Source organism: Phyllobacterium trifolii, assembly GCF_014192095.1.
Lineage (GTDB): Bacteria > Pseudomonadota > Alphaproteobacteria > Rhizobiales > Rhizobiaceae > Phyllobacterium > Phyllobacterium trifolii.
Genome location: NZ_JACHXN010000028.1, coordinates 1 through 57,671, shown reverse-complemented (window position 1 = coordinate 57,671; position 57,671 = coordinate 1). Strand labels below are relative to the sequence as shown.

The following is a 57,671-nucleotide window of genomic DNA, read 5'->3' as shown; positions in this document are numbered from 1 at the left end:
CAAGTAACCCCCGGACACTTGTGTCTTACGCCGTGTCGTTGTCGTCGGTGGGGAATGCAATAGGCTCCAAACCTCGAAGAGCGCGCAGCTTGTTTGCAGCCGCTATCGAAAGATTGGTCCAGGTATCAGCTATCTCGTCGGCGGCCGTGTTTAACTCTTCATCCAAATTAGCTTGCTCCATCTCGTCGATGATGCGGTCGAAAGTCTGAGCGCCCTGCTCGACCGTGCGATAAAGTCGCGATGCCTGAACCGTTGTAAGATGAGGGCTCATAAGTGTTTTCATTACATCATCAGCAATCGTTTTAACGAATTCCTGCTGTTCCTGTAGCGTCGCTATCCAATCGATGGTCACGTTTTCCCCCCAGCATCGAATTCACCCCTGCCGGAACATAGTTTTACCCCGACCATTCTTCCTCCTGCTGCATGCTCTATCGGATCGTACTCGGCGGAAACACGGGCCGACTGCGGTCTTTACAACTCATGGGCTTGCGACATTCTTACTTCCAAAATACTCGTGAGGTAAGTTTCGAATTGCATGGAGGGGACGGGCTTGGCGGGACGAATGCGGGAATTGCTGAGAAGACTAAATGATCCGGACTGGGAGGACCTATCCGACTACGTCGTTCATTTCACCCGGAAGACCATCGAGAATGATTGCGCTGCCAATATTGAGAGCATCCTTCTGCAAGGCAGCATCGACGCGCGGACAAAATTCGGCGTCGGACGCTACTATCCCGGTTGCGAGAAAGCCGTTTGCCTGAGCGAGGTTCCCATTCTCCATCTGCCTCCGGTGACGATCCGCAGAGGCGTATTTGGCATTGGATTCACCAAATCTTTCATCTTTCAGCTTGGCGGTGGACCGCTGTTCTATCTGACCGGTGGGAGGTACGAAGCGATTGCGGCGTTGATGAAGACTGCCGCCAACGATCTGGACGCACCGGTCTGGAAACTTGTCCCCTACATCGATCAGGGTTCAGGTGCATATGATTTTGATTGGGAGCGAGAATGGCGTGTACCCGGTGCAATCCCGGTAACGCCAGAAAACGTGAGCTTCCTGTTCCTCCCACACTCGCTACACGAGGATTTTCGCGGCTACCTGCGTAGGAAACACTCAGAGGGGTCGATGCCGCTGTTTGACTGCCCCCTGATCGATCCCAAATGGCCCAAGGAGCGCATTCGGGAATGCCTTCGCTAGTCCTCCCGTCCGAAAGCACTCGCTCAAAACCACTTCCGAACTAGTGCGTGCCTCTTGAAGTCAACTCTGATCTTGGGACCCACGGTCACATAGCCGTTGCATGCCTGTCGTGAACGCGCTCCGATCTGGCGGCTTCGCGAGTGTCCTGGAGCACCAAGTTATAAAGTGTTTTCGGCCACACTCCAATAAGACCGTTATCCGACCGTCGGTTTAGCTGGAACCACTCATTGTCGGCCTTTGGCAAGCGCGGTCGACATAAACTCGGTCAAGCCGGCTGGCGAGGGCGAGCCGAATATTCGTCCAGCACGACGTCATTTATTCATCATTCTCCCTGCCACTAGCGGCGGCGGCCCGAAAGGCGGCGACGGTATCCGTTTCCAGCTGCTCAATCCTTTTGACCATGACAGCGTGTCCGGCCATTGCCTCGTCCCATGACGAGTAGCGGGGCAAATCGCCCTCGGGGAAATCGACGTATTCATGGCCAACAACTGTACCGTCAGGAAACGAATATTCCGTCTCGATACGCTCGCACACATTAGTGAAGAACACCAACGGCGGCCCGTTGTCGTCCACGCGGTCATCGCGGCCGGTAAACTGGGTGAAAATGCAGTAGTGGTCGGTGACGGATTCGGCGACGCAGTGATAATTGTAGCAGGTTCCGGCGACTTCCCTGTCTCTCATGAAATGATTCCATGTCTCCGTGGAGGCCGGAACCACACGATGGTCCTCGTCGAGGATATAGCGATCACGTGCCCGCGGACGATCCGTCACTCCGCTGCTTTCTGCGACGAGATCTGTTGAATTAACTGTTCAAGCTCGGAAATTATCGATTTTAGCAGTGAAGCCTGCGAAGCTCTTTCGTCAGCCGTTGCTTTAGGCGCTTCGCTAACTCTTATTTGTTCATCAAGGAGACGTCTCAGCTGGTCACGCTGAATTTTCAGCGATTCAACTATGTCAATCATATCGTTCATGACTTGATCCTTCGCATAAGCCAACCTTCGCGGCAAATCCTATTGGCTACCAAGGGAACCAATTCCGTCCCCTCGACGAACTTAGTCGTTGGTTACCAAGAACACTTCCTGAGCCGATATGATCTACTGCTTTGGAGCAGAGCGTGATCAAGGCGCGCCTGATACTTCGAAGTTGGTTGCGCCGGCGGTAGCGCCGGGCAATTCTTGAATGGTACCTTACTGCCAAGAGAGAACACAGAGACTGCAATGGCAATTCCCACATCGAGACGGATCCGCAAACCCAAAGGCGACTATATTATCTACGTAAGGGAAGCGTATAGCCTCAACTCAGCGTGGATGCCGACTCCTCGCTACCATTCTGGAACAATCTTGTTTGAGGAACCGGGCGGCAAAACGCACCATACTGGTATAAATCGCGTCACGCTGAAGTTCAGAAAACTGCATTATTGCGTGCCCGAAGATGCAACCGCCGACGCAAAGGCCAAAGCGTCCGAACACAAGCGGTATTGCCGGGCGTTGGAATTGTACCGAGAGTTCTACAGACGGACAGGACAACGTTACGAACTGGTGCGCGAGACGGACCGATCCCTGCCCTATCTACCGGAATCTCTCAGCGTTTGATCTGGTTACGCTCGAAGCGCGTTATACCGAAATCGGCGTTAGTCCGCATTCGCGGGACTTGGACCGACCCCTCCAATTTTGACCCCTTCCCGAACTTCGCTGAGCGCCAAATTGATAAGCGACGCTCAGATTCAGCTATTTTCTTGCCGCCGGCGGACTCACAGTTTGGATAGCAAATCCAAGCCGGGGTCATCACCAATGCCGTCATTCAGTTCCCATAATTTCGTATCGCCCCCGAAAAGTCCTGTCGATCCATCAGTATACTCGATTGTGGCTCACCCGGCTGATCTCCATAACTGGGACGAGGATGACAAGAAATTGTACGATGCCATCCGCCGTGCGGGAGAACTGGATTTTGCGCAGGCAAGAACAGAGCTTGACTGGCCAGCAGCAAGGTTAGCCTGCGCATTCGCCCGGCTGGCCGGAGAGGGGCTTATTGTTGACATGTCACCCGCGAGCCGAGATCGGGCCTTGGTTTGGAAGACGCATTGTTCAGCTGTCCGGTCGCTGATTGATGAGCGCGGATGGCTGAGTACTGCTCAAGTCGTCAAAGTTGCGAAGGCGATGGGTGTGCCCTCCCCACAACTTGTCTGCGAATATCTGGCCTGTTTGGAGATGATCGACCGTATTCCGGGAGACCCGACATTTTATGGACCCCAGGGCCGCCCTTTCGAAAGTCAGCACGTGGTCAAGAAAGTTTCAAAGCCGCTTTCGCTTTCCGAACTCAGGTTTATGGAAGCGGTTAGAGGCGGTTGCGCGACACCTATGGAACTCGCAAGGCATTGGAACTGCAGTCGGCAATGGATCGATTTTATTGCTTTCGGTCTGCTCGACAAAGGCTACATAACTGCCGAAAGGCATGGCAGGCGCATTTTCTTCTCGAGTACGGGCAAGGAGATCCAGCAGAAACGCACGATCTGTTTTGAGTTGAAGACGCCTGAACCGGTCCAGAGCACCTTTCGTCAGTAGCGGGTGTGACCTTGCCTAGACTGCGGACCTATCGTCAATAATTGCTTCCGTGAGCTATGCAGCAAGCCCGTCATGACATCCTGTTCCGAGAATCTGATATCTGGTTGAATCTATCGGGCAGTCGACGCAGGTGATCCATGGGAAGCAGCAAAGAGCAGATGCACCAAAATGGTCTGAAGGTCTCCTTTGCGTGTCCGAATGCTGATTGCGAGGGCCATTTTGAAGAAGAGGTTCAAAATGCTTCGTTCGATTGGGGCTCGGAGCGACAATCCGATGGGATAGGTTATGCTGAAACGAGCGTCGAATGCGAAATTTGTGAAGACACGTTCACCGTTGCTGTATTGGCTACTCAAACAGGAAAAGAAGTAACTCTAAAAGGTCTTACCGTCGCGGATCTGGAATATATCGACGATACTTTCGAGCACGACTATGACGAGTTCCTCGCGGACTATGAGCCGCAGGATCCATTCGGCGTTTACACTCGATCCTCAAAAGAATTGGATGACCTTTACTATGGATCGGAAATCCTGCCGAGGGTACAAGCCCCATTCAATAAGATGCTGTATCTGCAGCATATCATTGCAATGGAAGCCTATTTGAGTGACAGATTAATCGACATCATTACCACTGACTCCACGAAACTCCTGACGTTGATCGGTTCCACCCCTTCCCTTCGCGATAGACCTACGAGACTGATCGAGGTAGCCAAAGACCCCGACTACGTCGCTTCGACGACTAAGGCACATCTGCAGCGATTTTCGTTTCATGACTTGGCGAACGTCGCAAAATTCTACAAATCGGTACTCAACATTGATTTGTTTGAGACTGACGAACATCGCAAGACATTGCTGGCGATTATTGAAACACGGCATGACTTGGTTCACAGAAACGGGCGTGACAGGAACGGAAACGAGACAGTGATTGATGGTCCTGCCGTAGAGCGCGTTAAGGAAATTTTTCAGGGGCTTATCGAGCGGATCGAGGACGCCTATACCAAATACAAGGTGAGCTGCTTTTTCCAGGTCCTTGATACCTGACGGCAAGACTGGCTAAAACCTGAGAATCCGGGGAATGTCAGGCATGGCGAGATTGCCATGACGTTTTGGCAAGCAGCCTCTTCAGCTTGTAGCTGCTAAGCATTCTTAACCCTTTGGTGGTTAGCCCTCGGCCTGTTGAAGCGGGATGGCCGAAGGAACTCTGTATGAAATACTATTGCACCTACGCGATCGGTGACGTCCATGGCGGGGCTGACCTGTTGGAACTCCTGCTCAAGACAATTTGCCGAGATGCTCGTGAACGTAGGTGCGAGCCCAGGATGATTTTCCTGGGCGACTTGGCGGACCACGGACCCGATAGCTGCAGGGTCGGGCGACTGGCGGCAGCAGCACTGCGTCGATATCCGGAATCATCGATCTTAACATCGGATCATGATCATATCATCACGAGGATTATCGAAGGCGACATACCCTCCAAAAACGAAACGGATGACTGGATCGAAATCAAGGCGGTTAGGCAACACTTGACTCATACCGGGCGAAAACACCACAAGAACTACTACAAAAGTTCTTTGGCAAACATCGGTCACAACGCAACCTTTTTCTTGAGGTTGTTCGGCATTCAGCGGGATCTCGATACGCTTATGTCCATGCCGGGATACGCCCCGGAGCGAGACTTGAAGAACAGCAGGAAGAGGATTTGCGAGGCATTAGCCAAGGCTTCCTGGATTTTGACGGTGAGTTCTCCCACATAATAGTTCATGGGCATACTCCCACACAAACCCGAATGCCGGTGGTTCGTCATAACCGGATAAATGTCGATACCGGAGCATATTTTTCGGGCCGTCTCACCTGCTTGGTGGTGCCGCATCATGAAGAGAACCCGGAATTTTTGTATGTGAGACAACTCGGCGCGGAATACCGGATATCCTGGCAGGACGTGAGATTTTCACATCAGCAGAAGGACGTTGAGCGCTCGATAATCGATCGGGGTCCTCTCGTGTGGAATCCGTTTACCGAGGATCTCACGGAACAACTGTTACAGCGTTTTGACGTTCAAGCTTTAACGTCCCGCAATCGTTATCTCGATTTCGAAATATCGGATAGGACGTCCGGCTGGAGCACTCGAGTTGCAAATTCCTATGAGGTTTTAACTGCGATCGAGGAACATTTGGAAAGAGAACGGCGACACGCCGCGCCTCCTCCGTCCTAACTCGGGGAAAACATGGAATAGAATAGACGCTGTCTTTGTTCGATTTGGCTCAATCGGCTTTGGTCGAGTAAGCCATTCTTTATGAAACGTCGGACGACCAGATTGTCTAGATCCAACAACACGTCATGGCCGTGAGTCATTTCGAGCCTCTCGCCGAGTTTCAAAATTCGTCGGAAGCGTCGAGGGCGGCGCGGATCTCAAGACTGGCCAAATTCGTATAGCGCTGCCGGATTTCGGCTAGAATCTTCCGGCTCGTAGTTACCTTGCGCATGCGAAATGATACCTGTAGCGATGGAAGCAGAAACCGCATCACTGCAACGTCCTGATCGTCACGGTACAGTCTTAAAGCATCCTGCGTCGGCCCGCTCTCATCGACGATAGCCCGCAATCTGCCCATAACGAGAGCGTGCCGGTTCATAAATTCATCATAGTCGGATCGGCCGCATTTCTGTGGTTCACTCATTACGACCTCCTGACGCCCTCGAAATTAGAGCGACTCCTCAGGATGTTGGCAGAACACTGCCGGCGCAATGACGGAATACAACGAAGCCGCGTACCGTTAACCATCGCGATTGATACCCCATTGATTTACAAATCGTTATCGATTATTCAGCGCTTCCCGACACGAAGTCGGCACTTGAAGGACCGGAAAAATGAACACTGTCATAGGTAGAACCAAGCGGGACGCCCGCCTAGCCGTCATCTAACGGCACCGGTATGACAGACCGGTGTCATAGACATCGGCTCCGGCGTCCCCACAACATCGTGAGGGACTAAAATGCGCAAGCACACTTCCAACTCATCCGGCAGTTCGGGCCAACCCACGGGTTCGCGCGGGCAGCGCCAAAACCATCTCAACGGTGCGTTCCTTCGCGCCGCGCATTCCCGCGCGGCGACGCGGTCGCGTCCACTCAAAATGACCTTCCGCATGCAAAGCGCGGATCCGGTCGAGCGCATGGAAATGGTTATGGCCTGCCTCGCCAACGTTTTGGGCAAGTCTGAATAATCACTGGCTGGTCATATCACCCTGAAAGGCGTCTGCAATGCGGCCGCCCCGACGGCTGTGCTGTGACCATCGCCGGGTCAATCACAGGACGGTTTTCCGCTCCTGTCCGGAAAGCCACGCGTAGGCGGAATCAACCGCCCTCGCCAAGACCGCGGAGGTCAGCAATGTTTAAAATTCAAAGTAAGCCTGCCTCCCGCGGCAGCTCAGCAACTCCTCGAATATGACAGTCGCCTGACGGTCTGAACCCGTCAGGTTCTGTCCGGGAGCAATCCCGTTTGTCGTCAACCGACCGAGAGCGCGAGCTCCCGGAACAGAGGAGCTATGCCATGAAGAACCGCAAGAAGTCGAAGGACCCTGCCCTTGGGACCCGCGATCCGTTTGAAGCCGCCAGCGCACGGGAGGCTGGCGGCGATGCCTTCGAAAGAGGCTTGGTGATAAGGCCCTAAACACGCCTGACAGGCCCAACCGGGTCTGGGAGCCAGCCTCCGCCAGCCGGGCCAGCCGTCCCATTACCATGAGGAACGACCGGAACCTTCGCGGAACTATCGTCAACCCCAAAACCAGAAGGGAGATCAAATTTGAAAGCGGCCATGAACGCGATGCGGCCTACCTCCTCATCGCAAATCCTGATGTCGTGGACGTCATCGAACAGCCTCCGGCTGTCTCCTACCTCGACGATCAAGGGAAGGAGCGCTGGCACACGTTCGACCTCGCCGCCCGGCTGACCAGCGGCGAGAGGGGGGCGTACCCTGTCAAGGCCACGTCCATGGTCGAGTGGAGCGGCATTGCCGAGGAGCTGAACAATATCCGTGACCAGGGCTCGGCTCCGTGGGCAAACCGGATCTGCCTCAGAACCGGAGAGCACATGTCCCGGGACGCCGCCGACAACGCCAGACTCATCGCAGATGCCACGCGATGGAAAAATGCCGCAGACGTTGAAGTCGTCCGGGAGTTTGCACGGACGCTCACCGGAAGCATCGCCATCCGGACTCTCACAGACGTGACCATTCCCGCCGCCGCGGGGATGCAGGCAGTGCTTTGCCTTTTTGCTGAAGGCTTTCTCGAACTCTGCGGAACGGGGCTCATCGAATATTCGAGCCACGTTCAGCTTCGGACCAAAACAACCAACTGAAGGAGATTCACCATGAAGAACGCGCACAAAAGCAATGAAGCTGAAAACTATCAGCGCTACGATCTGGGCCTCAACGACCGCATCATCGTGAAGGACATCGAGTACCGTCTCGTCCGTTCGGACGAAGGAGGCCATGTCTTCTACCGAGTGTCGCATCCCGACGTCTACGAACGGATTTCGCATGGGATTCTTGCGAAGTACCGGGAGGACGGGCTCTTCAAATTTACGCCCGACTACCATGCACCTTCCAGGGCACGGAACCGCGACACGATCCGGCAGGAGAACATCCTTGACCTCTCTGAGAAAAACCGGGAGCGCATCTTCTGGTGCAAGGAATTCTGCGACAGCTTCCTTTTGATGGAGAAGGCTGGAGAGGCGTCGCGTTCTGACGAGTCAATGCTGCAGGCGATCCGCACGATCAACGCGAAAGTCGTCGAGATCGAGACCAAAAAGCAGAAGGGGGAAAACGGCCGCTGTGGCGCGGAAGTAAAGACCAAGAGCCCCCCGAGCCCAACACAGTTGCGCAAGTGGCTGAAGAAGTATGAGGCCACGGACCGCGATCCCATCGTTCTAAAGTTCAACTATGGCAAGTGCGGAAACCGGACACCCCGTCTCGAACCGGAAATCGTTGAACTGATCGACAAGTATGCCGCGGAACACTCTTCCCGAACGCGGGCCAAGCCATCTGTAATCTACACCGATCTCATCGCGGAGTTGGAAGTCATCAACACGGAGCGCGCGCAGCGCGGGGAATCTAAACTTGATGAGCCCAGCATCCGCGCTCTTCAGCGGGCTGTCGACAAGCTCGACCCGTATCTCGATTACGTCGGGCGCAATGGCGAAGCCGCGGCCAAGAAAAAATTCTATCCGGTTCAAGGCGGAGTCCGGGCACGCCTTCCGTTCGAGCGCATCGAGATGGATGAGTGGATGGTGTCTCTGCAGACGCTGATGGTGAATGCGGGGATGTGGAAGAAGCTCACCAAGGAGCAGAAGAAGAAGGCGAAACGTGTCCGCGTCTGGGTATCCGCCGCTATCGATGCGGCAACGCGCTGCATCATCGCGCTGCGCATTCTGAAGACCGCACCGAACTACGAGTCCGCGATCGCCACGCTCCGGATGGCCGTCTCCAATAAGCGCGCCATCGCCGAAGCAGCCGGTTGCCAATCGTCCTGGGACATGGAGGGCACGCCGCGGCTCGTCTGCGTCGACACCGGTGCCTCCTGGTACAGCGACGAGTTCCGGATGGCCTGCTCGGACCTCGGAATTGAGGTTATGTACGCTCCGGCGGGCATGCCCCAGTTCCGGGCGCGTATCGAACGTGTGTTCGGTACCATCCATTCGCAGCTCATCGCACGGTTCGACGGGCGGACCTTCGCCAACATCCTTGCTAAAGGCGATTATGACGCCGCCGCGCACGCGATCATGAACATCGAGCAACTTGAACGGCTCATGATCCGCTACATCGTCGACGTCTACCACAACACCGGACACAGCGGCCTGGGGGAAGAAACCCCGGCAAACGCGTGGAAACGCCTGCGGAAGGACTGGGGTGTCCGTCCGGGTCCCGACGCCGACGAAATCCGGCATGTCTTCGGCACGCCCATGGAACGGCTGATCCAGAACGAGGGCATCCACTGCCTCGGCAACTGGTACCGCAGCCCGGCTACCCACGCCATGCGGCGCTCCATGGGCAGCAAGCAGAAGCAGGTCATGGTTCGGATTGACCAGTTGAACGTCGGGGAAATCTCGGTCCGCTTCAACCGCGTCTGGGTCACCGTGCCATGCGCCCGCGAAGGACTTGACGGCGTTTCGGCGCACGAGTGGTTCGAAATGAACAGCGACCTGCGCCGCAAGCACCGGGCCGACGCCAAGGCCGTGCGCCCGATCGTTAACGCAGCCGTCCGCGACTTCCGCGCCTTCCGTGAAAAGGCTGTCAAGGATGCCGGGCTCGAGATGCCTGTCTACACGTACAAGCAGCTCATGCGGCTCGAAGGCTGGTTCAAGCGCGCCGGTGAACAGACGAGGGCAGCCGAGAGCGATCCGGCGGATTTCCTTGGCGATGCGGAGGTTCCTGATGACTTTGTCGAACGTGACGAGGCCGCTGGCGCTGCATCGCCGGACGAGACTTTTGTGACAACCACCCGCGATGACGGGTTCATGGACGAGGAGCATTGATATGAAGAACGAAAACGGAAGCCAAACAACCTTGGAGGCTGCGCGCGAGGAGCGCAGCCTCGACGACCTGATGACTGAGCTTAACCACCAGTACTATGGCCGCAAGATCAGGGATGATCTTCTCAAGGCTGAGGTGGAACGCCAGCGCAAGCGGATCAAATTCCAGATGGACGCCGCTCCAGGCACCCTTGTGGGCGAAATGGCTGAAGGCAGGATTCTGGCTCTGCTGGGTGAATCCGGCGCGGGCAAGAGCCGCGCCCTCATGCGTATGTTTAAAAAGTATCCGGAGCTTCTCGGTAAACCGGAGGCGGGCAAGGAACGGTATCTGATTTCGATCAAGGCCCCCTCGCCCTGCCTTCCGAGGCTGATCGCGGAACGCATCCTGCGGGCGGCGGGCTATCCGGTACAAAAAGAACTTCCGGAAAACCTCGCATGGAACCTGGTGACGCAATACCTCCCTGTCTGCGGGGTGCGGCTCATCCACATCGACGAGTTCCAGCACGTTTCGCAGCGGAACGACCCCGCCCAGCGCCAGAAGATCCGTGACAGTATGAAGGACGTCATGCAGATCCCCGACTTCCCCGTTTCCTTCGTCGTATCAGGTTTGCCGGAGATCGCGGAATTTCTTCAGCCGGACCGGCAAATCAAACGCCGCACCCGGACGATTGTTTTCCACCCGCTGAACTATGAGCGTGACCGCAATTTTCTCGAGACCATGATCAACAGCTACGTCAGCAGGGCGGGACTGACGGTCGATTTCAGCGGTGCTTTCGTGCAACGGCTTCTTCATGCCGCCAGCTCTCAGACCGGTATCTTTATCGAATATATGTTGGAGGGGATTGAGCAGGCGCTGCTGCTTGACCGGACTGTGCTCAACAACCGCTGCCTTGAAGACGTCTACGCTATCCGGTCGGGATGCCTTCCGGAGCGGAATGTTTTCACCGCTAAAGACTGGAGGTCGATCGACGTCGAGCAGTCAATCGGCAAGTACGATGACGCCGAGTTTGTCGCATGGGACGATGTTGACATCGACGAGGACAGTGATCCTGGAGCCAAGCCGCGCGTACGGAGGAACACCTGATGATTCCGACCCCTAAACGCCTGCACAAAAATCTTGTCGCTCCCTATGGGGAGGGAGAATTGCCGTCAAGCCTTTGCTCGCGGACGGCTTATATGTGCGGCCGGACGGTCACAGACTTCTGTCTTGAGATGGGAACCCGCTTCATCGATGTGGTGATGGGGCGGAAAACTGCGATTAAAAGGATTGCGGAGGTTTGCGGGATCGATCCCGGCCAATTGCTGCGGGACACACCAGTCCGCACCGATAGCCGAGCCTTCGAATGGAACGGCCAGAGAATTCTTGTGGCTGGTCTGCGCCAATACAGGCCGCACGTCTGTATCCGTTGCGTTGAAGAGGATCTGGCCTCGGGATCTGTGCCGCAATTTGTTCGGCCTTACATGCGTTCCCTTTGGACCGTCGTCGGAATTCGGACGTGCGAAAAGCACAACGTCGCGCTTACCGACGTCTCTGCGGGCAAAGGAGGTATCCGGATGTGCGATCTTCCAACTGTCCTGGCGGCACGAACCCCGGAATTCGACGAGCTTCTGGCCAACGTGAGAGAACAACCATTCTCAGCATTCGAGAAGTTCGTGCGCGATCGTCTCTCTGGCGAAAACACATCCGGGAATTGGCTCGGCGATGTCCGCGTTGACGCTGCAGTGCGAACTTGCGAGATGGTGGGCGCGGCTGCCGCGGAGGGTGCGAAGGCTCCGTTCAAACGTATTAGCGAGGAGCGCCGCTATCAATACGCGGAGCATGGCTTTCAACTCATCAACCGCGATCCGGAGTTGACCGGGCTGGCCGGTCAATTGTTTTCCGACTGCATCAAACGGGGCCTGTATCCGACGCCGTTCAATGTCTTCGGCCACCTTTGGCGCGGGTACTACGTGCGTTCGCGCGATAACGGATTCGAAGCCATGTACAACCATCTTAAGAGACGAGCAGTTGAACTTCTGCCAGTGGGACCTGGGGATGACGTATTCGGAGAGGTGACGTCCCCCAGAAAGTGGCACTCTCCCCGCACGCTAAAGGCAAATTTTGGCCTCAGCAAAAAACAAGCAGTACAATTGCTGATGGCCTACGACCAAAACAGCGCGTGGAAAGACCTCAAAAAAAACAAGCATCTCCTCGTAGACGCCGCGGCGGTCGAGAAGTTTATCGCCAGTACACACATTGGTCTTACGACTGCTGAGGCGATGGACTACATCAATGCCAGGCCCTATTGGGCGAAGCTCCTCATGGACCGCGGCCTTATCAAGCCTTTGCTGTATTCCGATGCGAATATCCGGCGGACTTATCGCTTCGAAAAGCACGTTCTCGATAATTTTCTGAACGATGTCCTGCAGGACGCGGTGTCTGTTCCAGACGAATGCGACGGATACGAAACGGTCAACATTGTGGCTAGACGGACAAAAAACTCTGCGGCAGACATTTTCCGGTTGCTGGCCGACCGTAAGATTCCTAATGTCCGCCGTCTTCAATCCGCCCGCGGATGCGCCGCCATTCTTGTAAAATTTGAGGATGTCGTGACAATTTTAAGCAGACCGGAGGAAGGCTTTACTGTACCCCAATTGGCAAAACTGCTTTCCGTCCCCCAAAGGAGCGTAAGTGCGCTGATCCGGAATGGCCTCCTAAGATCGTCCAGAAAGCCGTCCGCTGTTAAAAATATTGTTCGGTTTGTTGTCACGGAAGCGGACCTGGCCACATTCCAGCAAAAGCATATTGGGGCCTGTGAGCTCGGCAAACTAATGGGGCTCACAACGACAAGCGTTGGACATAAATGTGCCCGAAACAAAATCCGGACCGCATTCCAACTTCCCGGTTTGGTTTCCAGATTCTATCTACGAAGCGAAATCCCCTGGATTTAGGCGACCGATAACATCCAAAGTTTTAAAAGCCCGGCTTGACCGGGCTTTTTTTGCGTCCATGCATATCCAGCGCAAGCCTGATGGTGAGGCGTACTGTTGTGGTTGATAGCCCTCAGATTGAGGTATCCTTGAAAATAACCTATTGATTCTATTGTAGTTTTTTAACCACCTGCGGCCAACTTTGAGTCACCTGACACCAAGAAACGCCGCCGTATCGGGATCGAGCGTTATACCGTCTCGCAGGCGCTGCTCTTCCACGGCCCATTCGCGATCGCCCGGCGCCATGACCTTCCCGCCATCAACGGCGGGAACCGCCCGAAGCTGATCGAGATAGGTACGTATGCCTGCGGCGAAGATATTCGCGCCTGCGAAGCGTGCAGGATCGATAGCCAGAACGAAATGTCCCATATTGCGCGGCGTCGATATGTCGTCGCTGTTGACCATCGGGATAAAATCAAGGTCGAGCGTGGTGCCTGTCAATACGGCAGAAAGGAGTGTCGCGACACCCGCAAGTCCGGCACCCTTGAAGCCGAAACCTGCGCCACCAAGTGGCAATAACATCTGCGCGACATTCGGATCGCGGGTCGGCGCACCGGCCGCGTCCGCTGCAACGCCCTCAGGCAACTCTTTATCCAGGGAACGGTAGAGCAGGACGCGGTTCAGCGGGATGGACGAGGTCGCCATGTCCAGCAGCCATGGTTTTTCGCCCTTAACCGGCGCGGCAAAGGCAAGCGGGTTGGTTCCGTGAAATGGCTCGGCACCATCGAAAAGTCCCACGATCGAGTCGGTATTGGTGGTGGCAAAGCCGACCATGCCCGCTTCCGCAATCGCGAGCGCATAAGCGCCTGCAGCCCCGAGATGTGAGGAACGGGTCGCGCCAACGGCACCTATGCCGCTTTCCCGGGCGAGCTCGACGGCGACAGCCACAGCGCGATATGCGGTTAGGTGGCCAAGCCCATTGTCGCCGTCGACCATGGCCGTGGCAGGACCCGTGCGGTGGCAGGAAACAGCAGCTCGCGGATTGACGCGCCCGCCGCGCAGGACCTTGCAATAATGTGTGATCAATCGGGCGCCATGACTGTCGATGCCGAGAAGGGATGCGTGCATCAGGGCTTTTGTCGTAGCGGCTGCTCCTTCATCAGGGACGCCTTCGGCCACAAGCGCGGCCAGCAGGCGTTTCGCTAGCTCATCAGCCTTAACGAGAATTTCCGCCATCTGCTCCCACCATCCCTACAAGTATCTAGGTGTCTATACGGCTAATATATGATATCTCAGATATAAGTACGACAGGAGATGTCTTTGTGACCCTGACGCTTGCGAGAGGTCCTTCACTGACGGAACAGGCGGCCGCGTATATTCGCAGCCGCATTGTACACGGAACGCTGCAGTGTGGCGAACCCTTGTCGGAACTCGCGCTGGCTCAGGAACTGGGCGTCAGCAAGACTCCGGTACGCGAGGCGCTTCTGGAACTGAAGCGCCAGGGTCTTGTCGAGATCCACCCCCAGCGCGGTACGTTTGTCTTCGAAATGAGTTCAGCCCAGGTCGTGCAACTTGCCGAGATGCGTTCCATACTCGAACTTGCTGCTCTTCGTCTGGCCATGGATCGCAATCGGGATCACCTGCGCCGCCGTTGGGCGGAACTCGTCGCCGACATGAACGTGGCGATGGCAAATGAAAACACGCAGGATTATCGCGTTCTCGACGGGGTGTTCCACCAAGCAATGTTCGACCTCGCCGACAACCAGTTCCTGTCTGAGATGTTCACCGTTATCGCGTTCCGCATCCAGGCCTTGCGCAACCGCCTGTCACTCAATCCTGCGCTCAATGAAAAGTCGCATGGAGAGCACAAGCACCTGCTTGAGCTGGTTACGAGGGGCGACAATGAGAAGGTGCTGGAATTGCTGGCCTGGCATATTGAATGGACACGCTCTTCTTATATTGAATTGCTGGAGACGCCTGCAGCCGATAACAGACCAACGCGCAATAGTGAGCGGCGGCTAAAGGCCGGGAAACGATAGCAGCCGTGTACGGCGGCGTGAAAAAAGCATGACAGATCGGGCATGGGAGAGCCAAATAATGGGAGCGGGACAGGAGTTTCTTTCGTCGGACGATGAACAGTTCGCGTCTTTTTTTCAGGCCGACGCCAGGCTGGAGCAGATCGCGACCGGCTTTATCTGGGCCGAAGGGCCGGTCTGGATCAACGAAACGCAAGAACTACGATTTTCTGACATTCCCAACAACCGGATGATGTCGTGGTCACAGGATAAAGGCTTGCAGGTGTTCCGGCAGCCGTCGCAACGAACCAATGGCAATACGCTGGACCGGACCGGCGCGATGATTTCCTGCGAACATGGCGGGCGCTGTGTCAGCCGCACTGGCAAGGATGGCAGCTACGAGGTTCTCGCCACGCACTGGAAGGGCAAACGCCTGAATTCTCCCAATGATGTGGTGGTCAAATCCGATGGTTCCATCTGGTTTACCGATCCGCCCTACGGCATCATTTCCGATCATGAAGGCATTCGTGCGCCGAGCGAGATTGGCAGCAATCAGGTTTACCGGCTCGATCCCGACACACATCTTGTAGAGGTGGTTGCGGATGATTTCGACCGGCCGAACGGCCTCGCCTTTTCGCCCAACGAAACCGTGCTGTACATCGCCGATTCCGGCCGTGCTCGCGGGCATGGCTTCGGTTTCGACGATGCACGTCCACATAATGTGCGCGCTCTTGAGGTTATCGACGGAAGAAACCTTGGGAACAGCCGCGTGGTTGCGGAGATCGACATGGTTCCGGACGGACTGCGCGTCGACACCGAGGGGCTATTGTGGATATCCGCCGAGGACGGAGTTCACTGTTACACGCCTGATGGAAAAAGGCTTGGCCGGATTCTCGTGCCCGAGGTCGTTGCCAATCTTACCTTTGGCGGGCCGGAAAAGTCGCGGCTGTTTATTGCGGCTACAAGCTCGATCTATGCACTGGAGACGACACGGCGAGGTGTGCAAACCCCGTAATTGGCAAGCAAGACGATAATTAACAAGGAGGAGGAACCGAAATGAAAACGACACTTAAATATCTGTTGGCCGCTACAGCTGCCACTCTGGTGATGACGGTATCTGCCTATGCGGCGGGGCCCGAAATCGTCAAAGGTCCGAGCAAGGATGCAGAATGCTTCAAGCCGCTGACGGCGGAAACGAAGTTTTTCCAATGGCCCAAGAAGGAAGGTCCATACCGCATAGCGCTTGCAAACGGTTTCATCGGCAACACCTGGCGTATCCAGATGATTCAGACCGCCAAGGCCTATGCTGCCTTGCCGGAGGTGAAGGCCAAGCTCAAGGAATTCAAGGTAGTCTCGACCGGCGACGATGTCGCCGCACAGATCGCTGCAGTGGATAATTTCATCAATTCCGGCTATGACGCCATCGTCGTCAACGCGCAGAACCCGACGGCATTCAAGCCCGTCATCAAGCGTGCCAATGCGGCCGGCGTTATCCTCGTTGCTTTCGACAACACACTCGATACCGATGAGGCCGTCAATGTGAATGTCGACCAGAAGGGCCTTGGCGAATTGTGGGGCAACTGGCTTGTCAAGAATGTGCCTGGCAACAAAGGCAAGCTGCTTGAAGTTCGCGGCGTTACCGGCACGTCCGTGGATCGTGATCGTCACGAAGGCATTCAGGAAGTCCTGAAAAAATCGGGCGGAAAGTGGGAATCCGTAGAAGTCGTCGGCCGCTGGGATGACGGCACTGCGCAGAAGGTCGTGGCTGACGCCATTGCCGTGCACAAGCATTTCGATGGGGTTTCCGTTCAGGGCGGCTCGACCGGAACGGTGCGTGCCATGATCGACGCGAAGCATCCGTTCGTTCCGGTGGGCGGTGAAACGGAGAATGGTTTCCGCAAGCTTTGCGCGGAATATTCCAAGGATGGATTGAAATGCACCTCCGCAGGTACTGGCCCTGCGCAGGTTGCCGTTGCCATCAAGACTGCTATTGCGGCGCTCGAAGGAGAGGTCGTCCCGCAATCGATTTCGTTGCCCCTGTCCATCGTCGAAGATCCGAATTTCAAGGACGGCGACAGCTTCTATTCAAAAGAAACGGACAACTTCTTCGTTGGCAATTCCTTCCCGACCTGCGGCATCAATTTCAGTGCACAGGAAATCATGGGTCAGACCAAAGCCGATCAGTAAGTCTGCAATGCCGGGGCGCAGAATGTGCGCCCCGGTTCTCTTTGGGAGGGGTTTCGTGTCGGACGCTGCACCAATTCTGGAAATGAAACATGTCTCGAAGCGCTATGGCGGCATCGCTGCGCTGAACGAGGTGGATTTCGTCGCCTACCCAGGCGAGATTCACGCGGTTCTTGGCGAGAACGGCGCCGGCAAATCGACGCTGATCAAGATTGCCGCCGGAGTGACCGACCCGAGCGATGGCGAGGTCTTCGTCGACGGCCGGCGCGTAAATTTTCGCAATCCAACGGAGGCGATGGCCGCAGGCGTGGTCTGCGTGTTCCAAGAGCTCTCGTTGCTGCCTGATCTGACGGTGGCTGATAATCTCTCGATCGTCTCCCCTCCTCTGCGCGGCGGGTTGATTGACAGTGCTGCACAGCGTCAACGCGCGCGGGAGCTCCTTGCGTCGATCGGCTGTGAGGATGTGCATCCGCTCGAACTCGTACGCGACCTGCCGCTGTCACGGCGTCAGATGGTGGAAATCGCCAAGGCGCTCGGCAAAAAGCCGAAGCTGCTCATTTTGGACGAGGCGACTTCAGCGTTGACAGCCGCCGATGTTGAACGTGTCTACGCGATCATCCGCAAGCTTCGATCTGAAGGCGTGGGTATTCTCTACGTTTCGCACCGGATGCATGAGATCGAGGCCCTTGCCGATGTTGCGACTGTTTTTCGCAATGGAAGGAGGATCGAAACGTTCCGGAAGGGCGAACGCTCGGTCAGCGCCATCGTCCAGATGATGATTGGGCGCGAATTAACGCATCACTATCCTGACAAGCCAGCGCCGAAGCCCGCGGAACCGGTAGCGCTGTCTGCCAAGAACCTTTCATGGGGGGCTCAGTTGCGCGACATATCACTTGATATTCGCAAGGGCGAAATCGTCGGACTGGGAGGATTGGACGGTCAGGGACAACGTTCCCTGCTGCTGGCGCTTTTCGGTGTGCTCAAAGGTGTTTCCGGCACGGTCGAAATAGTGGGCAAACCGCACCGTCTCTCGGGGCCTCGTTCGGCAATGCGGGCTTCCCTGCCATTGGCGCTTATTCCTGAAGACCGCAAGACCGAAGGCTTGATGCTGCCGATGAATATTCGTGACAATATCAGTCTGGCTTCGTTGTCCCGGTTCCAGAAGGGATTGAGATTGGATGGAGGTAAAGAACATTCCGCTGTCGAAAGAATAATCGACAGCCTGAAGATCAAGATTTCCGATCTTGCCGCCGCAGTCTCCACCTTGTCGGGTGGCAACCAGCAAAAGGTCGTGCTGGCGAAATGGTTGATGACCGATCCCGGCATCATCCTTCTCAACGACCCAACGCGCGGTATCGATGTAGGTACCAAACAGGAGGTGTATCAGCTGCTTCGGGACCTTGCGGATAAAGGAGTGGCGGTGCTTTTCTACTCCACAGACTATGCAGAGCTGATCGGCTGCTGTGACCGCGTTCTCGTCATGTATAACGGCAGTATCGCGCGGGAACTGGAAGGCCAGCACCTTAACGAGCGCACCATCATCGAGACGGCACTCAATGTCGACGACAAGGAACAGGCGGCATGAACGATCTTCGCCATCGCATCCATCACAATGGCGGGTTGCTCGCCGCCATCGGTCTCTTCATCGTGATGTTCACTATCTATGTCAGCAATCATCCGGTCGGGCTGACTGCGGCCGTGGCGACCACGGCGTCCAACAAGGCGGTTCTGCTCGCGCTGGTCGCTATGGCGCAGACCCTGCCGGTGTTGACACGCGGTCTTGATCTTTCGGTGGGAATGGTCTTCATCCTCGCCAATTGTCTGGCGTCGGTCCTTGTGGTCGGCACGATCGGCGAAGGTTTTCTCGGCATTGCCATTGTGCTTGGCGCGGGTGCGCTGGCCGGATTCATCAACGGGGCAATCATTGTCTGGGGGCGGCTGCAGCCGATCATCACGACGCTTGCGACTGGTGCCGTATATTACGGCATCGCGCTCTATGTGCGACCGGGACCCGGAGGCGACGTGCAGTCGGATATCGCCGACTTTGCGACCGGCCAGCTCTTCGGCGTCATACCGACAGCACTCGTTGTACTCCTCGCGATCGTGCTGATCGTCTGGCTACCCTACCGGAACTCGGTGCTTGGCCGTGCCGCCTATGCCGTGGGCTCGAACGAGCAGGCCGCCTATATGTCCGGCGTGCCGGTACAGCGGGCGAAGCTATTGGCCTATACGCTTGCAGGGTTGCTTGCCGCCATCGGCGGACTGATGCTCACCTTCAACACCTATTCTGGCGAGGCCTCGGCTCCGATCGCCGGAACCTATACGCTAAATTCCATCGCGGCGGTGGTGATCGGTGGAACGTCGCTGTTCGGTGGTTGGGGCTCGGCGATCGGATCGATCTTCGGTGCGTTCGTGCTCCGCACCATCGAGGATCTGCTTTTCGTGTTTGATCTCGATCCGTTGTGGCAGCCGCTGTTTCAAGGTGTTGTCCTGCTCGCGGCGGTAAGTCTCGGCGCATTGCGCGTCCTGCGTATCCGCAACCGCCTGGAGCTTTTCGCATGAGCGAGTCGAAACTTCCGGTCAGCACCATTCCTGCCCTGCGGTTTGCGTTCGACCGTTCGCTTGTCATCGCGTTCTCTTGCATAATCCTGATGCTGCTTGGTGGAGCACTCTATTCCCGCGAATTCCTCTCACCTGAATATCTGCTGCAGCAACTGCAAATCAGCGCCTTTCTCGGTATCATCGCCTCGGGCGCAATGATGGTCATCCTGATCGGTCACATCGACCTTTCGATCCCGTGGACGGTGACGCTCGGCGCGATGATGGCGACGGCTGTTGCTGGCTGGTTCGGCGAGACCGGCAATCTTCTCGCCATCCCGGTCGGGGTGTTTTGCGGTGCAATGGTTGGATTGCTGAATGGCCTCGGGGTGGCCTATTTGCGGCTGCCATCGATGATTTTTACACTTGGCATGAACGCTGTGGTGCAAGGGCTGATGGTGTTGCATACGGGCGGTTTTGCGCCGCAGGACCATGCCACCGATGCGATGCATTTCCTGGCAGTCGGCCGGCCGGTCTTCGGTATTCCCAATGCCCTGCTCATATGGGTCGCCGTTGGCACACTCACCATCTTCCTTTTGACCCGCACGGCATTCGGCCGCCGCGTCTATGCAGTGGGCAATCGCGAGGCCGCAGCTTACCTCTCCGGTGTCAACACCAATGCAGTGATCATCTGGTGTTTTGTTCTGTCGGGCGCGGCTGCCGCCTTTGCCGGTGTGCTGCTTGCGGGTTATTCAACCAAGGCTTATCAGGCCATGGGTGATCCGTATTTATTGCCGGCCATTGCGGCCGTCGTCCTTGGCGGGACCAATATACTCGGCGGCCGCGGCAACTACCTCGGTACGATTGCTGGCGTTATCCTGATCACTCTGCTGCAATCAATCCTCGCGGTTATGCAGATGCCGGAAGCCGGCCGGCAGATCATCTATGGCGTGGTTATTCTTGCTATGCTGCTCGCCTATGGGCGCGGAGAGATCGATCGAAAATAGCGGCAGGCGCTGGACAAGTATTCCCTGAAAGCCGATGCTAAGGGGTGAATCGGAAAGGCCATGCGCAAAGCAGACGTCTCAACGGCACCCGCCGTAGTCTATAGGAACTATACGCTGGCCGAGTTGCGAGCCGATGGCGCTGTGCATGTCATCGGTGTCATTCTGGCGCTGGGAGGATCGGTCGCGCTGCTGTTGTTCATGTTTGATCGGACAGCGATGGGTCCTTATGTGGCAACGACGGTCTACCTTGTTACTCTGGTTTTATCGATGTCGCTGTCGGCCGCGTACAATATCTGGCCGACCTCGCCGATTAAGCGGTTTCTGCGGCGTTTCGATCATTCGGCGATCTATCTCCTGATTGCCGGAACGTATACGCCCTTCATGGCCAAGAGCGGAACGTGGTGGCTGCTGGCAGGTGTATGGGCAATTGCCATCGTTGGCGTACTTTTAAAATTCCTGAAGCCTGACCGCTTCGACAGGCTGTCGATCGCACTCTATCTTGGACTTGGCTGGAGCGGCGCCGCGGCCTATCAGGAATTTTCCGGCGCGCTCTCCGCCACGATCGTTTGGCTCATTCTCGCCGGTGGCGTGGTCTATTCGCTCGGCGTTATTTTCCACATTCTGGAGAGGTTGCCATTTCACAACGCGATATGGCACGGATTTGTGCTGGTCGCTGCGAGTATTCACTTTGCAGCGGTGTGTTCGGCCGTCGCCTGAATTATTCTGCAGGCGCTGGCGCGTGTGTGCCGCGCAGCCGGTGGCCGATCTTGCTCAAGGCGCGAGACAAATCCTCCATGTAGAGGAAAATAACCGGTGTGATGAATAGCGTGAGGATCTGGGAAACCACGAGACCACCGACGACCGCCACACCGAGCGGCTGACGAAGCTCCGAGCTCGCTCCTGCACCAATGGCGATGGGAATTGTACCCATGAGGGCAGCGAGGGTCGTCATCATGATCGGACGGAAACGCACGAGACAGGCTTCGCGAATGGCATCGAACGAGGTTTCACCCGCTCGCTGTCGAACAAGCGCAAAGTCGACCATCATGATTGCGTTCTTCTTGACGATGCCTATCAGCATCAGGATGCCGATGATCGCAATGACGCTGAGATCGTAACCGAACAACTCCATCGTCGCGAGTGCGCCTGCCGCGGCCGCCGGCAGTCCGGTCAGGATGGTAAGCGGATGGACGAAGCTTTCGTAAAGGATGCCCAGCACGATATAGATCGTCAGGATCGCCGCGCCGACAAGCAAGCCCTGGTTGGCGAGGGATTGCTGGAACACCTGGGCAGTACCGGTAAAGCTCGACGTGATGGTCTCAGGCACACCTAGTTGCGTTTTGAGAGTATCAAGTTCCTGTACCGCCTGACCGAGCGAGACGCCCTGCGGCAGATTGAAGGAGATCGTGACCGCGGGGAGCTGTCCGAGCTGGCTGACAGCCAGCAGCCCGGTCTTGCGCTCAACGTGGGCGAAGGCTGAAAGCGGAATCAGCTTGCCGGTGGTTGGCGAGCGGATCTGCATCTGGTCAAGCTTGTCGGTCGTCCAGGGAATGTCTGGATCCAGCTCGAGAATGACCTGATAGCTGTCGGCCGTCGAGAATATCGTCGATGCCTGATTGGTACCGAAAGCGTAGTAGAACGTGTTACGAAGCTGATCGGCATTGATACCGAGCATCTGTGCCTTGTCCTGATCGATCACCAAATTCGCTTGAAGCGCGTTGTCCTGCAGATTGCTCGATACGTCGACAAAGGTCTGGCGTTCCTGCTGCATCGCCAGCAGAATTTTCTGCGACCACGGATAGAGGTCGGTCGAAGTGACACTTTGAAGGTTGTATTGATACTGCGCATTGGAGGAGACGCCGCCGATACGCAGATTCTGCACAGCGACAGGGTAGCTGGTGATCCCGGGAATCTTCGACAAGGTCTGGCGCAGATCACGAAGAAGAGGTTCAAGCGCCAGTCGTTCTGACTTCGGCTTCAGCTCGACGAACATGCGCCCCTGATTAAGACTGGCGGAGTTGAAGCCGCCACCAACGGTGGATACGACATGCGCAACATATGGCTTACTCGAAATCGCATCCGCCACCTTTTTCTGCAGCACCACCATAGCATCGAACGAGATGTCTTGCCGCGCCTCGGTTGAGATCGACAATTGCCCGATATCCTCAGTCGGCAGGAAACCCTTATTAATCGTTGTGAAGAGATAGCCGGTCGCCACGACTGTCAGCAGGAACACGCCGAGGACGACGGGGCGTGCGCGCAGGCAAAGATCAAGAACACGGCCGTAACCCGACTGCACCGCGTCGAAAATACGCTCGGTGAGCGGTTTCTTCTTTTCGCCGTCGGTGTGCTTTTCGGGAGGCAAATGGCTGCATAGCATAGGCGTCAGCGTGAGGGATATCAGCGCCGAGGCAACGATAGCGACTGTCACGACGACGGCGAATTCGTTGAAGATACGCCCGACGACGCCGCCCATCAGCAGGATCGGGATGAACACCGCAACAAGCGACGTGGTGATCGAGATGATCGTGAAGCCGATCTCCTCGCTACCTTTGAGTGCCGCCTCGAGCGGAGCCATGCCATCTTCTATATGGCGCGCAATGTTTTCGAGCATAACGATTGCATCATCGACGACCAGTCCGACAGACAAGGTCAAGCCGAGCAGAGAGATGTTGTCGATCGAAAACCCGAGCACATACATCGCGCCAAGTGTGGCGATCAACGAAAGCGGGACAGCCACGATCGGGATCATCGTTGCGCTCACACGGCGCAGGAAGATGAAGATCACCAGGATGACCAGCCCGATCGTCAAGAGCAGGGTGAACTGCACGTCCGACACCGCCTGCCGGATGGAGGCCGAGCGGTCATTCAAGATGTGGATGCTGGCTGAGGGCCCAAGATCCTGCTCGAATTGCGGCAGGATCGCCTTGACGCGATCCACGACGTCGACAGTATTGGCGCCGGGCTGGCGAAAAACGCCCAGAACAAGCGATGGCTTGCCGTCATACCTGCTTTCGGTCTGCGTGGTGGCGACGGAATCGATAACACGAGCCACGTCGCCCAAGCGAACCAGCTTGCCGTTTGCCGATTTGACGATGATCTGGCGGAACGTATCGGCGTTCTGGGCCTGCGTATCGGCTTCAATCGCCATCTGCTGCGTCGGGCTGGAGATCGTTCCAACGGGGGCGATCGAATTCTTGCTCGCGACAGCAGCTGTCAGTTCGTCGAGGCCTATGCCGCGTGCAGTCACCGCCTCCGGATCGACCTCGACGCGCACGGCATATTGCTTGGTGCCAAAGACCTGCACTTCTCCGACGCCGTTGATCGTCGAAAACGCAGGAGACATGACGTTTTCGGCGTAGTCGTCGAGCTTCGACAATTGCATTGTGTCGCTTTGCAGCGCCACGAGAACGACCGGTGCATCGGCAGGATTGCTTTTCCTGTAACTCGGCGGATCCGTCATATTGGCCGGCAGACGGCGCAGCGTGCTTGCGATTGCAGCCTGAACGTCCGCCGCAGCCTGGTCGATATCACGGTTCAAATCGAATTCGAGCGTAATATGCGTTGCACCCTCGGTGCTCGTCGAACTGATTGTCGAAATGGCCTGGATTGTTGAGAACTGCTTGATCAGGGGCGTCGCAACGGCACTCGCCATCGTATCCGGTGCTGCGCCGGGAAGCTGTGCGGAAACTGTTATGATAGGAAAATCGACTTCAGGCAGCGCGGCGACGGGAATGAATCTGTAGGCGAAGAGGCCAGATGCGGCGAGCGCGATGGAAAGCAGGATGGTTGCAATTGGCCGGCGAATGAAGACCGATGAAATGTTCATTTAACGGCCTCTAAGGCTCCGGCATCCGGGCTGCCGATCGACGATGCTATATCCGCCGCCTGCGTGCTTGTCTGGACGGGTGAGCCGTCCTGCAAGTGAAGCTGGCCATCGACCACCACCTGATCGCCAGGCGCTACGCCGGAGGCGACAACCGCCGTGTCGCCGGCAGTGTCGGTAAGTGTGATGTTCTGCTTTGCAACTGTTTTGTTGGAATGGACGAGGAAGACGAACGAGCCGTCATTTCCCTGCTGAATGGCAACGAGCGGCACGGTCGTGGCATTCTTGTGAACGGTGAGTTCCACTACAGCCGTAACATATTGTCCGGGCCAAAGCGCACCGTCCGTATTGGCGATATCTGCTTTCAGAACCACTGTGCCGGACGAGGTGTCGACACTCGAATCGATGAAGTTCAAAGTGCCTGTCGCGACCGTCACGTTGCTATTTGGAAGTTTGACCTGGACGGGCGTCGGATGATCGGCCACGGCCGCTCGCAGGGCAGGCAGATCACGTTCGGAAATGATGAAGGCAACGCGCAGCGGCGCCATTTTGGTAATAGTGAGAAGGGCGTTCGTATCATTGTTGCGGACAAAGTTGCCGACGGATGTGTTGACGACGCCCACGCGCCCGTCCATAGGCGCCGTGATCGTCATATAAGACAGTTGCACCTGATCAGCAGCAATCTGTGCCTTATCCATATTGATCGTTGCTTCCAGCACCTTTACGGCGGCTTCGAACTGATAGACCTGCTGATTGGTATCAACGTTGCGTTTTTGCAGGTCCCTGGCACTTGTCAGATCGAGGTTCGCAGCAACCAGGCTAGCCTGGTCCTTGGCAAGCAGTGCTTGATCCTTGTCGATCATGGCGCGGATTGCGCGATCATCAAGCTGGAAAAGCACGTCTCCAGTCTTGACCATTTGACCGTCGGTGACTTCGGTTGCGACAACAACGCCGTTGATCTGTGGCTTGACGGCGACCGTGTCGATCGGCTCCATCGTGGCAACGACTGTCTTTGTGACAGGCACGTCTTCCGATTTGGCAGATGCAACCACGACAGAGGCGGTTGCTCCCCCTTTACGGACCTTGCCGCCAGCGGGCGCTGTATCGACTGATGATGTGCTCTGTGCCGGTGAAGATGCGCGTGGGTATAGTTCGGGATAGACGACAAAATAGCCAATACCGGCAATGAATGCTGTGGCGATCAGAAGGCCGATACGCTTCATGACAAATATCTCTCTCGTGGCGGTATGCCGTGGGAGCCCGCCTTCCCCTAATGCGCAAGCACTAACGACTCCGAAGGCCATTTCAAATTATAGTTTCGTAATGATTTGAACCTTCGTGGCAGCGCTTGCGGCGTTAATCTCAGGCGCTATCTGGGTTTTTTGTAAGGCGCACGTTCGACATCAACCGCTCGTCACACAAATGTTACGCAAACGCAGCATAACCGGTGTCAAATTGCAGAAAGAATTGTAAAACCTGCGCATGACCGAAATCCGCATCCAGAACCTGACAAAACGCTTTGGCGACGTCACTGCGCTCAACGATATCTCGATCGATTTTCCAGCCGGGTCGTTCACTTCATTGCTTGGCCCATCCGGTTGCGGCAAGACCACTTTGCTGCGGCTAATCGCTGGATTTGACGCGCCGGATGGCGGGCAGCTGTCGTTTGGGGACGAGTTGATCGCCGATGCGAAGAGCCAGAAGAAGCCGGAAGAGCGCGGTGTCGGTGTCGTCTTCCAGTCCTACGCACTCTGGCCGCATATGGATGTGGCTGCAAATGTCGCCTATCCCTTGAAGACGCGAAAGGTGGGTAAGGACGAGATTATGAGGCGCGTCGCTGCCGTCCTCGACAGTGTGGGCCTTGACGGTTACGCCAAGCGTGGGATCGAGGAACTTTCTGGTGGCCAGCGTCAGCGGGTTGCCCTTGCCCGCTGCCTCGTAGCGGACGCAAAGATTATTCTCTTCGATGAGCCACTCGCCAATCTCGACATGCATTTGCGGGCTTCGATGGTCGAAGCATTTCGCGAGATCCACCGTCGCACGCGTGCGACAATCGTCTACGTGACGCATGATCAATCGGAAGCACTCGCGCTATCCGATCGTGTCGCGGTCATGAGTTCGGGAAATATCCTGCAGATCGCCTCCCCTGCGCAAGTCTATCATTCACCATCTGACCGAAAGGTGGCGGGGTTTATCGGGCGCGGGACGGTCGTTTCCGGCACAGTCGTGCGCAGGAACGGCCAATCAACCATCGTCGACATAGGCGGCACTCTCGTCACTGCGCGTGGACAGGCCACCGGTACGGATAGTGTGCAGGTTCTGCTGCGTCCCGAGGCGGTCACCCTTGCCGATCAAGGTCTCGCTGCTGTCGTTCAGCAAAGTACCTATCGTGGACCGGTGCACGAAACGTGGCTCGAGCTTGCCAATGGCGAGCGGCTGACGCTCGATAGCCCGCACCCCCTCCCCCTTGGAAGCAAGGTGCATGTCGGCGTTAGCGACGCCTGGATCATTCCTTAAAGCAACTCCGTTTTTCTTCGAAAAACAGAGTTGCTCTAACTATTGGTTTTTACGCAATTCCGGACGGAAAGCCGGTTCCCACTTTTCCTGGAATTGCTCTGGTCAACGCCAGGGCAGGACGCCTGCTGGCAATCTCCTGCCGAGCCGATCCAGAAGAAGAAGTAATCCGACGACGATGACAATGGTCGTGACTGCGATTGCTGCCGCTTGAGTGCCGAGCCCCGCCTCCTCCAGGCTGAACAACACAACGCCCAAGGTTTCGTTGCCGCTTGACCACAACAATGCAGAGACAGTCAGCTCGTTGAAAGCGCTCATGAATACCAGAAGCGCGCCTGCGAAGGCGGCAGGCGCGGCCAGTGGCGCGATGATCGTCATCATCCGGCGCAAGGGGTAAGCACCAGAGACCGCGGCTGCCTCGTCGAGATCTCGCGACATTTGACCAATAGCAGCGGTGACCGGCTTCATGGCGAGAGCAAAGAAACGCATGAGATAAGCAGCGAGGATGATCCATGGCGTAGCATAGAGGCTACCGACCATTGGCAGCGGCCGCAGAAACAGGAGAATGCAGGCAATGGCGAGGACAATGCCTGGCAGCGCATAGGGCAGTTCGATCATCCCATGCAGTAGGCGTTGCGACAGGCGCGAAAAGCGCTCGAGACCGATCGCCAAGGGAATGGCACCAAAGGCGAGGAGCAATGCCGTGCCACCAGCCAGCATTGTGGAATTGCGGAAGGCACGATTGGTCGAAGCCTGACGAAACAGCACTTCCTCGAAGTTGGAAAAGGTCAAAGTAGCCCAGTTGAGCGGAACACCGAATGACGGAATAAGCGCAGTCGTGACCAAGGCGAGAACAGGAAGGATGAGCATGAACGATATGGCGACCCAGCCCAGCAGCGCGAGCGGCAACCGCCAGCTTCCCAGGGTGAAACGCGCAGGTGTCCCAACTGTGAAACGATGACCAGCGCGGCGCAGGGCCAGGGCCTGCAACGTGACGCCGAGCAGCGCCAGGATGGCAATCAGCACAGAGAGCGCCGCAACTTGCGGCAATACACTCGGGCCAAAGCTGGAAATTCGCTGATAGATCAGCGTTGTCAGCGTCAGATAGTTGACCGGCATGCCGAGTAGCGCAGGAATGCCGAAATTGCCGACACCAGAGACAAAGGCAAGCGCCGTTGCGGCGACGATATAGGGCCGCACCATGGGCAGGATAATGGTGAGAAGGACGCGGAGCGGTGAAGACCCCGATGAGCGCGCCGCTTCAACCAGATCCCGCGGGACGCGCATAAGCCCTGCTCGCAACGTGATAAAGATAATTGGCGCGTGTTGAATGGCATAAAGCAGGATAATGCCATTGCGGCCGAGCAGAGGATTGACTGTGCCCGGGCGAGGCGAGAGATTGAAGGCTCCAAGCAAGGTGCTCGATGGGCCGAAGAGATGCAGCCAAGACAGCGCCATGACTTGCGGCGCGATCATCAACGGCAGCAGCAGCAGGAAACCCAGCGTCCGGCGCCCTGGCAAGTCAGTCATGGATAGGGCAACGGCAAAGGGCGCACCGATCACAAGTGCTAGCAATGCGCCGAAGAAGGACGTGTCGAGCGTATTGAACGTTGCGCGGATGACCGCCGGGCTTGAAAGACGGCTTGCGAAAGCGGTCAGATCAACTTCGCCGCCGGGAGCAATGGCCGTCGCCATGAGACGCAGCACAGGAACCAGGCTCAGCAGAAAAATGACTACCAGAACGGCCAGACTCGAAAGCCGCGTATCGTACAGAAGTTTTCGCCACAGGATTGAGAGAAAACCCGCGTCGCGTGACGCGGGTTGTTCGCCAGGGCGGAGAGATTGGGTAACAGTCAAAGAGCCTTATTGCCCCATAACGTCGCTGAATTTTTCTTTGTTCGCCGTATCGTTCGTCAATGCGCCGGCTGCGTCGAACGCCAGAACCTTGATGGTGGAACGATCCGGATAACCTGCCGGAAGGCCGGCATCGGGACGCGCAGGGATATAGCCCATGCCGACCGCAAGCTTCTGGCCTTCTTCCGATAGGAGGAAATTGACAAAGGCCTTGGCTGCCTCGGGGTTCTTCGCCGTAGAGAGAATGGCCACCGGTTCGGTTACGGCCGAGACGCCTTCCTTCGGGAATACGAACTCGACCGGCGCGCCTTTGGCCTTTTCGCGGATCGGCATGTAATCGACGATCATGCCGAAAAGTTTGTCGCCACCGCTGACAGCTTTGAGGACATCGCCATTGCCGCCTGCGGCCTGTGCACCATTCTTGGCGAGCGCGGCATAGAAGTCCCAGCCCTGTGGCAGGTTTTCCGTCAACGTCACCGTATGGATCATCGCAGCACCCGATGTCAGCGGGCTTGGCATGCTGACCAGGTTCTTGGCCTCGGGCTTGGTGAGGTCGCTCCAACTCGAGGGAACGAATGGCGCCTTGGTGTTGTAGACGATGCCTGTCGTGATGAGTTTGGTGGAGAAATAGGTACCGTCCTTGTCCATCAGCGCCGGATCGATGCCATTGGTATCGGCATCCTTGAACGCGAGAAGACGGCCCTCCTTCTTCAAACCTTCCATTGTGACAACATCGGAAAGCAAAAGAACATCGGGCTGAGGATTGCCGGCTTCGATTTCGGCGCGCAGCTTGGCCATGATCTTCGGTGTTCCGTCACGAACCCACTCGACCTTGATGCCGGGGTTCTTTGCCATAAAGGCATCTGTCGTTTGTTGTGCGTCGGTGTTGGGCTGACTTGTATAGAGAACGAGTTTACCATCAACGGCGAAGGCTGGATGCAGCCCGGCGGCCAGTAAAATTGCAGCGGTGAGAAGTTGACGCACGATGATTCCCTTTTATCAAACGAGACATGCCCGCTTCTCTATTATGCGGGCACAAACGGATTGGCCACCCTTATACAAGCCGGATAACGGTTCTATGACATATATCCGAAAGTCGCATTTTCCCTGTCGGGTATCATCAGGCTGGCGCATTGTGCATTGGCAGCTTCAATATTTTTCGCTTGTCACGTGGCTGTTATGAACAGACAGTACAAGAAAAAATTGCACAGCTGCGCAATAGGGTGGAACTGAAGTATGCGGCCATTTCTCTCGGTCGAGAAGATGAGCGTTGGCTATGGCACAACGACCGTTCTCGATAAGCTTGACCTCGGTATTCATAAGGGCGAATTCGTCGCTCTGCTGGGCTCGTCGGGCTGCGGCAAGACAACGCTATTGCGCACGATCGCAGGATTTACCAAGCCATTTTTCGGTTCGATCCGGGTGGCGGATCGCGACGTTACGCAAATGCCGCCGGACAAACGCGGCATGGCGCTTGTTTTCCAGTCCTATGCGCTGTGGCCGCACATGACTGTTGCCCAGAACATCGGCTATGGGTTGAAGTTGCAGCGACGGTCGCGAGAAAACATCGACGCGCGGGTCAACGAGATGCAGAATCTGCTCGGCCTTGCGGGCCTTGGCGATCGTAAACCTGGACAGCTTTCCGGCGGACAGCGGCAGCGCGTCGCGCTCGGCCGGGCCTTGGCAATCGATCCGGAAATCCTGCTGCTTGATGAGCCACTTTCCAATCTCGATGCGCGCATTCGCCTTACGGTGCGACATGAAATTCGCTCCCTGCAGAAGCGGCTCGGTATCACTGCGATCCATGTCACCCACGATCGCGAAGAAGCGATGGTGATGGCGGACCGCATCATCATCATGAATGCGGGTTGTATTGAACAGGAGGGTTCACCGGAAGACGTTTATAACAAACCCGCCTCCCCTTTTGTGGCGGCATTCATGGGGGCTGAGAATCTTCTGTCGATGCGGGCCCGAGTCCAAGGCGAGCAGGTCGAACTCATGGAAGGTTCGTTCAACCCTTCGGTCGTCACGGCACGTGCCGGACGAACATTGGCAACCGGCCCGATTGAACTGCGTTTCCGTGCCGAGGCGGCACGTCTCGCACGTTCTGAGGATAAGACGGTCCTGCAACCTGGAACGCTGGAGTTACGTGGCCAGGTTACAAGCGTCAGCTATCCGGGTGGCCATTGGCGTCACGCAATCAGGCTGGGTGAGAACGAGATCCTTGTCGATGCTGATACGCCCTTCAATCAGGGCGAGACAGTACGGGTATGCATTCCGGCCAAGTCGCTTTTTATCTTCAACGTTGTCGAAGGCCTGGCTGAGGCACGCGCGCATTAAACAAATTGGACGCCGGAAACCGGGCCGCCAAAACAACACTGCAACTGTTCACTTTTCTCAAGGGAGATAACAAATGAAGACACTTCTGCAGGCCTCTCTCATCCTCGGACTGGCGGGGACCCCCGCTGCGGCTGGCGATCTTACGGTTTTGACAGCCGGTGACCAGAACATGGTCGACTACATCAACGACTATCTCGGCCCTCTCTTCGAGAAGGAAAATCCGGGCACGACAGTTCGCGTCGTTGGCACAGGCCCAGGGGACGCCGGATCGCAGAAGATCGTCGAGCGGTTCGATGCACAGGCAAAGGCCAATGTCGACAAATGGGACGCGGACGTCGCGGTTGTGCATGAGAAATTCGCCGGGCCGTTGGTTAAGGACGGTTATCTCGAATCGTATCGCTCGAAGATACCCTCCGGCGAGATGGTTACCAGCGAAAAGGCAAAGATGGCGCTCGGCGCAAATGTCGATGGTTACGTCATGCCGATGTTTTCAAGCCAGACCGCAATTGCCTACAATCCTGCGCTCATTCCAAACCCGCCAAAGAGCTACGAGGAGCTTGTTGCCTGGGCCAAACAGAATCCGAAGCAGTTCGGCTATAACGGCATCAAGGGTGGAGCGTCAGGCGTCAGTTTCGTCATGGGCTGGATCTATGCCTTCGGCGACGGCGACGCCAACAAGCTTATGAATGGTCCATTCGAGGAAGCCGAGACCAAAAAGTGGGACAAGGCCTTCGCCAGTCTGAAGGATTTCACGACCAACGCCACCCTTACCCCGGGCAATGCTGGCACGTTGGATATGCTCAGCCGCGGCGAAATCGCCATGGGACCGGTCTGGGTCGACATGTTCTATTCGTGGCAAGCAGATGGCAAACTGCCACCTGAGATGAAGTTGTTTCTGCCCGCGCCGGGTATGCCCGGCCAACCGATGCACTACGTGATTCCCTCCAAGAGCCCGAATACGGAACTGGCCGAGAAGTTCGTTGCGCTTGCCACGAGCCCGAAAGTTCAGGCTGACGGTATCGTCAAGCGATTCAACTGGTACCCTGGCATTGATGCGAAGTTCGTGCAGCCGGAACTGGACAAAGCCAGCTGGGACAAGCTCTTCGTCGACATTTCCCCTGCTGATCTTGCAACCAAAGCCAAGCCTTTCCCGATCGCACCGTATAACTCGGCGATCCTCGAGGCTTATGAAAAGAATGTAGCCAACTAATATGTTCTATTTCCTGGGCCATTGACATCTGTCGGTGGCCCCCTCCCCTTCCCGGAACATTTTGATGCAGACGCGCTTCCTCGCCCTTCTCCTTGTTCTTCCGGCACTGATCATGATCGTGCTGTTTTTCATTGTGCCGCTTTTTGCATCTATCCTCGGTGCATTTGAGGTCGGCGACAGTTTCGGCCTCGGCAATTTCAGCAAATCGTTCGATCTCTATTCCAGGGACATGATCTTCACCGTGGTCATCGTCTCTATCTCGACCGCGCTCATTGGAATTTTGTCTATCGCGATTGGCGGATACCTTACCCTTGGCGAGAATCCGCGTTCCGTTGCCATCCTGCGCTGGCTTTATCGCTGGCCCATGTTCATTCCCTTTATCGTTGTCGGTCAGGTCTTGCGCACCTTTCTGGCCAAGAACGGTCTGATGAACAACATCCTTGTGAGTCTTGGAATATTGACGCCGTTGCAGACGACCGGGTTTCTCGACTGGCGCGGTATTGTGATTGCATTCGTCTGGAAGCAGACGCCGTTCGTGACCCTGCTTGTTGCCGGGGCCATGGCATCGCTCGATCGCAGCACCATAGAAGCCGCACGCAATCTTGGCGCTTCGCGCCTACGTATTCTCATCGAGATTGTCGTGCCGCAGGTCTCCGGCACGTTGCTCGTCGGTCTGATCCTTTCCTTCGTCACGATGATGTCTGTGCTGTCCGTCCCGCTGATGATCAACGCCCAGTCGCCAACCATGCTGACCGCCGATATCGCTTTTCGGATCAATGCCCACGGTGACTACGGGGTCGCCAATGCGCTCGGCGTGATTTCTTTGCTTTTGACAGCTGGTGTGGCACTGATATATCTGCGTCAGACAATGAAGGACCGCCTATGACGGCTCATATCGATCTCTGGTGGCTGCCGCGGGCCTTCATTCTTGGGCTCCTTGCCTTCATCATTTTCGGGCCATTGACCAATCTGCTTTTGTGGACGGTGGCGGAGAAATGGTATTTCCCGCATATGCTGCCGTTGGAATACGGGTTCACTTTCTGGCAGAGGGTATTCTCTCCGCGCGGTAATGCGATGGCATCGTTGATGACCAGTATCGTCGTCGCGACGCTCACCGTCATCGCGTCGCTGGTTTTGGCCATTCCTGCAGGCTACGCTCTATCGCGGCTCAAACTGCCGTTTCGCGGTTTGATCCTTCTCGCATTTCTTATCCCTCAGGCTTTCCCTAACCTTCCGGTCTACGTAAACATTGCTCGGTTTTTTTACGAGATTGGCCTTAACGGAACCATTGCCGGCGTCGTCATGGTGCACGTTACGCATGGCCTGGTGTATGCGGTATGGATTGCTACGGCGGCATTTTCGGCGGTGGATATCGATCTCGAAGAAGCGGCGCGTTCGATTGGTGCAGGGCCGCTTCGCGCGTTTCGCGATGTCACGCTTCCTCTTGCCGCTCCCGGTCTCATGGCCAGTGCCATCTTCGTTTTCCTGGAATCGCTCGACGAATTTACCGGCAGCTATTTCGTCGGCGCGCCCGTCGTGAATACCCTGCCGCTATTGCTATACACTGCGGGTTCAGGTGGAAATTATCAGATTGCGTCGATCACCGCTCTGCTGTTACTCGTACCCTCGATTGGCTTCATGCTGGTGGTGGAGCGATTCTTGCGGGCAGATGTGCTTTCCAAGGTCGGACATTGAAAACATGAAATCTAAAAACAAGCACGCTTCCAATGACGACAAGCAATACGTCAGTGCGCTGCAGGTTGCGAAACACGCGGGTGTATCTCGCTCGGCGGTGTCGAGAGCCTTTACACCTGGGGCAAGCGTCTCGGCAAAAAAGCGCGAGAAGATCATGGAGGCCGCGGAAGCGCTTGGCTATCAGGTCAACGATCTAGCGCGTGGTCTTTTGGCTCGAAAGAGCCGTCTCGTGGGTTTGGTCGTTACCAATCCCGAACTCGGCTATCGCGCGCATTTGGTTGCGGCGCTGACCAAGGCGCTCATTCATCGGGGCAGTGTTCCCATAGTGATCAATACTGGCCGCACCGAAGAAGAATTGGTTGCAGCACAAAAGACGCTTTTTGGTTATCGCGCGGAAGCCACCATCATCCTCTCCGGTTCGCCGCCCTCGTCTTTCGTCGATCTTGCCCGCCGCAATGGCCAGCCATTGATCGTTCTCGGCCGCTCGGAAACGGGAGCAGACGACGTCAATATCGACAATGAAGGCGCCGGCCGTGAGGCCGCACGGTTTTTTCTCGCCGATGGCATAAAAAAACTGGGTTTCGCCGGGGCTTTATCAGGCACACCCACGACGGTCGAACGCGAGTACGGGTTCCGGCGGGAAGCCGAACTGCACGATGCTACTGTCCTGACCGGAAATGGTAAGAATTCGGATTATGCGGGCGGGCAGGAAGCCGCTCAGCAGCTCTTCGCTATCGGGAGCGATAGCCCTGATGCAGTGTTCTGCGTCAATGATCTGGTGGCATTCGGCTTGATCGATTATGTGCGGAAACACACGGCACTTTCGATTCCAGAAGATCTGTCCATTGTAGGATTCGACGATATTCCGGAAGCGTCATGGGATGCCTACAATCTTACGACGTTTCGGCAGGATGCGAACACTATGGCTGCGCATGCAGTGGCGCTTCTCGATCGCCGCGAGGCTGAACCGGATCGCCCGCCCGCTCATGAACGCTTGAATACTCGTCTTATCCTGCGCGGCAGCGCGCGTATTCCTGAATCGTATAGATCCTAGAAACCCCTTGGAACTTCCTGCATGAAAATCATCCAAGTGACTGATCTGCATCTGGTGGAGCCGCGCTCAACCCTGTGTGGTCTTGATCCATTGGTGCGTCTGCAGGCTTGCATCACCGACATCAACCAGAATCACGGCAACGCCGAACTGGTAATCTTTACGGGCGATCTGAGTGACACGGGGGAAGAGATTACGTATCGGGTCCTGGCGGAGGAACTCGCGAAACTGCTCCCGCCCTTCCGTCTGATGCTCGGCAACCATGACGAGCGCAATGCTTTTCTGAACGTCTTTGATACTGTCCGTGCGGAGGACGGCTTTGTCCAGAGTGTGGAAGACACTCGCGAAGGCAGGCTGATCATGCTCGATACGCTGGTTCCTGGCCGGCCAGAAGGTCGTCTGGATGAAACGCGATTGCGCTGGCTTCAGCAGCGCCTTCTGGAGGCCAGGGACCGTCCGGTGTTTCTGTTCTCACACCACCCGCCTTTTCCTATTTACATGCCGCTTTTGGACCGGATGGGCATCATCGAAGCGGATGCACTCTATGCACTGCTGAAGGAACACGGCAATGTTCGGCATATTTTTGCTGGCCATGCACATCGGCCGATCGCCGGGAGCTGGCGGGGTATTCCCGTCAGCGTCCTGCGCGGCACCAACCATCAGTCGGCACTGGATTTTTCACCGGATAGAATTGCGGTTACGCACGAGCCGCCCGCATATGCTGTGATTTTCATCGATCGGGACAGCGTCATTGCGCACTTCCATGACTTTCTGGATCGAACGGCGGCGTATCGCTGATACGCTCGACCTACGCTGGCAAATCGCGCAAATTCGCCTTGCCTTGATGGGCGCGGATTTGTTCAGATGGAACAACCGAATACGTTCTTCGATAAAGCTTGGAAAAGCGACCCGGATTGGAGAAGTGTAGCTTGGCCGCCAGCTCCCTCACGGATGTTGCTTTCCCGCTGCAAATGATTTCATGGGCTGCAGCAATGCGGCCATTCAGCAAAACCTGGATTGGCGTGGCTCCGCGGTATTTGCGAAACAGGCGCTGCAGGGCGCGGATGTTGATGCCGGCGGCATCGGCGATGTCTGAAATGCTGACAGGATTGCAAATATTATTTTGGATAAACTCTTCCGCCAGAACCAACTGCTGCTGGGTGTCGCGTGAAGAGCCTGTCCTATTCTTGAGCGTATGTTGCACAGGGTTTGTGGGCGCGCTAGATTCTTCGATGCTGAGAACTCTCTGCCTGAAACTGTAAGCCGAATCATCTGCCATTGTGAAATACCTGATCGAGCATGAAGGAGATCCAAACCTGGGTAGGATACAATCTGGCGTAGAATAATTGTAGGCGTAAAACGCAGGATTGCATCACTAAATACTTCAGAGTCGGGGATTTGAAAATTCGACCTTAGTGTTAGTCCCAGAGCAAGCTGCGTTGACAGCTGTCAACTAAGCGGGTGGGCTTGGTGCGAGGGACGCCCTGCTAAAGCTGAGTTGACAGCTGTCAACTCCATCTTTGAGGATGGTTAAGACGCTCTTCTTCGATTCATCGTTTGTAAACCACATTTCCATACAGTTTAAACGATTGCCAATATTTGTAAGCGAGTACGAAATTGTCCCAGCGTAAACAGGCATCCACGACCACACAGCCGATTCCCGCTATTTCCCGCCGTCATCTTTTGGCGGGTGCAGGGTCTATGGCCGTGCTTGGAATGACCGGCTGCACTCAAACGACCCTCGAACTGCCGTCCATGGATATAGACGCGATGCCGACCAGCGGCATACGGCCTCAAATCAGCATTGATAAATCCGTCACTGTTCCGGAGGTTATGTATGCTGCTGTGCAGGAGGGTCCGTACTCGCTTCCCGCGGTTCCGTATCAAAAGGTTCCAGTCCAGTTCCGGCGGCAGATAGTTGTCGATCCCACAGGCGAGCAGCCGGGTACGATTGTCGTCCGCCTGCAGGAGCGTTTTCTCTACCTGGTCCAACCGGGCGGAGATGCCATTCGCTACGGCGTCGGTATCGGCAAAGACGGCTTCCTTTGGAGTGGCCGCGCCAATATTCAGTACAAGAAGGAATGGCCCCGTTGGACGCCACCACGCGAAATGATTCAGCGCAAGCCGGAATTGGCCAAATACCAGAATGGCATGGACCCGGGTCCGCAAAATCCGCTGGGCGCCAGGGCTCTCTACATTTTCAAGGACGGCGTCGATACCGGCTATCGGATTCACGGATCGCCAGAATGGTGGTCGATCGGGCAGTCGATGTCATCTGGCTGCGTGCGTCTGATTAATCAGGACATCATCGATCTTTACAGTCGCGTCTCCGGAAAAGCGACGGTCGTGGTTGGCTAGAGGCGCCAAACACGCTAATAATGCGAATCAGCCCTCCCACACGATTCATCCTGTTTATCCGGCGGTACCTGCGCTTCGCCCAACGGAAGCTAAATTCATTATAGCATCCGTTTAAGCAATCGTTTACCATAGTTTCAATGGTTTATGATTCTGGTGAGTTACCTCTCAAAGATCTGCTTCAACCCGTCATTGCTGCTGAAGACGCGTTGGCGCGGCTTGACGACAGGGTCGGTCGCAAGAATGATCTCGGCGACACGAACGGACGCCGGACGCGCGACGGACTTTTGCGCGAAAATGAGGGCTGGATAGAACGCTCGCATTTCATGGAGGCGTGTAATGCTCTCTGGCTGGCGGGGGAGCTTGTTCATGTCGAAGATTTGGTTCTCCATGACGCACGCATGGACATCCGCACTCCGACGCATGAGCTGACAAGGGCTCATGCCATTTTGCGTACGCGACGCCAGATTGCTGCGAGCCCGCCGGCTTGGTCGTTCAGTTCGAAAGGTCTCGCTAATCTGCGCGGGCGGGCAACCAGCGAGTTTGCCGTGCTATCTGCTGAAACCATGCCAGCGGTTGAACCCGTTACGGACGATGAGACCGAGGTCAAATCTGATGCCGAAAACGCCTTCGAAGACGAATTGGCGAAATTGGATGCGTTGCTGGACCGTTCGTCGCGGCTGCTTGCGCAACCAGCGGAGGTTGGCGGGGGGAGGGGAGGGAGCAGGCCTCCACCGGCCGAGGTCACACTGGATGGTGACCCGCTGGTATACGACCCGGATTGGGATGAGGATGCGCGGATCGAGCGATGGCTGGCGGTTCATGACCGGAGCCGTGATTTGCCACCACTACTTGCGGCTGCAGTAGTCTGGGACGCATGGGAGGATATCGAACCATTGCAACACCAGCACTGGCTGGGTCCAATGCTCGTGTCCGCCATGCTCAGAGAACGGGGCAAGACCAGATCGCATCTCACAGCCTTCAACGCGGGATTGCGTTCCATTCCGCGCGAGCGCCGCCGTGCCCGCGATCATACGACACGGCTCATTGCTTTTCTGGAAGCGGTTCAGATATCGAGCTTGTCAAATCTGAAGGAAGTCGAGCGGCTGAGTCTTGCTCGGATGCAAATGGAGCGAAAATTGAAGGATCGACGCTCCACATCAAGCCTTCCCGGCATGATCGATCTCATTTTGTCACGGCCCATGGTATCAACAGCTCTGATTGCCAAGGAATTGAAGGTTTCCCAACGCGGGGCGCTAAATCTCATCGGTGAACTTGGCGTGCGTGAAATGACGGGCAGGGGACGTTACCGCGCTTGGGGTATCGTCTGAAACACCCGGATAGCCGATGAGAAGTGGGATCGGGTTTTGTTTCCGGAACTCTAGGCAGAAAAGCTCGCTAGTACACTACCGAAAGTTACCAGAAAACGGTCGTTTGGGAATGCCGATAATAGCTTAGTGAGCATCTCTGTAAGCGACAAAATGCCTGAAAACAAAGGAAAACGGACGTTTGGATGACGGGAGATGCGCACTTCAGGTCGATTGCTGGCCTAGCGTCAACATCACTGCGTGCACCCGACCGCCTTCTTGAGCCTTTAGTCCGATAGGCCGAAGCTAAGCCGTAGATAACTACCGTGTGGCGAATAATATTAACGTAAACAGTGAGTTAATGGCCGCAGAGTTCGCGCCGGCGACACTTCGAATCGGAGCGGGCAATTGCGTTGTGGCTTCTGACTAACGATTTCAATTTGAAGCGCTTAGCCGGAAATTGGGTGTCGATTTCTGGCTAAGGACTTCAATTCTCAGCGTGCAGGCGGTGCGTAAACCTATGTAGATCAATGAATTGGTCGCAAATGACTCAGTAACAATGGTTAGTCTCGATTTTTCTGCAGCTGTATCGATGTACTACCAATTCGCTGCCTTTCGCCTGAGCTACTTTCTAACGATCTCAATGGCTTGTCGAATTGAAATACCTAACCAGAAAATTGAAATCCTTAGCCCGAAATCAGCCTCAGAATGCCCGAAAATCCAACAATCATATGACGTTTCCGGATTGAAATGCCAGAAGCACACTGGCGCGCCTCGACGAGCGGATCGCCCGTTCGCCGGTCGGCGCGAGCTGGATCGAACGAGCCCATTTCGCAGATGCCTGCGCCTCGTTGTGGATCGATGGCGAACTGGTGCATCTCGAGGACCTCGTCCGGCACGACGCCACTCGCGACATCCGCGCCCCCACCCACGAACTCACCATCGCCCGCGATGTTTTGCGGACGCCGGCACATCGCCGCCCAACCGCCCGGCTGGGCGCTGTCGGCCGACGGTCTGCGCAGCCTCCGCGGACGAGCCTTCGGCATCACATGGCGACGACAACACCGTGGCGATCGACGCCGGCGAGCTGGACAGCAGCGCGAGCGGAGGAGGAGAGGGGGAGGACGACGATGACGGCGCCAGCGCGCTCGGCGCCGAGTTTGCTGCCATCAATGCGCTGCTCGCCCGCGCCGACGCTGCCATCGAGGACGCCAGACGGCCGGCCGCGCCGGCGGCCGTGCTGCCGAAAGGATCCGTTGGTCTACGATCTCGACTGGGACGAGGACGAACGGCTGGAGGAATGGCGCGGCGTGTTGCGACAGGCCGAAAACCTGCCGGCGGTGCTGCAGGCGATCATTGCTCTCGATGCCTGGAACGAACTTCCGTCCTTCAGCCTGCGCCTTGGCTCGGCCGGCTATTGGCCGCCTCAATCCTGCGTCAGGCGGGCGTCACGTCAGGCGCCCATCTCGCGGCGATCAATCTCGGCCTCAAAACCATTCCCGTCGATCGGCGCCGCCATCGCGACCGGGAGACCCGGCTCCTCGCCATAGCGCATGGATTGATCGCCGCGGGGGAAATCGGCATCAAAGAACTTGATCGGCTGGCGCTTGCCCGCACTCTGTTCGAGCGAAAGCTTGAAGGGCGCCGGGCGTCGTCAAAGTTGCCGGAGCTCGTCGAGCTCGTCATGGCAAAACCGTTGGTGTCGGCCGGGATCGTGGCCAAAACGCTCGACGTGACGCCGCAGGCGGCGCTCCGGATCGTCGGCGAGCTCGGGCTGGGGGAGATGACTGGCAGAGGGCGGTTCCGGGCGTGGGGCGTGTTGTAGCATTCTTAGCGCTTGCCATGCTCGGTTCATATTTTCCCGCAAGCGCCGCTTTGTCCTGTCGCCGGAATCGTTCCGCTACTCGCTGCGATCATCAACTTGACTTCCGCTTTCTTACCGTGCTGATCAACGCCTCGATCGCAGGCCCCAGTTTGTCTTTCTCCACAGATGCAGCCCAATCGGATCGGGCGGGAATTTGGTAGGAGCGGACTGTACGAAGGGCAATCAAGGTGCGGTTCATCAGCGGCAACGATCCCTCCGCTATTATTGCATCGATGAACTCGTCAGCTTTGTCCCACTTTTGTGAAAAAAGCCTCGCCAGTGATACGGCTGCTATTTCAATTGCACCTTGTTTTGGACAAAGGACGCGCCCGAAACCTTCGATCTCGTGTTCAAGATGCCCGTCCGGGTCGAGGCTGGCACGCATCAGCGGAAAGGCGCATTGCCCGATAGCGAATAGGATCTGGGCATCCAGCCGGTCGTCGATGTCGCCAACGGATGCCATCGGAAGAAGCGACAGATGCGCGAGGATCATCCAGGCCGTCGTGTTCGCTAACATGCGGGGAAGCTCATCAAGCTCGACAGGCTCACCGTAGCGATTCCCTGCCCGGTCCGATCTCCACGCTTTACCCTTTCGGACAACGAGATCGACGACCTCGCCATTCGCAGCTTGGAGCGCGATATGCCTGTCCTCAAATATATCCTCTCGCGGTTCCATGTCGACGAGAGCTCTAACGATTTCGCGGCTGAATCCACCCGTGGTTTCTGCGAGAATGCGAATAGCTTGAGCACCGATTACTTCACCAAGAAAGAAACCTTCCAGCCGCGTTCCGAGCCAGTGACCTCCTTCGTAAGGATTTTCGGTCACCATTGTACCCAATATCTCGCTGGCTGCCTCCGCAAGTTCGGCTACAAACAAAGCAGGAATTGTCGGTACGACGACATCAATGCGGCCGCGGCGGTAAGTCCGGATCTGTCCTGTCGTCCGAAGCTCTCGCAGCGAGGCATGTGATTCTGCCGATAATGCATCCCGACGTATAACAAAACCATTCGACTGCTCAAGCGCGAGGTCCCCCGAAACCCCTTGATCGTCGGCAAGGGCGTCACGAGCAAGCGAGCGGTAAGCTCGCAGGAGCTCCGATTGGCCAGCAAAAGCGTCCTGCACATAGTCGATCAAGCCTACACCGAGAGTCGGTTGAAGCGTGACGCCCCATGTTTCGTCTTTGAAGCGCGGATTTCCCGCAACATGATCATAAATCGTACGCAAAACCCAAGGGACGCGATTTTCTTCGAAGAACGATGCGCCGGGGACAAAGAAGATCCGATTGTTCTCCATTATCGAGCAGGCGGCTTTGAATTCGTTAAGGTTCAAAGGACCAAGCTCGATTTCCTGGCTAAGTGATCCAAGCCTGGTGAAACCGCGTCCATTTCCCGTTCGCGTCAACCCTTCAGGTTGATCTGTTGTTAAGATTACTTTGAGCCGTTCTCCAAGTCCAAGATCGGCCAGCTCTTGTAGATCCGAAGCGATCGCACTACTCGGCCTAACGCCATCGATTGCAATGACAAGAGTCGGCCCCGCGGTTCCTTTCGACATTCGGCGCAGCCAGTGTCGAGCATCGTGAGGAGTGAGTGTCCATTCGAGTTCTCGCGAAAAGAGGTTCGAAACGGCCTGGAAGAGGCCTGGGCCAATATCCTGAAGCATCAGAACGGCCAGTTCGTCGCTCGAAGTCGTCCGCAGAGCTAGTTCGCAGAGCAAGTTTGTCTTGCCGCTTGCTGGTGGTCCGACCAGGACAGTGAAAAGATCGACTCTTGTAAGCGCATTGATTGCTTGCTCGGTGGCCTCGCGCGGAAAAATCAGGTCGCGAGCGACTGGGCGTCCTGCAGCGCCAGGCGGATCGGTCCACGTTTCGATCAATCCGGCGGTGCATTTACGAACCGCGCGCGGCCATATGTCGACCTCGCGGCCCATTAACGCCTCAATCGCCCAACGCATATCGGCCGCGGCAACCTTGCCAACGTTCTCTAATAGGTCTTGTCACATAAACTGAGTTGAAGTGGGGTTTGCCTCTCTATGGTCTGTTTCAGGCAGTCGCAATCGTTGCGATGTTCCACTGCGCCATCGCATTGAGACGATGGTGGCGGATGGCATTTGCTGAGCGGCTGGAGCGAGGTGGGACGAAGAGATTTCTAAGAGCTGAGAAGATCGCAACGAAGCGTTGCAGGCCTCCTTGAGATCGGAAGCCCTGCTTTATCCGCTCACGTTTTCGTAGCGGCAGGTGTGAATTCTCCGCCCGGTTGTTCAATCCTTTGTGGGAACGGTGTTCGAGGGTTGGCATGATCTGCCGCTTCGCTGCTGCATAGGAGCGGAGCTTGTCGGTGATCATACGCCTCGGCACCATGCCCTGCTTCTTCAGCAGACGCATCAGCAATCGCCTGGCAGCTTTGGTATTACGACGGTTTTGGACAATCTCATCGAGTACATAGCCTTCCTGATCAACAGCCCGCCACAACCAGCACTTCCTGCCTGCGATGGTGATCACCATCTCGTCGAGGTGCCAGACGTCAGTTCGGCTTGGCTGTTTGCGACGAAGGCGCCGGGCATAGCTCGGGCCGAACTTGATCCCCCAGCGCCGGACCGTTTCATAAGAGACAGTGATCCCGCGTTCCAGCAGCATTTCCTCAACGAGCCGCAAGCTCAATGGAAATCTGTAGTAGAGCCATACGGCACGGGCGATGATCTGAGCTGGGAAACGGTGACGCTTGTAGCTGACGGCAGGCTGGGTCATGCCGTGCCTTCTAGCTCAGAAATGCTGACGCTACGTTTATGTGACAAGTCCGTCTGGCGACATCATCTTCTCGTGCTCTCCTGGCGATCTCACGGAACTGGTGGATGTCGCAGGGCGACAAAATGAAGCGAATAAAATCATTAATATGTCGAGAAAAGTCATGCGTGCCGCGAAAATAGGCTTATCGTTAATTGATGAATTTTAAGGCTTATCTGAGCAAGGTGCTTTCGAGATGAACGGTGCGGATGTCATAGCAGAAATTCTCAAGCGGGAAGGGGTGGAATACCTTACATGCTTTCCACATAGCGAGATTATCGATTCCGCTTCCGCGGTGGGAATCCGGCCGATCCTTGCCCGTACCGAACGTGGCGCCGTCCATATCGCTGACGGCTATGCCCGGATGGAGAACGGCCGCAAGATGGTGGCAACGACCATGCAGTACGGGCCCGGCGTGGAGAATGCGTTCGGGGCGGTAGCGCAGGCCTTCGGCGACAATGTGCCGGTGTTGTGTCTGCCGACGGGATATCAAAGAGCCCAGCAAGGGGTTTTGCCAAATTTTCAGGCTTCGACAAGCTTTGCACCCGTCACGAAATCGTCAGTTCTCGTCAACTCGACTGCGCGCATTGCCCAAATCATGCAGCATGCGTTTCTCCAGCTTCGTAACGGCAAGGCCGGTCCGGTCTTGATTGAAACGCCGACCGACCTGCTCGTCGAAACCGTGGAGCCGGGTGCTGACAATTATATAAGTGTGGCCCGCTCCGCCCCGCATGCCGATCCTGCCGAGATCGCGATACTTTCCGATTATATTTCAAAGGCTCGCAGCCCCGTTATTCTGGCAGGGCAGGGCATTTTCTACGCGGATGCCTGTGCGGAATTGCTAGCGCTGGCTGAGATGCTTCAGATTCCGGTGATGACAACGCTCAACGGTAAGAGCGCATTTCCCGAAAATCACGCGCTTGCGCTGGGAACCGCAGCATCCGCCCATCCCTGGACGGTGGATCATTTTCTGCTCAAGTCGGATCTCATCATCGGGCTGGGCACGAGTTTCACCAAGTCGGACTATCTGGCGCCTATCCCGGACGGAAAGACGCTGATCCAGATCGTCAACAACGAAGGCGACCTTGGCAAGGACTATCCGATCTCCCTGGGTGTCGTTGGCGATGCCAAGGCGGTTATCGGCCAACTGATCTCGCACTTGGCGCATCTGTTGCAGGACCGGCAAAGCGGCAGCGCTTCGATCGTTTCAGAAATCCGTCAGGTCCGCGACGCCTTCTTCGAGGCCTGGATGCCGCTTCTCACCTCGGGTGAGGAACCGATCAATCCCTACCGCGTCGTGTGGGAGCTCGACAAGCTGGTCGACAAGACGACGACTGTCGTGACCCACGATGCCGGAAGCCCGCGCGACCAGATATTGCCTTTCTACGAGGCGATCGTTCCCCACGGTTATGTCGGCTGGGGAAAGACGACGCAGCTTGGCCTTGGCATGCCGCTGATGATGGGGGCAAAACTTGCCCGTCCGGACTGGCTCTGCATCAATGTGATGGGAGACGCCGCCTTCGGAATGATCGGCATGGAATTTGAAACCGCTGTCCGGTGCAATTTGCCGATCATGACCATCGTTCTCAAGAACAGTGTCATGGGCGGATACACGCGCTACCTGCCGATCGCATCCGACAAGCATGACATCCACGTCCTTTCCGGCGACTACGCAGCCGTCGCGAGGGCGCTGGGCGGCTATGCCGAAGAAGTCAGCGACCCGAATGCGCTGAGAAACGCGATGGTCCGGTGCATCGAACAGGCCATGGCGGGACGCCCCGCCCTCCTTCAGGTGATCACGGGCGAGGAAACACGCTTCGCAAAGGGACAACTGGGCATTGCGCCCTCCGGATACAGGCAGTGAATTGCATTTCAAGGCGGGAGGTCGAGGTCGGCTGCAGAGGATAAAAACCCACGGCGGGCTCAGGAAAATGATGACCAAATAAAGGGGATCAATGAGCATGTTGAAAGAAATAGACCGTTGCCGCTCTTTAACCGGGATCGACCGCCGCAGATTTCTTGCTGGCAGCGCCAGCCTCGGAATTGCCGCCGCTGTGGTGGCGTCGACAGGGGCCGCTTTCGCACAGGAAACACCAAAATCGGGTGGCAACCTCAGAATTGCGATCCTTGGAGGCGGTTCGGCCGATACCCTTGACGCCAACTCCAATGTGACCCAGCCGGACACTGCCCGCGTTCTTGGCCTCTACGAACCCTTGCGCAGCGTTCGCAAAGGCGGAGTATTCGAAAACGTGCTGGCCGAGTCGATGGAGGCCAATGCGGACGCTACGGAATGGACCATCCGGCTGCGCCCCGATGTCCTGTTCCACAATGGAAAGAAGCTGCAGGCCGAGGATGTGGCCTTCACGTTCAGGCGCGTCACCGATCCGGCCGCGCCGCTCGTCGGAGCGCCGGGCCTGGCTCCGATGGATCGCGATGGCCTCAAGATCGTCGACGACCTCACGCTTCGCGTTCCCATGAAGACGCCATATGCAATCTTCGATGAAGTCGTGGCGGACGACATCAATCTCGGCATCGTGCCCGTTGGATATGATCCGCAAAAGCCCGTCGGAACGGGCGCCTTCAAGTTCGAAAGCTTTTCGCCGGGCCAGCAGAGCGTCTTTATGCGCTTCGACGACTACTGGGGTGAAAAAGCCTACCTCGACAGCGTGACGATCATCGATTCCTTTGCCAGCGACAATGCCGCCTTCTACGCGCTGCAGGGCGGAGAAATAGACGCCTTTGCCGCGACCCCGCTTGCATTGGCCAAACAGGTGCAAGAGGGCGGGCCGATCAAGATCCTTGCATCCGAGGTCGGTCAGTGGACCCCCTTCACGATGCGGGTGGACCAGCCGCCTTTCGACAATCCGGACGTGCGCAAGGCAATGCGACTGGTCGTCGACCGCGAACAGATCATCAAGATCGCGATGAGCGGATTTGCGGCACCCGGCAATGACGTGTTCTCACGTTGGGATGGCGCACCGGACAGGTTCAAACGTGAACGCGATATCGAGCAAGCCAAAGAGCTCCTGAAAAAAGCCGGGCAGGAAAATCTGACCGTCGATCTCGTCACGGCCGATATCGCCAACGGCGTCGTGACTTCCGCACAGATCTATGCCCGTCAGGCAAAGGATGCCGGCATCACCGTGAACGTGAAGCAGGTCACGCCGGAGGTCTTCTTCGGCGAGCAGTATCTGAAATGGCCGTTCGCCCAGAGCTTCTGGACGTTGAAGCCCTACCTGCCACAGGTGGCCCTCTGTTTGCTGCCAAACTCGCCCTATAACGAGACCCACTGGAGCGATCCAGCCTACATCAAGCTCTACGGGGAGGCGATAGCAACAATCGATCCGCTCAAGCGCGCCGACCTGATCAGCCAGTTGCAGATCGCCGATTTCGAACAGGGCGGGTATATTATTCCATCCCACAACCGTATCATCGACCTCGTCGCATCCAACGTCAACGGCTTGAGCCCAGGTGCGTTGCTTGCCTTGGGCGACTACAATTATCGGAAGATCTGGTTGAGCTAGTGCAGCGGCGGAGACCTTGGCGCCTCCGCCAGCTCCCGCGGGATTTGATATGCTGAAATTTACTTCCGCAATTTCACCTCTGATGACGCTGATCTGTCGGCGCATCGCGTTCGGCGCGTTGACACTGCTGATTCTGTCAATGCTCGTCTTCTTTGCGACGGAAATCCTGCCCGGCGACGCTGCTCGTGTCGTCCTCGGACGGGCGGCGAATGAAACGGCCCTTCAGGCCTTGCGCGAGCAGTTGCACCTCGATGAGCCCGTTGCCGCTCGTTATTGGCACTGGCTCGTCAACATTTGTACCGGTGATTTCGGCACCTCGCTGGTCAACGGACGACCGATCGCCGAACTTGTCGCATCGCGGCTGATGAATTCCGCCGTCCTCCTGGTGCTGACCACGGGCCTGACGATCCCGCTTGCCGTGGGACTAGGGGTTTTTGCTGCCCTTCGCCGCGGACGGCGCTCGGACAGCTTCCTGTCTGTCGCAGCCCTGGTCGTCGCGTCTCTTCCGGAATTCGTTATCGGTATCGGGTTGATCATCGTTTTCGCGACGGTCGTTGTCCAATGGCTGCCGCCCGTCTCGATGGTGCCGCCGGGAACATCGGTTTTTGCCCGGCCGCTGGTTCTGGTGCTGCCAACCCTCACGCTTGGGCTCGTCAGCTTTCCATATATATTCCGCATGATCCGGGCGACCATGATCGACGTCCTGGAGAGCGACTATATGGAAATGGCGACCCTGAAGGGCCTTCCCCGCTGGCGGATGACCTTTGTTCACGCGCTGCCCAATGCGGTCGCGCCCGCTATCCAGGTGGTCGCACTCATGCTTGCCTATCTCGCTGGAGGTACGGTGATGATCGAATACGTATTTGGGTATGCCGGGCTGGGGCAGGGGCTGATGAACGCGATCCAGTCCCGGGACATGCCGGTGATTCAGGTCATCGTCCTGCTGCTAGCAGCTTTCTACGTCCTGGTGAACCTTGCTGCGGACATCGTCACGATCCTGGTTACGCCGAAGCTGAGGACGGGCACATGGTGATCGGCGTAAAGTTCATGGCAGACCCCAAGATCGACAAAACCGCGCCTCTCACGCATGCGATAAAGGTCGCGCCGGCCCGCAGATCCCGAACCATATGGTCTGCAAGTGCGGTATGGGGCCTGATCCTGTTTTTTTCCGTCCTGATGCTGGTGATCTTCGGTCCCTTTCTGACACCCCATTCGCCCATCGATTTCATCGGTGCGCCATTCGAACCCCCGTCATCCTATGCTTTGCTCGGAACCGACACCGTCGGCCGCGACGTTCTCTCCCGTGTGTTGAGCGGCGGCAGCGTCATTCTTGGATTGTCCGCCATTGCAAGCATGCTCGGCGTTGCGCTCGGCGGGTTGCTCGGCATCTTCGCCGGCTATGCCCGTGGTCTGGTCGACGATGGGATCATGCGTTTGCTCGACGTGTTGCTTGCCTTTCCCCAGACTATTCTGGTGCTTCTGTTCGTCAGCGTTCTCGGGTCGAACTTCTGGTTGATTGCGCTGCTTGTCGCGGCCATTCATATGCCGCAGGTGGCACGTGTCATCCGCGCTTCTGCGCTGCGTGTTGCCCGGGAGGACTTCGTCGTCTTTGCGCACGGTATCGGCACATCGCCGATCCGGATCATCGTCCAGGAGATCCTTCCGAACGTGGCAAGTCCCCTTCTTGTGGAATTCGGCCTGCGGTTCACCTACTCAATCGCACTGATTGCCGGCCTGAGTTTCCTCGGTCTCGCGCAGGAGCCGCCGGCCGCGAACTGGGGGTTGATGGTCAACGAGAACCGGATCGGGCTCATGCAGAACCCGTGGCCGGTCCTGGCGCCGATCATCCTGATTGCGCTTCTCACCGTCGGCCTCAATCTTCTCACGGACGCCTATGCCCGCCATGCCGGCAAAGTGAATGCTGGACGGTCGAGCGCCGTCGACCTGGATGAGGACGATCTCTGATGCAGCTTATCGATCCTTGCGATGAGACGAGAACGGTGTCCGTCAAAAACCTTCGCGTCGAAACCACGGACAATCTCAAACAGCTTGTGGAGGACGTGTCCCTCGAACTCCTGCCAGGAGAAATTCTCGGCGTGGTCGGCGAATCCGGTTCCGGCAAGACGACCCTTGGCCTTGCGCTTCTCGGGCATTGCCGCAGAGGCCTTCGCATCGGCGCCGGAACCATTCGCGTCGGCGGAGAGCTCCTGTCGGATAAGGGGCCGTCCGAGCTTCAGCGCCTCCGGGGGCGCCTTGTCTGCTACGTCCCGCAAGATCCCGCCACCGCCCTCAATCCGGCGCTTCGGATAAGAACACAGCTCGCCGAATGCCTGGATAAAAACGGGTCCGGCCGCAACATCTCTCTGGAGGATCTTCTCGAAGACGTCATGCTTCCATCGGGGGCAGGCTTTCTCCACGCCTTCCCCCACCAGCTCTCCGGCGGTCAATTGCAGCGCGTTGCCATCGCAATGGCCTTTGCGGCCCGGCCGCGTCTGATTGTCATGGATGAGCCGACCACCGGGCTGGACGTCTCGACACAGTCGCATGTCCTGAAGACCGTGCGGCGGCTCTGCGAAAGTCACAGGGTCGCAGCGGTCTATGTCAGCCACGATATTGCCGTGGTCGCCTCTATCGCCAACCGCACGGCAGTGGTCTATGCCGGTCGCATCGTGGAGATGGGGCCGACAGCGAGCGTCCTGTTCGATCCTTCCCATCCCTACACGCGCGCGCTGATCCGCGCCGTTCCCGACATTGACAGCACGGCGACCGTCTCGGGGCTGGCGGGGCAGGCGCCGGACGGGGGCGCCGACCTGAAGCGCTGTTCTTTTGTCCCGCGTTGCGCGCTTGCCGTCCCGGCCTGTCGAGCGACGGTTCCACCAGCGGTTCCGGTCCGCCCGGGGCATGAGGTGCGATGCCTTCGGGCAGCAGATCGCGAACACATCCATGAGCGCTCGAGGCTTTTGCCCGAAGAAACGGGATCAAGATCAAATACGCTGCTCGACGTGCGGCAACTCACGGCTTCGCATGGCAACGCAAAAATCCTCCACGACATCACCTTCAAGATTCGGGCGGGCGAATGCGTCGGCGTGGTGGGGACCTCAGGTTCCGGGAAGACGACGCTCGCCCGCTCTCTTGCCGGTTTGCACGAGGACGCCAGGGGCCAGGTCATCTATCGCGATTCCGAACTGGTTTCAGGAACACGCAACCGCGATGCCGATGCGCGACGCAGCATACAGTACATATTCCAGAGCCCTTACGGCTCGCTCAATCCGCGCCGCTCGATCGGTGCCTCCGTAGCGACGGCACTTTCCCAGTTAACCACGGTTCCGGCGGCCGAGCGCAGGGCAAGGGTATTGAAGGCTTTCGATCAGGTGGCGCTTCCGGCGTCGGCTATCGATCGCTTTCCGCATGAACTGTCGGGCGGTCAGCGCCAGAGGGCGGCGATCGCCAGGGCTCTGATCGTCGATCCGGATTTCCTCATCTGCGACGAAATCACCTCCGCGCTGGATGTCTCGGTCCAGGCCCGCATCATGGAACTGCTGGGCGAGTTACAGCGTGAACATGGTCTGACCATGCTCTTTGTGTCGCATAATCTCGCCGTCGTGAGAAGCATCGCCCAGCGTGTGCTGGTTATGCAGCATGGCCGGATTGTCGAAAGCGGATTGACGGAAGCGGTGCTGACAAATCCGAGTGCGGCGGTCACGCGGCAGTTATTGCAGGATGCGCCGCGGTTTTCCTGCGCACGATCCGCCGAGTATCTGGAGGAGCACGATGTTGTTTGATACCTGCATTCGCAACGGCACTGTTGTATCGGCAGCGGAATCCTTCCGCGCGGATGTCGGCATTCTCGGTGGCCGCGTCGTCTCTGTCGGCTGCGACCTCGGACCTGCCGCGCGCGAGATTGATGCACTCGGCCTTCTGGTGATGCCGGGCGGGATAGACGCCCATTGTCACATCGAGGAACCGGCCTATCAGGGCGCGGTGCTTGCCGATGATTTTGCCTCTGCAACGCGCGCGGCCGCCTGCGGCGGAACGACAACGATCATCCCTTTCGTCAATCGGCTGACAAATGCAAGCCTGCGGGCGTCGGCCGAAGACTATACCGCGCGCGCCGATGCCCGCGCCTGCATCGACTATGCCTTCCACATCATTCTTGACCAGGGCTCGCTACCGTATCTTGAGCAGGAACTGCCGAAACTGATGCAGGAAGGCTACCTGTCGGTGAAGGTCTTCATGAACTATCCAGGCTATATGCTGGGCGACGACAGCATCCTCAAGGTCATGGACATAACGCGCCGTCACGGCGGCGTTACCCTTGTCCATGCCGAAAACGGCCACTGCGTCCACTGGTTGGCCAACAGCCTCGACCCTGCGAAGAAAAGCCGGATATCCAGCTTTGCCTGCACGTCGCCAACGGCCGTGGAGCGCGAGGCGACGCACAGGGCGCTGACACTTGCGCAGATCAGCGGCGCGCGGACCCTTCTCGTGCATGTCTCGGCAGCGGAGGCGGCCGAGCAAATTCGCTGGGCGCGGGGACGAGGCATTCCGATCCTTGCAGAGACATGCCCGCAATATCTTGTCGGGACCATCAACGACCTTGACACGCCCGGATGGGAAGCGGCGAAATTCCTGTGTTCACCGCCGCTGCGTTCGCAAGCAGATGTCGATGCGATCTGGGGCGATTTGGCAAACGGTGTCTTCCAGATTGTCTCGTCCGATCACTGCCCCTATCGGTTCGAAGGCACCAGCGGCAAGCGCGCCGGCGGCGATCTCGACTTCACTCATATACCGCCGGGCTTGCCCGGTCTTGAAACCCGGCTGGTTCTCCTTTTCAGCGAAGGGGTTTCCACGGGAAGGATCACGCCCGAACAGTTCGTGGCCATGACCGCGACCAATCCGGCACGGATTTACGGGCTTCTGCCGCACAAGGGCACGGTCATGCCCGGCGCGGATGCCGATATCGTCCTGTGGGATCCAAAGGCCACCACAGTCATCAGACATGCGGATCTGCATGACGATTGCGACTACACGCCCTATGAAGGTCGTGTAGTCACCGGCTTGCCGGTCATGACTTTCTCACGCGGGGAATGCCTCTGGAACCGCGGCAGGTTTGCCGCGACGCCGGGCCGCGGACGGCTCGCCGAGCGGACGCCGTCGCCATGAACGCGGGTATCAAGCGGACGGCAGGCCACACTATGCGGCAAGGGCCGGACGAGCGGCAATTCCGGACGATCGGACTTTATATCGCGCCCCAGTTCTCGATGATCAGCCTGATGTGCACCATCGAGCCCCTGCGCGTAGCAAATGAAATCCTTGGCAAGCCCTTGTTCAAATGGGAGCTGATTTCGAAAGACGTCGGGCGAGTACAGGCGGTCAACGGCCTCGATCTGATGGCGCATCGCGCGATATCGGACGATGACAGTTTCGACGCGGTTGCGGTCTGTGCGAGCTACGATTTGCCGAACGCCTGCGACCCTCGGGTCCTTGCCTGGCTTCGCCGGATGGCACGTCGCGGCGTAAGGACCGGAGCCATCGATACGGGTAGCTATCTACTTGCGAAAGCGGGTCTCCTCAACGGCTACAGATGCACCATCCATTGGCAGAACCTCGAAAGTTTTCGGGCCGAGTTTCCAGAGATCCAGGCAACGTCGAACCTGTATGAAATCGACCGAAATCGCTTCTCCTGCAGCGGAGCGACCGCCGCTCTGGACATGATGCTGCATCTCATCGCACTCGAACACGGCACGGACCTGACGATGCAGGTCTCCGAGCAACTGATTTATGCGCGTCTTCGCCAGGAGCACAACAGCCAGCGCAGCGCGGTCGCCCATCGGCTGCAGATCAACGACGCCAAGCTTTGTGTGGCGCTATCGGCGATGGAGCAGCAGATCGAAAGCCCGCTGATTATTGCCGACGTGGCGCGTCTGGCAGGGGTGACGGTCCGGCAGCTCGAACGCTTGTTCGGCGAAAATCTCGGATGCTCGCCTGCTCGATATTATGCAGATCTCAGGCTAAACCGCGCCCGCACCCTTCTCCACCAGACGAGCCTTCCTGTCATCGATGTGGCCGCAGTTTGTGGTTTTCCAAGTTATGCGCACTTCTCCCGATCCTACAGAAGGCTTTTCGGGCATCCTCCGACTGCCGAGCGGCGAAGAGGCCATCTCGAGGGTCGGGCATGACCTCGCCGCGCACCGACCGAAGCGGCAATGTCTGCCGCTTCGGCCATTCCCGCCTGATGGCGTCAGAACGTGCCCGGATAGCTTCCACCGTCCAGAAAGATGTTCTGGCGGGTGATGTAGCCCGCGTCCATGCCGCAGAGAAAAGCGCAGACCGCGCCGAGTTCATGCGGCTCGCCGAAGCGTCCCGAGCTTTCGCCGGATTTCCACTCTGCCAGGACATCATCGACCGACTGGCCCTCTTGACGCGCGTCGTTCGCGTTGTCGCGAAGACGATCGGTGCCGAAGGAGCCGGGAAGGATGTTGTTGATGGTGACGTTGTGGCGGGAAACGTCGCGGGCGATACCGGCGGCAAATCCCGTCAGACCGCTGCGGGCGCCGTTCGAAAGACCGAGCGAACCGATGGGTGCCTTGACGGAGATCGAGGTGATGTTGACGATGCGTCCGAAACGGCGATCGATCATGCCGTCGATGGTCGCTTTGATCAGTTCGATAGGCGCCAGCATGTTCGTGTCCAGCGCCGAGAGCCACTGTTCCCGCGTGAAATTGCGAAAATCCCCCGTCGGCGGGCCTCCGGCATTGTTCACCAGAATATCCGGCTGGGGGCAGGCCGCCAGAAGGCGCTGACGTCCCTCCTCGGTAGAGACATCCGCAACGACCGGCTTCACCGCAACGCCGGTTGCACTCCGGATTTTGTCTGCCGTGCGCTCCAACGTCGCTGCGGTTACCCCGTTGATCACGACGTTTACACCCTCCTGAGCCAGCGCCATGGCGCATCCCTTTCCCAGTCCACGGCTGGATGCGCAGACAATTGCCCAACGGCCTTCAATACCAAGTTTCATCTTGCAAACTCCAATGAAAGAAGTCCTATGTATAATTTAGGGAAAACCATCGTGTCAACATGAATATATGGGATAAATAAAGAAATGAACCAAGGTAAATTCAGAGATATAGTTGGATATGGGCGAAATAAACCAGATCCGAAATGGCCGAATAGTGCCATACTGGCCATAAACTTTGTTCTCAACATCGAAGAGGGCTCAGAATACAGTATAGGTGATGGGGATGGTTTCTCCGAAGCAACGCTCACGGAGTTCGACACATCGTATGTGCCGCATGGCGAGCGAGATCTCGCGGCGGAATCGATGTTCGAATACGGCAGCCGTGCAGGCGTTTGGCGGGTACTCGACCTGTTCGAAGAACGAGGGCTGCCTCTGACCCTCAACGCCTGCGCGATGGCCGTGGAACGTCACGGCGAACTTGCTGCGGTAATACGGGAGAAGAACTACGACATCTGCTGCCATGGCTGGCGTTGGGTGGACCATTTTCTTCTGCCCCGGCACACCGAGCAGCAGCACATTCTGAAGGCGATCGAAAGCCTCACCCGAAGCATCGGCACACGGCCTCTTGGATGGTGTTGCCGGACGGGGCCAAGCGTCAGCACACGCGATCTTCTTATCGAAACAGGCGGCTTTCTCTATGACAGCGATGCCTACAACGACGACCTGCCGTATTGGGTCGACGTCTGCGGGACAGACCACCTCGTCATTCCCTACACGCACGCCCACAACGACTCGAAATATGCGCCCGGGCCGTTTGCCACCAGCGCCGACTACGAGACATGGCATCGCGACGCGTTCGACTGGCTTTATCGAGAGGGCGCGCACTCTCCAAAAATGATGTCGGTGGGTCTTCATGCCCGGATGATCGGTCATCCGGCGCGAATGGCCGGACTTGCACGTTTTCTCGATCACATCAGCCGACACGACGGTGTCTGGGTCTGCGAAAGGATCGAGATTGCCAGGCATTGGCATCAGCACCATCGGCCACACGAATAAACCTCACACCACAGAAATCAAAGAATGGAAGGAAAATAAGATGAAACCTGTCAACTCGCCCGATACCGAAGAACGCCAGTTGCGGATCGACCTTGCCGCCGCGTTTCGCCTGGCTGCGGATTTCAACTGGCACGAATCCGTCGGCAACCATTTCAGCGTGACGATCTCGCCGGGGAGCCGAAAGTTTCTGATGAACCCGCGCTGGATGCATTTTTCTCGCATCAGTGCCAATGATCTGCTTTTGCTCGACGCTGACGACAATATCGTCATGGAAGGCAGTTCGCCGCCGGATCCCTCAGCGTGGGCGATCCACAGCCGTCTTCATGCCAGGCTGCCCCACGTGCGTTGCCTCCTTCATCTCCACCCGCCCTACAGCACCGCACTCGCCTCGTTGGCAGATCCGGAACTAAAGCCGATCGATCAGAATACGGCCCGGTTCTACAATCGCATTGCTATCGATACCTCTTACGGCGGCATAGCCGACGATCGCGAGGAAGGCGAGCGCCTTGCCGACGTGTTGGGGAATGGCAGCATTATGCTGATGGGCAACCATGGCGTACTGGTCGCGGGGGAAAGCATCGCGCAGGCGTTCGACGATCTGTATTTTCTCGAACGCGCCGCGCAAACGATGATACTTGCCTATTCGACCGGGCAACCGCTCAACATCATGGTCCCGGAACTGGCCGAGCGCACCGCCCGGGATTGGGAGAACTATAAGGGCATGCCCGTCGCCCATCTGGAGGAACTGAAACTGATCCTCGACGGGCGGGACCCCTCCTACGCGATGTAGGGCCGGTGAAGGGGCTTGATTACTCCCCGATAGCTGCGGCACCTGAGCAAATGCCAGGGTAGGCAAGTCAACAAGAAGTGTCATTGCTGTCCAAGCACGCATCCAAGCCTAACTGGTTGCGTATCGCTTGAAAGCGAACGGGATGGGCGCGAAGGCTGTGGGGAGGCACTGCGGGCAGTAAATCCTGCGCGCCTACCAAGGGTGGACGATGATGGGTGTTGTTGCATCGGTCGAAGTGATGGCGCAAATCGGTCTTTGACGTCGGCTTATGTTGCGGCCCGTTTAACGCGGACGTACTTCGGGCGTGCCCGTGACATCATGCGGTTGAGGACCTCACATGCGAGCGTTGTTTCCGTCTGCTGATTAGCAAATTGGCGTGCCCGACGACGATTTCCGATAAGCGACTTACAACGCCCGATCTCGGTCTCAACCAGTGACCGCTTGCCGTATCCGGTTCTAGTCTGCCACGCTATGCGTCCGCCTTGTGATGGCCGCAATGTGAGCATCCCGCTGGCTGGGTCGGTCGTGATCGTCTTTTTCACTTAAGTTCGAACGATGAATGCCGTATGCCCCCGCGTTCGAAGCCGAATTTTTCGTATATATTGTCGTATGATGCGGGTGAAGAAGAGCCTGTTGCCAGACTCATCGAGGTGAAATCTACTATCGCCTCTCCGCTTCGGTTTTTCGTTACGAGAAATGAGTGGGATACGTGTCAGAACATGGGTGTCGCCTATCGGTTCCACGTCTGGGATTTGAGTGGCGGGCTTTGAAAATGAATCGCCTCACCACGCGGAGCGAGCGGCGCAACCTTTGCCATGACAGACGGCGGGCAGATCTCGTCCTTGTCTGTTACCGGCATCAGAAGTTTCGACTTGATGCGCCTTGCCTGCCGGATTAGGCGGTAAACGGAATGCAAGGATAAACCGGGCGGCAATGAGGTTGCGCCATGGCGACGGCACGTCGATCATCGCCAAGCAGCCGGCTTCGGCACCCGGCGCAGTCATGGGCGCGAGTTCACCCGGTTCTGCAGCCAATTTGATGTAGTAGGGTCGCCGCCAAAGACAGTCGCCTACCTGATCGATCAGGCCGCAAGCATCCAACGAAGCGCGAGAACGGGTGGCGCCTTGACGGCTGCCGCCAGTCCGTCGACGACGGCGCACTGCGCGATGACCGCAGCGAGATCGGGACGGCTGGCTCCAACCACCAAAGCGTGACCTCCGCCAATTGCCGCCCGCGCGAATGCGCATGATCTCGCTTGTCGTAGAAACCGGTATCGAGGCGCTCACCCACCGCGCGGTCATCGAAACACCAGACTGGCTTGTCACGGGCGAATTTGAGAGAAGCGCCGCTTGTGCGTGAGCCTAACTTTAACCAGGCATTCGCCACTTGATATCTGGCCGTTCATGTTCTGCAGCACATCCGCAAGGCAGAAGAAGCAGGAGAAGGGGAACGGGTTTTTAGGACGGCGGGTCGGCTGCGATAAGTCAGACCTGGGTCAGGCCGCCATCGACACAAAGATCGATGCCCGTGATAAAACTGGAATCGTCCGAGGCCAGGAAAAGCGCAGCGGTCGCGATTTCGCGCGGACGGCCAAAGCGTCCCAACGGCACCATCGCGGT

Annotated in this window: 50 protein-coding genes and 3 pseudogenes; 37 read left to right on the top strand and 16 right to left on the bottom strand. The window is 57.1% G+C overall.

The window, feature by feature from the left end:
• Window positions 1-25: 25 nt before the first annotated feature.
• Window positions 26-352 carry a hypothetical protein gene (locus FHS21_RS26950; RefSeq protein WP_183664954.1) on the bottom strand — a complete coding sequence of 109 codons (327 nt, stop codon included), beginning with the start codon at window positions 350-352 and terminating at the stop codon, window positions 26-28.
• 210 nt (window positions 353-562) lie between these two features.
• Between FHS21_RS26950 and FHS21_RS26945 the strand changes: the two genes are divergently transcribed.
• Window positions 563-1,195, top strand: a complete 633-nt coding sequence (locus FHS21_RS26945; RefSeq protein WP_183664952.1) for a hypothetical protein — start codon at window positions 563-565, stop codon at window positions 1,193-1,195.
• A 315-nt stretch (window positions 1,196-1,510) separates the two neighbouring features.
• Here the strand turns inward: FHS21_RS26945 and FHS21_RS26940 are convergent, their stop codons facing one another.
• Both FHS21_RS26940 and FHS21_RS26935 read right to left on the bottom strand, forming a co-directional pair.
• Complete coding sequence (locus tag FHS21_RS26940) at window positions 1,511-1,966, bottom strand: hypothetical protein (protein ID WP_183664950.1); 456 nt, start codon at window positions 1,964-1,966, stop codon at window positions 1,511-1,513.
• Complete coding sequence (locus FHS21_RS26935) at window positions 1,963-2,166, bottom strand: hypothetical protein (protein ID WP_183664948.1); 204 nt, start codon at window positions 2,164-2,166, stop codon at window positions 1,963-1,965. Before FHS21_RS26935 ends, FHS21_RS26940 begins: the two co-directional genes overlap by 4 nt.
• Window positions 2,167-2,898: 732 nt before the next feature.
• Here FHS21_RS26935 and FHS21_RS26930 point away from each other — a divergent pair.
• The 3 genes from FHS21_RS26930 (at window position 2,899) to FHS21_RS26920 (ending at window position 5,506) form a co-directional block, all read left to right on the top strand.
• Complete coding sequence (locus tag FHS21_RS26930; protein WP_183664945.1) at window positions 2,899-3,756, top strand: hypothetical protein; 858 nt, start codon at window positions 2,899-2,901, stop codon at window positions 3,754-3,756.
• 137 nt (window positions 3,757-3,893) lie between these two features.
• Window positions 3,894-4,793 (top strand): hypothetical protein, encoded by a 900-nt coding sequence (locus FHS21_RS26925; protein WP_183664943.1) that lies wholly within the window; start codon window positions 3,894-3,896, stop codon window positions 4,791-4,793.
• 164 nt (window positions 4,794-4,957) lie between these two features.
• Entirely contained in the window at window positions 4,958-5,506 is a 549-nt protein-coding gene (locus FHS21_RS26920) for a metallophosphoesterase (protein ID WP_183664941.1), read from the top strand.
• A 618-nt stretch (window positions 5,507-6,124) separates the two neighbouring features.
• On the opposite strand, the gene FHS21_RS26915 is transcribed toward FHS21_RS26920, so the two are convergent.
• Window positions 6,125-6,427 (bottom strand): hypothetical protein, encoded by a 303-nt coding sequence (locus FHS21_RS26915; RefSeq protein WP_183664939.1) that lies wholly within the window; start codon window positions 6,425-6,427, stop codon window positions 6,125-6,127.
• A 315-nt stretch (window positions 6,428-6,742) separates the two neighbouring features.
• On the opposite strand from FHS21_RS26915, the gene FHS21_RS26910 reads away from it, so the two are divergent.
• The 6 genes and pseudogenes from FHS21_RS26910 (at window position 6,743) to FHS21_RS30985 (ending at window position 13,205) form a co-directional block, all read left to right on the top strand.
• Window positions 6,743-6,970 carry a hypothetical protein gene (locus FHS21_RS26910; RefSeq protein ID WP_183664937.1) on the top strand — a complete coding sequence of 76 codons (228 nt, stop codon included), beginning with the start codon at window positions 6,743-6,745 and terminating at the stop codon, window positions 6,968-6,970.
• Between the two features lie 514 nt (window positions 6,971-7,484).
• Window positions 7,485-8,102 carry a hypothetical protein gene (locus FHS21_RS26905; RefSeq protein ID WP_183664935.1) on the top strand — a complete coding sequence of 206 codons (618 nt, stop codon included), beginning with the start codon at window positions 7,485-7,487 and terminating at the stop codon, window positions 8,100-8,102.
• 12 nt (window positions 8,103-8,114) lie between these two features.
• Window positions 8,115-10,277 carry a TnsB C-terminal domain-containing protein gene (locus FHS21_RS26900; protein ID WP_183664933.1) on the top strand — a complete coding sequence of 721 codons (2,163 nt, stop codon included), beginning with the start codon at window positions 8,115-8,117 and terminating at the stop codon, window positions 10,275-10,277.
• A 1-nt stretch (window position 10,278) separates the two neighbouring features.
• Window positions 10,279-11,358: an ATP-binding protein gene (locus tag FHS21_RS26895; RefSeq protein ID WP_183664931.1), complete on the top strand. Its 1,080-nt coding sequence runs from the start codon at window positions 10,279-10,281 to the stop codon at window positions 11,356-11,358.
• A pseudogene (locus tag FHS21_RS31690) lies at window positions 11,358-11,735 on the top strand (TniQ family protein); the annotation flags it as partial. The gene FHS21_RS26895 and the pseudogene FHS21_RS31690, both read left to right, overlap by 1 nt.
• Window positions 11,736-12,011: 276 nt before the next feature.
• Entirely contained in the window at window positions 12,012-13,205 is a 1,194-nt protein-coding gene (locus FHS21_RS30985) for a helix-turn-helix domain-containing protein (protein WP_246411231.1), read from the top strand.
• Window positions 13,206-13,391: 186 nt separating this feature from the next.
• Here FHS21_RS30985 and FHS21_RS26885 read toward each other — a convergent pair whose 3' ends face one another.
• A complete protein-coding gene (locus FHS21_RS26885) occupies window positions 13,392-14,420 on the bottom strand; it encodes an Ldh family oxidoreductase (protein WP_183664927.1) in 1,029 nt (342 codons plus the stop codon).
• Window positions 14,421-14,506: 86 nt separating this feature from the next.
• Between FHS21_RS26885 and FHS21_RS26880 the strand changes: the two genes are divergently transcribed.
• The 7 genes from FHS21_RS26880 to trhA are packed head-to-tail and all read left to right on the top strand — an operon-like array spanning window position 14,507 to window position 21,645.
• Window positions 14,507-15,223 (top strand): GntR family transcriptional regulator, encoded by a 717-nt coding sequence (locus FHS21_RS26880; RefSeq protein WP_183664925.1) that lies wholly within the window; start codon window positions 14,507-14,509, stop codon window positions 15,221-15,223.
• Window positions 15,224-15,281: 58 nt separating this feature from the next.
• Window positions 15,282-16,214 (top strand): SMP-30/gluconolactonase/LRE family protein, encoded by a 933-nt coding sequence (locus FHS21_RS26875; protein WP_183664923.1) that lies wholly within the window; start codon window positions 15,282-15,284, stop codon window positions 16,212-16,214.
• Window positions 16,215-16,255: 41 nt separating this feature from the next.
• Window positions 16,256-17,386, top strand: a complete 1,131-nt coding sequence (locus FHS21_RS26870; RefSeq protein ID WP_112524387.1) for a sugar ABC transporter substrate-binding protein — start codon at window positions 16,256-16,258, stop codon at window positions 17,384-17,386.
• Between the two features lie 55 nt (window positions 17,387-17,441).
• Window positions 17,442-18,968: a sugar ABC transporter ATP-binding protein gene (locus tag FHS21_RS26865; protein WP_376772220.1), complete on the top strand. Its 1,527-nt coding sequence runs from the start codon at window positions 17,442-17,444 to the stop codon at window positions 18,966-18,968.
• On the top strand, window positions 18,965-19,945 hold the full coding sequence (locus FHS21_RS26860) for an ABC transporter permease (RefSeq protein ID WP_183664920.1): 981 nt from the start codon (window positions 18,965-18,967) through the stop codon (window positions 19,943-19,945). Before FHS21_RS26865 ends, FHS21_RS26860 begins: the two co-directional genes overlap by 4 nt.
• A complete protein-coding gene (locus tag FHS21_RS26855; RefSeq protein ID WP_183664918.1) occupies window positions 19,942-20,928 on the top strand; it encodes an ABC transporter permease in 987 nt (328 codons plus the stop codon). The genes FHS21_RS26860 and FHS21_RS26855 overlap by 4 nt, the downstream gene beginning before the upstream one ends.
• A 60-nt stretch (window positions 20,929-20,988) precedes the next feature.
• Window positions 20,989-21,645, top strand: a complete 657-nt coding sequence (trhA, locus tag FHS21_RS26850; RefSeq protein ID WP_183664916.1) for a PAQR family membrane homeostasis protein TrhA — start codon at window positions 20,989-20,991, stop codon at window positions 21,643-21,645.
• 1 nt (window position 21,646) lies between these two features.
• Here trhA and FHS21_RS26845 read toward each other — a convergent pair whose 3' ends face one another.
• Window positions 21,647-24,757 carry an efflux RND transporter permease subunit gene (locus FHS21_RS26845; RefSeq protein WP_183664914.1) on the bottom strand — a complete coding sequence of 1,037 codons (3,111 nt, stop codon included), beginning with the start codon at window positions 24,755-24,757 and terminating at the stop codon, window positions 21,647-21,649.
• Complete coding sequence (locus tag FHS21_RS26840; RefSeq protein WP_183664912.1) at window positions 24,754-25,977, bottom strand: efflux RND transporter periplasmic adaptor subunit; 1,224 nt, start codon at window positions 25,975-25,977, stop codon at window positions 24,754-24,756. The genes FHS21_RS26845 and FHS21_RS26840 overlap by 4 nt, the downstream gene beginning before the upstream one ends.
• Window positions 25,978-26,236: 259 nt before the next feature.
• Between FHS21_RS26840 and FHS21_RS26835 the strand changes: the two genes are divergently transcribed.
• Window positions 26,237-27,271, top strand: a complete 1,035-nt coding sequence (locus FHS21_RS26835) for an ABC transporter ATP-binding protein (protein WP_183664910.1) — start codon at window positions 26,237-26,239, stop codon at window positions 27,269-27,271.
• A gap of 102 nt (window positions 27,272-27,373) precedes the next feature.
• Here FHS21_RS26835 and FHS21_RS26830 read toward each other — a convergent pair whose 3' ends face one another.
• Window positions 27,374-29,125, bottom strand: a complete 1,752-nt coding sequence (locus FHS21_RS26830; protein WP_312879938.1) for an ABC transporter permease — start codon at window positions 29,123-29,125, stop codon at window positions 27,374-27,376.
• A gap of 6 nt (window positions 29,126-29,131) precedes the next feature.
• Window positions 29,132-30,106: an ABC transporter substrate-binding protein gene (locus FHS21_RS26825; RefSeq protein ID WP_183664908.1), complete on the bottom strand. Its 975-nt coding sequence runs from the start codon at window positions 30,104-30,106 to the stop codon at window positions 29,132-29,134.
• Window positions 30,107-30,358: 252 nt separating this feature from the next.
• Here FHS21_RS26825 and FHS21_RS26820 point away from each other — a divergent pair, with 252 nt between their 5' ends.
• The 6 genes from FHS21_RS26820 to FHS21_RS26795 all read left to right on the top strand — a co-directional run bounded on the left by FHS21_RS26820 (window position 30,359) and on the right by FHS21_RS26795 (window position 36,216).
• Window positions 30,359-31,462, top strand: coding sequence for an ABC transporter ATP-binding protein (locus FHS21_RS26820; protein WP_183664906.1), 1,104 nt, complete (start codon window positions 30,359-30,361; stop codon window positions 31,460-31,462).
• 73 nt (window positions 31,463-31,535) lie between these two features.
• Window positions 31,536-32,672, top strand: a complete 1,137-nt coding sequence (locus FHS21_RS26815) for an ABC transporter substrate-binding protein (RefSeq protein WP_183664904.1) — start codon at window positions 31,536-31,538, stop codon at window positions 32,670-32,672.
• 64 nt (window positions 32,673-32,736) lie between these two features.
• On the top strand, window positions 32,737-33,558 hold the full coding sequence (locus tag FHS21_RS26810) for an ABC transporter permease (RefSeq protein WP_183664902.1): 822 nt from the start codon (window positions 32,737-32,739) through the stop codon (window positions 33,556-33,558).
• Window positions 33,555-34,367, top strand: coding sequence for an ABC transporter permease (locus FHS21_RS26805; RefSeq protein ID WP_183664900.1), 813 nt, complete (start codon window positions 33,555-33,557; stop codon window positions 34,365-34,367). Before FHS21_RS26810 ends, FHS21_RS26805 begins: the two co-directional genes overlap by 4 nt.
• A 4-nt stretch (window positions 34,368-34,371) precedes the next feature.
• On the top strand, window positions 34,372-35,421 hold the full coding sequence (locus FHS21_RS26800) for a LacI family DNA-binding transcriptional regulator (protein WP_183664898.1): 1,050 nt from the start codon (window positions 34,372-34,374) through the stop codon (window positions 35,419-35,421).
• A 21-nt stretch (window positions 35,422-35,442) separates the two neighbouring features.
• Window positions 35,443-36,216, top strand: a complete 774-nt coding sequence (locus FHS21_RS26795) for a phosphodiesterase (protein WP_112524429.1) — start codon at window positions 35,443-35,445, stop codon at window positions 36,214-36,216.
• 10 nt (window positions 36,217-36,226) lie between these two features.
• Here the strand turns inward: FHS21_RS26795 and FHS21_RS26790 are convergent, their stop codons facing one another.
• Complete coding sequence (locus FHS21_RS26790; RefSeq protein ID WP_183664896.1) at window positions 36,227-36,697, bottom strand: helix-turn-helix transcriptional regulator; 471 nt, start codon at window positions 36,695-36,697, stop codon at window positions 36,227-36,229.
• 422 nt (window positions 36,698-37,119) lie between these two features.
• On the opposite strand from FHS21_RS26790, the gene FHS21_RS26785 reads away from it, so the two are divergent.
• The 3 genes and pseudogenes from FHS21_RS26785 to FHS21_RS26775 all read left to right on the top strand — a co-directional run.
• Window positions 37,120-37,776, top strand: a complete 657-nt coding sequence (locus tag FHS21_RS26785; protein WP_112524435.1) for a L,D-transpeptidase — start codon at window positions 37,120-37,122, stop codon at window positions 37,774-37,776.
• Between the two features lie 137 nt (window positions 37,777-37,913).
• The gene (locus tag FHS21_RS26780; RefSeq protein WP_183664894.1) at window positions 37,914-39,104 is read left to right on the top strand and encodes an RHE_PE00001 family protein; all 1,191 of its coding nucleotides are present in this window, start codon (window positions 37,914-37,916) and stop codon (window positions 39,102-39,104) included.
• Between the two features lie 737 nt (window positions 39,105-39,841).
• Window positions 39,842-40,905, top strand: a pseudogene (locus FHS21_RS26775) (RHE_PE00001 family protein); the annotation flags it as partial.
• A 91-nt stretch (window positions 40,906-40,996) separates the two neighbouring features.
• On the opposite strand, the gene FHS21_RS26770 reads toward FHS21_RS26775, so the two are convergent.
• Complete coding sequence (locus FHS21_RS26770; RefSeq protein ID WP_183664892.1) at window positions 40,997-42,895, bottom strand: type I restriction endonuclease; 1,899 nt, start codon at window positions 42,893-42,895, stop codon at window positions 40,997-40,999.
• Window positions 42,896-42,983: 88 nt separating this feature from the next.
• Complete coding sequence (locus tag FHS21_RS26765; RefSeq protein WP_183664890.1) at window positions 42,984-43,688, bottom strand: IS6 family transposase; 705 nt, start codon at window positions 43,686-43,688, stop codon at window positions 42,984-42,986.
• 232 nt (window positions 43,689-43,920) lie between these two features.
• Here FHS21_RS26765 and FHS21_RS26760 point away from each other — a divergent pair, with 232 nt between their 5' ends.
• The 7 genes from FHS21_RS26760 (at window position 43,921) to FHS21_RS26730 (ending at window position 53,427) form a co-directional block, all read left to right on the top strand.
• Window positions 43,921-45,588: a thiamine pyrophosphate-requiring protein gene (locus FHS21_RS26760; RefSeq protein ID WP_183664888.1), complete on the top strand. Its 1,668-nt coding sequence runs from the start codon at window positions 43,921-43,923 to the stop codon at window positions 45,586-45,588.
• Window positions 45,589-45,685: 97 nt separating this feature from the next.
• Window positions 45,686-47,248, top strand: a complete 1,563-nt coding sequence (locus FHS21_RS26755; RefSeq protein ID WP_183664886.1) for an ABC transporter substrate-binding protein — start codon at window positions 45,686-45,688, stop codon at window positions 47,246-47,248.
• 49 nt (window positions 47,249-47,297) lie between these two features.
• Window positions 47,298-48,281: an ABC transporter permease gene (locus FHS21_RS26750; protein ID WP_210283643.1), complete on the top strand. Its 984-nt coding sequence runs from the start codon at window positions 47,298-47,300 to the stop codon at window positions 48,279-48,281.
• The gene (locus tag FHS21_RS26745; RefSeq protein ID WP_210283642.1) at window positions 48,275-49,213 is read left to right on the top strand and encodes an ABC transporter permease; all 939 of its coding nucleotides are present in this window, start codon (window positions 48,275-48,277) and stop codon (window positions 49,211-49,213) included. Before FHS21_RS26750 ends, FHS21_RS26745 begins: the two co-directional genes overlap by 7 nt.
• Window positions 49,213-51,030: an ABC transporter ATP-binding protein gene (locus FHS21_RS26740; RefSeq protein WP_183664884.1), complete on the top strand. Its 1,818-nt coding sequence runs from the start codon at window positions 49,213-49,215 to the stop codon at window positions 51,028-51,030. Before FHS21_RS26745 ends, FHS21_RS26740 begins: the two co-directional genes overlap by 1 nt.
• A complete protein-coding gene (gene hydA / locus FHS21_RS26735; RefSeq protein WP_183664882.1) occupies window positions 51,020-52,411 on the top strand; it encodes a dihydropyrimidinase in 1,392 nt (463 codons plus the stop codon). The genes FHS21_RS26740 and hydA overlap by 11 nt, the downstream gene beginning before the upstream one ends.
• Entirely contained in the window at window positions 52,408-53,427 is a 1,020-nt protein-coding gene (locus FHS21_RS26730; protein WP_183664880.1) for a GlxA family transcriptional regulator, read from the top strand. Before hydA ends, FHS21_RS26730 begins: the two co-directional genes overlap by 4 nt.
• A 62-nt stretch (window positions 53,428-53,489) precedes the next feature.
• On the opposite strand, the gene FHS21_RS26725 is transcribed toward FHS21_RS26730, so the two are convergent.
• A complete protein-coding gene (locus FHS21_RS26725; RefSeq protein WP_183664878.1) occupies window positions 53,490-54,266 on the bottom strand; it encodes an SDR family oxidoreductase in 777 nt (258 codons plus the stop codon).
• A gap of 84 nt (window positions 54,267-54,350) precedes the next feature.
• On the opposite strand from FHS21_RS26725, the gene FHS21_RS26720 reads away from it, so the two are divergent.
• Window positions 54,351-55,262: an allantoinase PuuE gene (locus FHS21_RS26720; RefSeq protein WP_183664876.1), complete on the top strand. Its 912-nt coding sequence runs from the start codon at window positions 54,351-54,353 to the stop codon at window positions 55,260-55,262.
• A 40-nt stretch (window positions 55,263-55,302) separates the two neighbouring features.
• Window positions 55,303-56,052 carry a class II aldolase/adducin family protein gene (locus FHS21_RS26715; RefSeq protein ID WP_183664874.1) on the top strand — a complete coding sequence of 250 codons (750 nt, stop codon included), beginning with the start codon at window positions 55,303-55,305 and terminating at the stop codon, window positions 56,050-56,052.
• Between the two features lie 266 nt (window positions 56,053-56,318).
• On the opposite strand, the pseudogene FHS21_RS30980 reads toward FHS21_RS26715, so the two are convergent.
• Window positions 56,319-56,607: pseudogene (locus FHS21_RS30980) on the bottom strand (IS5/IS1182 family transposase); the annotation flags it as partial.
• Window positions 56,608-56,618: 11 nt separating this feature from the next.
• On the opposite strand from FHS21_RS30980, the gene FHS21_RS31685 reads away from it, so the two are divergent.
• A complete protein-coding gene (locus FHS21_RS31685) occupies window positions 56,619-56,822 on the top strand; it encodes a protein NO VEIN domain-containing protein (protein WP_183664872.1) in 204 nt (67 codons plus the stop codon).
• A 311-nt stretch (window positions 56,823-57,133) separates the two neighbouring features.
• Here the strand turns inward: FHS21_RS31685 and FHS21_RS31270 are convergent, their stop codons facing one another.
• Both FHS21_RS31270 and FHS21_RS26705 read right to left on the bottom strand, forming a co-directional pair.
• On the bottom strand, window positions 57,134-57,259 hold the full coding sequence (locus FHS21_RS31270) for a hypothetical protein (protein WP_281386163.1): 126 nt from the start codon (window positions 57,257-57,259) through the stop codon (window positions 57,134-57,136).
• Window positions 57,260-57,536: 277 nt separating this feature from the next.
• The coding region (locus tag FHS21_RS26705; protein ID WP_183664870.1) for an SDR family oxidoreductase at window positions 57,537-57,671 on the bottom strand (135 nt) is incomplete at its 5' end.

Coding starts and splice junctions, on each gene's coding strand:
- FHS21_RS26715 (WP_183664874.1), top strand. CDS start 55,303: ATGAAACCTGTCAACTCGCCCGATACCGAAGAACGCCAGTTGCGGATC.
- FHS21_RS26885 (WP_183664927.1), bottom strand. CDS start 14,420: ATGGCGGAAATTCTCGTTAAGGCTGATGAGCTAGCGAAACGCCTGCTG.
- FHS21_RS26900 (WP_183664933.1), top strand. CDS start 8,115: ATGAAGAACGCGCACAAAAGCAATGAAGCTGAAAACTATCAGCGCTAC.
- FHS21_RS31685 (WP_183664872.1), top strand. CDS start 56,619: ATGCCCCCGCGTTCGAAGCCGAATTTTTCGTATATATTGTCGTATGAT.
- FHS21_RS26750 (WP_210283643.1), top strand. CDS start 47,298: ATGCTGAAATTTACTTCCGCAATTTCACCTCTGATGACGCTGATCTGT.
- FHS21_RS26785 (WP_112524435.1), top strand. CDS start 37,120: ATGGCCGTGCTTGGAATGACCGGCTGCACTCAAACGACCCTCGAACTG.
- hydA (WP_183664882.1), top strand. CDS start 51,020: ATGTTGTTTGATACCTGCATTCGCAACGGCACTGTTGTATCGGCAGCG.
- FHS21_RS26790 (WP_183664896.1), bottom strand. CDS start 36,697: ATGGCAGATGATTCGGCTTACAGTTTCAGGCAGAGAGTTCTCAGCATC.
- FHS21_RS26820 (WP_183664906.1), top strand. CDS start 30,359: ATGCGGCCATTTCTCTCGGTCGAGAAGATGAGCGTTGGCTATGGCACA.
- FHS21_RS26925 (WP_183664943.1), top strand. CDS start 3,894: ATGGGAAGCAGCAAAGAGCAGATGCACCAAAATGGTCTGAAGGTCTCC.
- FHS21_RS26765 (WP_183664890.1), bottom strand. CDS start 43,688: ATGACCCAGCCTGCCGTCAGCTACAAGCGTCACCGTTTCCCAGCTCAG.
- FHS21_RS26855 (WP_183664918.1), top strand. CDS start 19,942: ATGAGCGAGTCGAAACTTCCGGTCAGCACCATTCCTGCCCTGCGGTTT.
- FHS21_RS26810 (WP_183664902.1), top strand. CDS start 32,737: ATGCAGACGCGCTTCCTCGCCCTTCTCCTTGTTCTTCCGGCACTGATC.
- FHS21_RS26845 (WP_183664914.1), bottom strand. CDS start 24,757: ATGAACATTTCATCGGTCTTCATTCGCCGGCCAATTGCAACCATCCTG.
- trhA (WP_183664916.1), top strand. CDS start 20,989: ATGCGCAAAGCAGACGTCTCAACGGCACCCGCCGTAGTCTATAGGAAC.
- FHS21_RS26895 (WP_183664931.1), top strand. CDS start 10,279: ATGAAGAACGAAAACGGAAGCCAAACAACCTTGGAGGCTGCGCGCGAG.
- FHS21_RS26755 (WP_183664886.1), top strand. CDS start 45,686: ATGTTGAAAGAAATAGACCGTTGCCGCTCTTTAACCGGGATCGACCGC.
- FHS21_RS26795 (WP_112524429.1), top strand. CDS start 35,443: ATGAAAATCATCCAAGTGACTGATCTGCATCTGGTGGAGCCGCGCTCA.
- FHS21_RS26740 (WP_183664884.1), top strand. CDS start 49,213: ATGCAGCTTATCGATCCTTGCGATGAGACGAGAACGGTGTCCGTCAAA.
- FHS21_RS26840 (WP_183664912.1), bottom strand. CDS start 25,977: ATGAAGCGTATCGGCCTTCTGATCGCCACAGCATTCATTGCCGGTATT.
- FHS21_RS26780 (WP_183664894.1), top strand. CDS start 37,914: ATGGTTTATGATTCTGGTGAGTTACCTCTCAAAGATCTGCTTCAACCC.
- FHS21_RS26745 (WP_210283642.1), top strand. CDS start 48,275: ATGGTGATCGGCGTAAAGTTCATGGCAGACCCCAAGATCGACAAAACC.
- FHS21_RS26720 (WP_183664876.1), top strand. CDS start 54,351: ATGAACCAAGGTAAATTCAGAGATATAGTTGGATATGGGCGAAATAAA.
- FHS21_RS26935 (WP_183664948.1), bottom strand. CDS start 2,166: ATGAACGATATGATTGACATAGTTGAATCGCTGAAAATTCAGCGTGAC.
- FHS21_RS26800 (WP_183664898.1), top strand. CDS start 34,372: ATGAAATCTAAAAACAAGCACGCTTCCAATGACGACAAGCAATACGTC.
- FHS21_RS26835 (WP_183664910.1), top strand. CDS start 26,237: ATGACCGAAATCCGCATCCAGAACCTGACAAAACGCTTTGGCGACGTC.
- FHS21_RS26805 (WP_183664900.1), top strand. CDS start 33,555: ATGACGGCTCATATCGATCTCTGGTGGCTGCCGCGGGCCTTCATTCTT.
- FHS21_RS26725 (WP_183664878.1), bottom strand. CDS start 54,266: ATGAAACTTGGTATTGAAGGCCGTTGGGCAATTGTCTGCGCATCCAGC.
- FHS21_RS26915 (WP_183664939.1), bottom strand. CDS start 6,427: ATGAGTGAACCACAGAAATGCGGCCGATCCGACTATGATGAATTTATG.
- FHS21_RS26945 (WP_183664952.1), top strand. CDS start 563: ATGCGGGAATTGCTGAGAAGACTAAATGATCCGGACTGGGAGGACCTA.
- FHS21_RS26910 (WP_183664937.1), top strand. CDS start 6,743: ATGCGCAAGCACACTTCCAACTCATCCGGCAGTTCGGGCCAACCCACG.
- FHS21_RS26920 (WP_183664941.1), top strand. CDS start 4,958: ATGAAATACTATTGCACCTACGCGATCGGTGACGTCCATGGCGGGGCT.
- FHS21_RS30985 (WP_246411231.1), top strand. CDS start 12,012: ATGGTGGGCGCGGCTGCCGCGGAGGGTGCGAAGGCTCCGTTCAAACGT.
- FHS21_RS26905 (WP_183664935.1), top strand. CDS start 7,485: ATGAGGAACGACCGGAACCTTCGCGGAACTATCGTCAACCCCAAAACC.
- FHS21_RS26815 (WP_183664904.1), top strand. CDS start 31,536: ATGAAGACACTTCTGCAGGCCTCTCTCATCCTCGGACTGGCGGGGACC.
- FHS21_RS26860 (WP_183664920.1), top strand. CDS start 18,965: ATGAACGATCTTCGCCATCGCATCCATCACAATGGCGGGTTGCTCGCC.
- FHS21_RS26770 (WP_183664892.1), bottom strand. CDS start 42,895: ATGCGTTGGGCGATTGAGGCGTTAATGGGCCGCGAGGTCGACATATGG.
- FHS21_RS26760 (WP_183664888.1), top strand. CDS start 43,921: ATGAACGGTGCGGATGTCATAGCAGAAATTCTCAAGCGGGAAGGGGTG.
- FHS21_RS26730 (WP_183664880.1), top strand. CDS start 52,408: ATGAACGCGGGTATCAAGCGGACGGCAGGCCACACTATGCGGCAAGGG.
- FHS21_RS26875 (WP_183664923.1), top strand. CDS start 15,282: ATGGGAGCGGGACAGGAGTTTCTTTCGTCGGACGATGAACAGTTCGCG.
- FHS21_RS26870 (WP_112524387.1), top strand. CDS start 16,256: ATGAAAACGACACTTAAATATCTGTTGGCCGCTACAGCTGCCACTCTG.